This is a genomic window from Streptomyces sp. NPDC086519 (assembly GCF_040686075.1).
Taxonomy (GTDB): Bacteria; Actinomycetota; Actinomycetes; order Streptomycetales; family Streptomycetaceae; genus Streptomyces; species Streptomyces shenzhenensis.
Genome location: NZ_JBFBJL010000039.1, coordinates 1 through 55,770, shown reverse-complemented (window position 1 = coordinate 55,770; position 55,770 = coordinate 1). Strand labels below are relative to the sequence as shown.

Annotated in this window: 53 protein-coding genes, 1 tRNA gene and 1 pseudogene (1 of these 55 only partly in view); 18 read left to right on the top strand and 37 right to left on the bottom strand. The window is 72.2% G+C overall.

Annotation, left to right across the window (positions count from 1 at the left end):
- The 3 genes from AB0P24_RS30960 to AB0P24_RS30950 all read right to left on the bottom strand — a co-directional run.
- A protein-coding gene (locus AB0P24_RS30960) for a maleylacetate reductase (RefSeq protein WP_365799746.1) crosses the window boundary here: on the bottom strand, positions 1–559 show its 5' portion. 512 nt of this gene lie to the left of the window's left edge; the window shows 559 of its 1,071 coding nt (coding positions 1–559); its start codon is at positions 557–559; the stop codon falls past the left edge of the window.
- On the bottom strand, positions 556–984 hold the full coding sequence (locus AB0P24_RS30955) for a dioxygenase (RefSeq protein WP_365799744.1): 429 nt from the start codon (positions 982–984) through the stop codon (positions 556–558). Before AB0P24_RS30955 ends, AB0P24_RS30960 begins: the two co-directional genes overlap by 4 nt.
- 162 nt (positions 985–1,146) lie before the next feature.
- Complete coding sequence (locus tag AB0P24_RS30950) at positions 1,147–1,659, bottom strand: hypothetical protein (protein WP_365799742.1); 513 nt, start codon at positions 1,657–1,659, stop codon at positions 1,147–1,149.
- Positions 1,660–1,789: 130 nt separating this feature from the next.
- On the opposite strand from AB0P24_RS30950, the gene AB0P24_RS30945 reads away from it, so the two are divergent.
- Positions 1,790–2,137: a cupin domain-containing protein gene (locus tag AB0P24_RS30945; protein WP_181801927.1), complete on the top strand. Its 348-nt coding sequence runs from the start codon at positions 1,790–1,792 to the stop codon at positions 2,135–2,137.
- Between the two features lie 24 nt (positions 2,138–2,161).
- Here AB0P24_RS30945 and AB0P24_RS30940 read toward each other — a convergent pair whose 3' ends face one another.
- Complete coding sequence (locus AB0P24_RS30940) at positions 2,162–3,193, bottom strand: LacI family DNA-binding transcriptional regulator (protein WP_365799740.1); 1,032 nt, start codon at positions 3,191–3,193, stop codon at positions 2,162–2,164.
- 122 nt (positions 3,194–3,315) lie between these two features.
- Here AB0P24_RS30940 and AB0P24_RS30935 point away from each other — a divergent pair, with 122 nt between their 5' ends.
- Entirely contained in the window at positions 3,316–4,482 is a 1,167-nt protein-coding gene (locus AB0P24_RS30935; RefSeq protein WP_365799802.1) for a phytanoyl-CoA dioxygenase family protein, read from the top strand.
- 91 nt (positions 4,483–4,573) lie between these two features.
- A complete protein-coding gene (locus AB0P24_RS30930) occupies positions 4,574–5,578 on the top strand; it encodes a Gfo/Idh/MocA family oxidoreductase (RefSeq protein WP_365799738.1) in 1,005 nt (334 codons plus the stop codon).
- A 450-nt stretch (positions 5,579–6,028) separates the two neighbouring features.
- Here AB0P24_RS30930 and AB0P24_RS30925 read toward each other — a convergent pair whose 3' ends face one another.
- The 5 genes from AB0P24_RS30925 to AB0P24_RS30905 form a co-directional block, all read right to left on the bottom strand.
- On the bottom strand, positions 6,029–6,199 hold the full coding sequence (locus AB0P24_RS30925; RefSeq protein ID WP_361290837.1) for a hypothetical protein: 171 nt from the start codon (positions 6,197–6,199) through the stop codon (positions 6,029–6,031).
- Between the two features lie 133 nt (positions 6,200–6,332).
- Positions 6,333–7,235, bottom strand: a complete 903-nt coding sequence (locus tag AB0P24_RS30920; protein ID WP_365799736.1) for a sugar phosphate isomerase/epimerase — start codon at positions 7,233–7,235, stop codon at positions 6,333–6,335.
- Positions 7,236–7,240: 5 nt separating this feature from the next.
- Positions 7,241–8,152: an ATP-binding cassette domain-containing protein gene (locus AB0P24_RS30915; protein ID WP_365799734.1), complete on the bottom strand. Its 912-nt coding sequence runs from the start codon at positions 8,150–8,152 to the stop codon at positions 7,241–7,243.
- A 4-nt stretch (positions 8,153–8,156) separates the two neighbouring features.
- A complete protein-coding gene (locus tag AB0P24_RS30910) occupies positions 8,157–9,233 on the bottom strand; it encodes an ABC transporter permease (RefSeq protein WP_365799800.1) in 1,077 nt (358 codons plus the stop codon).
- Positions 9,233–10,252 carry a sugar ABC transporter substrate-binding protein gene (locus AB0P24_RS30905; RefSeq protein WP_365799732.1) on the bottom strand — a complete coding sequence of 340 codons (1,020 nt, stop codon included), beginning with the start codon at positions 10,250–10,252 and terminating at the stop codon, positions 9,233–9,235. Before AB0P24_RS30905 ends, AB0P24_RS30910 begins: the two co-directional genes overlap by 1 nt.
- Positions 10,253–10,581: 329 nt before the next feature.
- On the opposite strand from AB0P24_RS30905, the gene iolD reads away from it, so the two are divergent.
- The 7 genes from iolD to AB0P24_RS30870 all read left to right on the top strand — a co-directional run bounded on the left by iolD (position 10,582) and on the right by AB0P24_RS30870 (position 20,133).
- Positions 10,582–12,453 carry a 3D-(3,5/4)-trihydroxycyclohexane-1,2-dione acylhydrolase (decyclizing) gene (iolD, locus tag AB0P24_RS30900; protein WP_365799730.1) on the top strand — a complete coding sequence of 624 codons (1,872 nt, stop codon included), beginning with the start codon at positions 10,582–10,584 and terminating at the stop codon, positions 12,451–12,453.
- A 30-nt stretch (positions 12,454–12,483) separates the two neighbouring features.
- On the top strand, positions 12,484–13,269 hold the full coding sequence (locus tag AB0P24_RS30895; protein ID WP_365799728.1) for a GntR family transcriptional regulator: 786 nt from the start codon (positions 12,484–12,486) through the stop codon (positions 13,267–13,269).
- A 320-nt stretch (positions 13,270–13,589) separates the two neighbouring features.
- Positions 13,590–14,903, top strand: coding sequence for a carbohydrate ABC transporter substrate-binding protein (locus AB0P24_RS30890; RefSeq protein ID WP_365799726.1), 1,314 nt, complete (start codon positions 13,590–13,592; stop codon positions 14,901–14,903).
- A 10-nt stretch (positions 14,904–14,913) separates the two neighbouring features.
- A complete protein-coding gene (locus tag AB0P24_RS30885; RefSeq protein ID WP_365799724.1) occupies positions 14,914–15,894 on the top strand; it encodes a sugar ABC transporter permease in 981 nt (326 codons plus the stop codon).
- Positions 15,891–16,778, top strand: a complete 888-nt coding sequence (locus AB0P24_RS30880; protein WP_365799722.1) for a carbohydrate ABC transporter permease — start codon at positions 15,891–15,893, stop codon at positions 16,776–16,778. The genes AB0P24_RS30885 and AB0P24_RS30880 overlap by 4 nt, the downstream gene beginning before the upstream one ends.
- Positions 16,779–16,804: 26 nt before the next feature.
- Complete coding sequence (locus AB0P24_RS30875) at positions 16,805–18,127, top strand: glycoside hydrolase family 36 protein (RefSeq protein WP_365799720.1); 1,323 nt, start codon at positions 16,805–16,807, stop codon at positions 18,125–18,127.
- Positions 18,124–20,133: a beta-galactosidase gene (locus AB0P24_RS30870; protein WP_365799718.1), complete on the top strand. Its 2,010-nt coding sequence runs from the start codon at positions 18,124–18,126 to the stop codon at positions 20,131–20,133. The genes AB0P24_RS30875 and AB0P24_RS30870 overlap by 4 nt, the downstream gene beginning before the upstream one ends.
- On the opposite strand, the gene AB0P24_RS30865 is transcribed toward AB0P24_RS30870, so the two are convergent.
- The 18 genes and pseudogenes from AB0P24_RS30865 to uppS form a co-directional block, all read right to left on the bottom strand.
- Positions 20,127–21,113 (bottom strand): aldo/keto reductase, encoded by a 987-nt coding sequence (locus AB0P24_RS30865; RefSeq protein WP_365799716.1) that lies wholly within the window; start codon positions 21,111–21,113, stop codon positions 20,127–20,129. The two genes, AB0P24_RS30870 and AB0P24_RS30865, sit on opposite strands and share 7 nt — an antisense overlap.
- 74 nt (positions 21,114–21,187) lie before the next feature.
- The gene (locus AB0P24_RS30860; RefSeq protein ID WP_365799714.1) at positions 21,188–21,856 is read right to left on the bottom strand and encodes an NUDIX domain-containing protein; all 669 of its coding nucleotides are present in this window, start codon (positions 21,854–21,856) and stop codon (positions 21,188–21,190) included.
- Between the two features lie 199 nt (positions 21,857–22,055).
- Positions 22,056–23,873, bottom strand: a complete 1,818-nt coding sequence (locus tag AB0P24_RS30855; protein WP_365799712.1) for an ABC transporter ATP-binding protein — start codon at positions 23,871–23,873, stop codon at positions 22,056–22,058.
- Positions 23,874–24,009: 136 nt separating this feature from the next.
- Positions 24,010–25,017 (bottom strand): sugar kinase, encoded by a 1,008-nt coding sequence (locus AB0P24_RS30850; RefSeq protein WP_365799710.1) that lies wholly within the window; start codon positions 25,015–25,017, stop codon positions 24,010–24,012.
- A complete protein-coding gene (locus AB0P24_RS30845; RefSeq protein WP_365799708.1) occupies positions 25,014–25,649 on the bottom strand; it encodes a bifunctional 4-hydroxy-2-oxoglutarate aldolase/2-dehydro-3-deoxy-phosphogluconate aldolase in 636 nt (211 codons plus the stop codon). Before AB0P24_RS30845 ends, AB0P24_RS30850 begins: the two co-directional genes overlap by 4 nt.
- Positions 25,650–25,671: 22 nt before the next feature.
- Positions 25,672–26,496, bottom strand: a complete 825-nt coding sequence (locus tag AB0P24_RS30840; protein WP_365799706.1) for a hypothetical protein — start codon at positions 26,494–26,496, stop codon at positions 25,672–25,674.
- Positions 26,493–27,638: a galactonate dehydratase gene (dgoD, locus tag AB0P24_RS30835; RefSeq protein ID WP_365799704.1), complete on the bottom strand. Its 1,146-nt coding sequence runs from the start codon at positions 27,636–27,638 to the stop codon at positions 26,493–26,495. Before dgoD ends, AB0P24_RS30840 begins: the two co-directional genes overlap by 4 nt.
- Positions 27,635–28,408, bottom strand: a complete 774-nt coding sequence (locus tag AB0P24_RS30830; protein WP_365799702.1) for a FadR/GntR family transcriptional regulator — start codon at positions 28,406–28,408, stop codon at positions 27,635–27,637. The genes dgoD and AB0P24_RS30830 overlap by 4 nt, the downstream gene beginning before the upstream one ends.
- A gap of 40 nt (positions 28,409–28,448) precedes the next feature.
- A complete protein-coding gene (locus tag AB0P24_RS30825) occupies positions 28,449–29,222 on the bottom strand; it encodes an SDR family NAD(P)-dependent oxidoreductase (RefSeq protein ID WP_365799700.1) in 774 nt (257 codons plus the stop codon).
- Between the two features lie 40 nt (positions 29,223–29,262).
- Entirely contained in the window at positions 29,263–31,326 is a 2,064-nt protein-coding gene (locus tag AB0P24_RS30820) for an alpha-galactosidase (RefSeq protein ID WP_365799698.1), read from the bottom strand.
- Positions 31,323–32,183: a carbohydrate ABC transporter permease gene (locus AB0P24_RS30815; protein ID WP_365799696.1), complete on the bottom strand. Its 861-nt coding sequence runs from the start codon at positions 32,181–32,183 to the stop codon at positions 31,323–31,325. Before AB0P24_RS30815 ends, AB0P24_RS30820 begins: the two co-directional genes overlap by 4 nt.
- Positions 32,183–33,118: a sugar ABC transporter permease gene (locus AB0P24_RS30810; protein WP_365799694.1), complete on the bottom strand. Its 936-nt coding sequence runs from the start codon at positions 33,116–33,118 to the stop codon at positions 32,183–32,185. The genes AB0P24_RS30815 and AB0P24_RS30810 overlap by 1 nt, the downstream gene beginning before the upstream one ends.
- 1 nt (position 33,119) lies before the next feature.
- The gene (locus AB0P24_RS30805; RefSeq protein WP_365799692.1) at positions 33,120–34,409 is read right to left on the bottom strand and encodes an extracellular solute-binding protein; all 1,290 of its coding nucleotides are present in this window, start codon (positions 34,407–34,409) and stop codon (positions 33,120–33,122) included.
- Positions 34,410–34,423: 14 nt separating this feature from the next.
- The gene (locus tag AB0P24_RS30800) at positions 34,424–36,544 is read right to left on the bottom strand and encodes a glycoside hydrolase family 27 protein (protein WP_365799691.1); all 2,121 of its coding nucleotides are present in this window, start codon (positions 36,542–36,544) and stop codon (positions 34,424–34,426) included.
- Positions 36,545–37,188: 644 nt separating this feature from the next.
- Positions 37,189–37,654: pseudogene (locus AB0P24_RS30795) on the bottom strand (transposase); the annotation flags it as partial.
- A gap of 81 nt (positions 37,655–37,735) precedes the next feature.
- Complete coding sequence (locus tag AB0P24_RS30790) at positions 37,736–38,023, bottom strand: hypothetical protein (RefSeq protein ID WP_365799689.1); 288 nt, start codon at positions 38,021–38,023, stop codon at positions 37,736–37,738.
- A 132-nt stretch (positions 38,024–38,155) separates the two neighbouring features.
- Positions 38,156–39,619 (bottom strand): oxygenase MpaB family protein, encoded by a 1,464-nt coding sequence (locus AB0P24_RS30785; protein WP_365799687.1) that lies wholly within the window; start codon positions 39,617–39,619, stop codon positions 38,156–38,158.
- A complete protein-coding gene (gene uppS, locus AB0P24_RS30780; protein ID WP_365799798.1) occupies positions 39,616–40,302 on the bottom strand; it encodes a polyprenyl diphosphate synthase in 687 nt (228 codons plus the stop codon). Before uppS ends, AB0P24_RS30785 begins: the two co-directional genes overlap by 4 nt.
- A 1,096-nt stretch (positions 40,303–41,398) precedes the next feature.
- Between uppS and AB0P24_RS30775 the strand changes: the two genes are divergently transcribed.
- A complete protein-coding gene (locus AB0P24_RS30775) occupies positions 41,399–41,806 on the top strand; it encodes an FKBP-type peptidyl-prolyl cis-trans isomerase (protein WP_365799685.1) in 408 nt (135 codons plus the stop codon).
- Between the two features lie 370 nt (positions 41,807–42,176).
- Here the strand turns inward: AB0P24_RS30775 and AB0P24_RS30770 are convergent.
- Positions 42,177–42,253: transfer RNA gene (locus AB0P24_RS30770), tRNA-Pro, on the bottom strand.
- A gap of 102 nt (positions 42,254–42,355) precedes the next feature.
- On the opposite strand from AB0P24_RS30770, the gene AB0P24_RS30765 reads away from it, so the two are divergent.
- Positions 42,356–42,868, top strand: coding sequence for a DUF309 domain-containing protein (locus AB0P24_RS30765; RefSeq protein ID WP_365799683.1), 513 nt, complete (start codon positions 42,356–42,358; stop codon positions 42,866–42,868).
- Between the two features lie 45 nt (positions 42,869–42,913).
- Positions 42,914–43,696, top strand: a complete 783-nt coding sequence (gene cobF / locus AB0P24_RS30760) for a precorrin-6A synthase (deacetylating) (protein WP_365799681.1) — start codon at positions 42,914–42,916, stop codon at positions 43,694–43,696.
- 263 nt (positions 43,697–43,959) lie between these two features.
- Here the strand turns inward: cobF and AB0P24_RS30755 are convergent, their stop codons facing one another.
- The 5 genes from AB0P24_RS30755 to AB0P24_RS30735 form a co-directional block, all read right to left on the bottom strand.
- On the bottom strand, positions 43,960–44,706 hold the full coding sequence (locus tag AB0P24_RS30755; protein ID WP_365799679.1) for a cobalt-precorrin-6A reductase: 747 nt from the start codon (positions 44,704–44,706) through the stop codon (positions 43,960–43,962).
- A gap of 133 nt (positions 44,707–44,839) precedes the next feature.
- The gene (gene ykgO, locus AB0P24_RS30750) at positions 44,840–44,962 is read right to left on the bottom strand and encodes a type B 50S ribosomal protein L36 (RefSeq protein ID WP_093497747.1); all 123 of its coding nucleotides are present in this window, start codon (positions 44,960–44,962) and stop codon (positions 44,840–44,842) included.
- A gap of 35 nt (positions 44,963–44,997) precedes the next feature.
- Entirely contained in the window at positions 44,998–45,258 is a 261-nt protein-coding gene (locus AB0P24_RS30745) for a type B 50S ribosomal protein L31 (protein WP_181808960.1), read from the bottom strand.
- 41 nt (positions 45,259–45,299) lie between these two features.
- Entirely contained in the window at positions 45,300–45,464 is a 165-nt protein-coding gene (rpmG, locus tag AB0P24_RS30740) for a 50S ribosomal protein L33 (RefSeq protein WP_181808961.1), read from the bottom strand.
- A 149-nt stretch (positions 45,465–45,613) separates the two neighbouring features.
- On the bottom strand, positions 45,614–46,387 hold the full coding sequence (locus AB0P24_RS30735) for a sulfite exporter TauE/SafE family protein (RefSeq protein WP_365799676.1): 774 nt from the start codon (positions 46,385–46,387) through the stop codon (positions 45,614–45,616).
- 207 nt (positions 46,388–46,594) lie between these two features.
- Between AB0P24_RS30735 and AB0P24_RS30730 the strand changes: the two genes are divergently transcribed.
- On the top strand, positions 46,595–47,065 hold the full coding sequence (locus AB0P24_RS30730; RefSeq protein WP_365799796.1) for a DNA starvation/stationary phase protection protein: 471 nt from the start codon (positions 46,595–46,597) through the stop codon (positions 47,063–47,065).
- Positions 47,066–47,078: 13 nt separating this feature from the next.
- Here the strand turns inward: AB0P24_RS30730 and AB0P24_RS30725 are convergent, their stop codons facing one another.
- Positions 47,079–48,011 carry a LysR family transcriptional regulator gene (locus AB0P24_RS30725; RefSeq protein ID WP_365799674.1) on the bottom strand — a complete coding sequence of 311 codons (933 nt, stop codon included), beginning with the start codon at positions 48,009–48,011 and terminating at the stop codon, positions 47,079–47,081.
- 71 nt (positions 48,012–48,082) lie between these two features.
- On the opposite strand from AB0P24_RS30725, the gene AB0P24_RS30720 reads away from it, so the two are divergent.
- The 4 genes from AB0P24_RS30720 (at position 48,083) to AB0P24_RS30705 (ending at position 52,395) form a co-directional block, all read left to right on the top strand.
- The gene (locus AB0P24_RS30720; RefSeq protein WP_365799672.1) at positions 48,083–48,970 is read left to right on the top strand and encodes an SDR family NAD(P)-dependent oxidoreductase; all 888 of its coding nucleotides are present in this window, start codon (positions 48,083–48,085) and stop codon (positions 48,968–48,970) included.
- A 303-nt stretch (positions 48,971–49,273) separates the two neighbouring features.
- Entirely contained in the window at positions 49,274–50,677 is a 1,404-nt protein-coding gene (locus AB0P24_RS30715) for a glutamine synthetase family protein (protein WP_365799670.1), read from the top strand.
- Positions 50,677–51,825: an amidohydrolase family protein gene (locus tag AB0P24_RS30710; RefSeq protein WP_365799668.1), complete on the top strand. Its 1,149-nt coding sequence runs from the start codon at positions 50,677–50,679 to the stop codon at positions 51,823–51,825. The genes AB0P24_RS30715 and AB0P24_RS30710 overlap by 1 nt, the downstream gene beginning before the upstream one ends.
- A 42-nt stretch (positions 51,826–51,867) precedes the next feature.
- The gene (locus AB0P24_RS30705; protein WP_365799794.1) at positions 51,868–52,395 is read left to right on the top strand and encodes an NUDIX hydrolase family protein; all 528 of its coding nucleotides are present in this window, start codon (positions 51,868–51,870) and stop codon (positions 52,393–52,395) included.
- Here the strand turns inward: AB0P24_RS30705 and AB0P24_RS30700 are convergent.
- The 3 genes from AB0P24_RS30700 to AB0P24_RS30690 form a co-directional block, all read right to left on the bottom strand.
- Positions 52,392–54,644: a SpoIIE family protein phosphatase gene (locus AB0P24_RS30700; protein ID WP_365799666.1), complete on the bottom strand. Its 2,253-nt coding sequence runs from the start codon at positions 54,642–54,644 to the stop codon at positions 52,392–52,394. The genes AB0P24_RS30705 and AB0P24_RS30700 overlap by 4 nt on opposite strands.
- A 296-nt stretch (positions 54,645–54,940) precedes the next feature.
- Positions 54,941–55,582 (bottom strand): LuxR C-terminal-related transcriptional regulator, encoded by a 642-nt coding sequence (locus tag AB0P24_RS30695; RefSeq protein WP_365799664.1) that lies wholly within the window; start codon positions 55,580–55,582, stop codon positions 54,941–54,943.
- Between the two features lie 20 nt (positions 55,583–55,602).
- Positions 55,603–55,737: an SDR family oxidoreductase gene (locus AB0P24_RS30690; protein ID WP_365799792.1), complete on the bottom strand. Its 135-nt coding sequence runs from the start codon at positions 55,735–55,737 to the stop codon at positions 55,603–55,605.
- Positions 55,738–55,770: the final 33 nt, after the last annotated feature.

The following is a 55,770-nucleotide window of genomic DNA, read 5'->3' as shown; positions in this document are numbered from 1 at the left end:
CGTCGGGGGCGTACAGCGCCTCGACGGCGTGGGCGAGGGCGTTGATCCCGCTGGTCACCGAGAGCGGGACGGGCAGGGAGAGGGTGAGCTCGGGGTCGTAGACGACGCTGCGCGGCAGGACGACGGGGTCGCGGCCGGTGCGTTTGACGCCGTGCTCGGTCAGGCCCCACACCGGGGTCATCTCGGAGCCGGCGTAGGTCGAGGGCACGGCGATCAGCGGGAGGCCGGTGCGCAGGGCGATGGCCTTGCCGAGGCCGATGGCCGAGCCGCCGCCGACGGCCACACAGCCGTCGGCGCCCGCGGCCCGGGCCGCCTGGACGCCCCGGTCGGCGACTTCCACGGGGACGTGCATCCGGGCCCCGGTGTGCAGGCCCGCGCAGGCCGGGCCGAGCGAGTCGGCGACCGCCCGCGCGGTGTCCGCGCCCCGCTCGCCGCTGACCACCAGCAGCCGCCGCAGCCCGAGGTGCCGGGCCTCCTCGGGAGGTGCGGTGAGCGCGGCGCCGGGCCGGAAGACCACCCGGGCGGGCCTGGTCTCGTACACGAAGTCGAAGGGGTTCACGAGCGCTCCAGGACCAGGTCGAAGCGGGCGTGCCGGAACGGGTTCGGCACGCCGTACTCCCCGGCCGCGGCCGGGTCGTCGGTCGGGGTCAAGTCGTTGGCCGGGCTCTCCTTGACCGCGGGCACCGTGTCGGAGTCAAGGTGGGCGCCGCCGGGGCGGCAGGGGTGCTGTCCGGTGCCCTTCGGCAGGGCGCCCACCGAGCCGTCGGAGAGCAGGATGAACTCCTGCCCGGTGTCCGTGCGGGTCTGCCCGGTCCGAGTGGGGAAGGCGATCGCCGCCTCCCACTCGCGCCGGTTCAGCCGGGTCTCGCGTGTGAAGGCGTGCGGATGACGGATCAGCGCGGTGGGCGGCTCGCGCCGCCGGGGACCGCCGGTGGCCCGCGGGCTGTCGGCGGCCTCTGCGGTGACTGCGTCCTCGGTGGTCATGCCGGCTCCTCGCGCGCAGGAACAGTGCCCTTGGATGATCGTAAACCCGTTCACCGTTCAATGAATCGCGGCCACGCACCGCGGCCACGCACCGCGGCCACGCACCGCGGCCGCACCCCGCAGCCGCACCCCGCGGCGACACACCAGGTCCGCGCACCGCGGCTACTTGATGAGTGCGTTGGCCACGACCACGACCACCCCCAGCAGCGCGTCGACGATGCCGATCAGTACGGCGGCCGGCCAACTCCGCCGCGACCAGCGGGCGGTGAAGAGGCCGAGGCCGAACAGGATCACCATGTTCAGAATGAAGGCCGGGTACTCGACGCCCTTGGGCGGCCACCAGCCCCAGCCGGCGCCCGCGAGCAGGAAGACCGTGGGCAGGACGGCCGTGACCAGCGGCCACTCGTCGGCCAGGGTGTGCAGCGCGTCCCAACGCCGGTGCGGGGCCCGCTCGGCGATGTAGTGGGCGTAGCCGTGCGCCAGGGCGGAGGCGCAGGCGGTGACCAGGAGCCAGAGGGCGTCGTAGCGGCGGCTGGCTCGGGAGGTGTGCCCGTACCGGCTGAGCGCGGCCACCATCGAGCAGGCCAGCACGGCACCGTAGACCCCGCCGAACAGAATGGCCTCGCGGGTGTCGTGCGCGCGCGGCTGCGCCCCGGCCGTCGTCGAGTCAGCCATGTCCTCCATGATCACCCGGGCCTGGCCCGGCCGCCACCGGGCACGGCCCGACGAAGTGTCCTCCCGGCCGGCCGGATGTCCCACACCCTGTCCACGGCCGGGACACCGGCCGGCTCGCTAGGGTCGCCGCATGACGACGCACAGCTTCGCCCTGCACATCCCCGACGCCGAGCTCGAACCCGACCCGCTCGATCCGGCGCAGGTCGTCTCCGGCACGCCCGAGGTCACCGGGAAGGTGGTCTGGGAGTCGGCCGACGGGAAGCAGCTGCGCGGGATCTGGCAGATCACCCCGGGCGTGGTCACCGACACCGAGGCCGACGAGCTGTTCGTGGTGGTCAGCGGCTCGGCGACGATCGAGGTCGAGGGCGGCCCGACGTTCACCGTGGGCCCCGGGGACATGGCCGTACTGCGCGCGGGCGACCGTACGACCTGGACGGTGCACGAGACGCTGCGCAAGGCGTACGCGATCAGTCTGTGAGTGCCCGGCGAGGCGTGGGCACGCTCAGCGGGTCGGGGGCGCGGGCATGTTGTACGGCGTGACCACCTGGATCGCCGACGGCAGGGTCGGGCCCGCCGGGGGCAGCGCGCCCTGGGCCCGCATCACCAGGTGGCAGGCCTCGCGCATGTCCTGGCGCAGATCGTGGTGGAGGACGGCGGACAGGCGGTGCTCGCGCAGCAGCCGGGTGTTGTCGTGGTCGAGGTCGTGGGCGATGAACACGGCGCATGTCCGGCCGAGGTCGGCGAAGGCGCGCAGGGTCGCGATGTTGCCGCCGCCGATGGAGTAGACGGCGCGGATCTCCGGGTCCCGTTCCAGGGCGGCGCGGACCAGGTCGTACTGGGTGGCGTCCAGTCCCTGCCCCTCGGCGATCTCCACCAGGGTGCGCTCGGGATACCTGGCCCGCATGGCGCTGCGGAAGCCCATCTCGCGCTCCTCCTCGTTGCGGAAGAACCCGCTGCTGAGGCTCGTGAGGACATTGCCGGGCCGGTCGCCGAGCCACTGGCCCATCAGGTAGGCGGCGGTGGCGCCGGCGGCCCGGTTGTCGCTGCCGACGTAGGCCAGCCGGCCGCTGGCGGGCAGGTCGGTGACGAGGGTGACGACCGGGATGTCCGCCGACCTGAGGCGCCCGACGGCGGCGGTGACCTCGGGGACGTCCGGCGCCTTCAGGATCACGCCCTGCGAGCCGCGGCGGGCTATCCGGTCCAGGGTCCGCACCAGCTCCTCCACCGGCCCGGTCTCCCGGAAGTGGAACCGGGAGCGCACCACCGCGGGGTGCAGTGCCGGCAGCTCGGCCTCCAGCGCGCCGCGCACCGCCGTGGTGAACCGCTCGGGCGCCTGCATCACGATGTCGACCATGAAGGTACGGCCCACCAGCCGGACCTGGGTGCGCTGCCGGTCCAGATCGGCGATGGCCCGCTCCACCTCGCGGGCGGTGCTCTCCCGGACGCCGCCCCTGCCGTTCAGCACCCGGTCCACGGTGGCCTCGCTGAGCCCTGCCTGACGGGCGATCTCACGGATGGGGAAGGGGTGGCCCACGGGCTGCCTCCTTGAGGGGTTTTTGATGGGTCTCTGCTGGTTGTTCGAGGGGTTTGTGCTGACAAGAATGGCAGAGCCCCGCCGTGGCCGTGACCACGGCCGTGACCGAAAGCAGGACACCGATGTCCCTCGCCGCCGAACAGGGCCGCGCCTGGCTCTCGCAGCAGGACTGCGACCTCGACACCTTCCGTGCCCTGGTCGAGCGGACCACGGACCCGGCCGGCTACCCCTACGCCTCGGCCGTCGAGGACAACGTCCTCGTCTACGACAGTGCGCGGCTGCGCGCCGCGGACGCGGCCCACGGCGTGCGGACCGAACTCGTCCGGGCCCTGGCCGACGGTCCCGGCGTCGTCGTCTTCAAGGGCGCCTTCCCCGACCCGCAGGTGATCGACCGGGCCACCGCGGTGTTCGAGGCGCTCATCTCGGAGCAGCACGAGTCCGGTGCGGGAGCCGGCGACCACTTCGCGGCGCCCGGCGCCAACGAGCGGGTGTGGAACGCCCTGGAGAAGGCGGCCCTGTACGACCCGGAGGTGTTCGCCGACTACTACGCCAACGACATCGTGGCCCTGGTCTCGCGGGCCTGGCTGGGCCCCGGCTACCAGGTCACCTCGCAGATCAACGTGGTCAATCCGGGCGGCGCGGCGCAGACCGCGCACCGCGACTACCACCTCGGTTTCCTCTCCGACGAGCAGGCCGAGGCCTACCCGGCCCATGTGCACCGGCTCTCCCCGGTGCTCACCCTCCAGGGCGCGGTCGCGCACTGCGACATGCCGGTGGAGTCGGGGCCGACGATGTACCTGCCGTACTCGCAGACCTACGAGCCCGGGTATCTGGCCTGGCGGCGGCCGGAGTTCCAGGAGTACTTCAAGGCCCGTCATGTGCAGCTGCCCCTCGCCAAGGGCGACGCGGTGTTCTTCAACCCGGCGGTGTTCCACGCGGCCGGCACCAACCGGACCCTCGACGTGCGCCGGATGGCCAACCTGCTCCAGGTGTCCTCGGCGTTCGGGCGGGCCATGGAGTCCGTGGACCGGGAGGCGGTGACCAACGCGGTCTACCCGGTGCTGCGCCGGCGGCGGTCGGAGGGGGCGGGCGAGGCGTGGCTGGAGCACGTCATCGCCGCGAGCGCCGAAGGCTACCCGTTCCCCACCAACCTCGACAGCGATCCGCCGGTCGACGGCATGGCGCCGCCCTCGCAGGCGGATCTCGTGCGGCGGGCGCTGCACGAGGGGTGGGCGCCGCGGGTCCTGCGGGACGGGCTGCGGGGGGCCGCGGCGCGGCGGGAGAGCTGACGGACCGTAAGTCGTCCGCGGCTTCGTCCTGGCTGCTCACGCAGTTCCTCGCGCCCCTTCGGGGCGCGTTACACATCAAGGAGTTACACCCATGCGTATCGGAATCCTCGGCCTCGGCCGCATCGGCGCCTTTCACGCCGAGACTCTCTCCGGGCTCGATGTCGTCGAGTCGCTCGTCTTCACCGATCCGTTCGCGGACGCGGCCAAGGCCGCCGCCGAGAAGTTCGGTGCCGAGGTCGTGGACTCGCCCCAGGCGCTGCTGGCCGCCGGCGTGGACGGCATCGTGGTGGCCGCCGCCACCGACGCCCACCCGGGGCTGATCCTGGCCGGTGTCGAGGCCGGTGTCCCGGTCTTCTGCGAGAAGCCGGTCGCCAGGACGATGGCCGAGGGCGTCGAGGTCCTCAAGGCCGTGCAGGGCAGCGGCGTGCCGATCCAGATCGGCTACAACCGCCGCTTCGACGCGGGCTTCGTCGCCGCCCGGGCCGCCGTCCGGTCGGGCGAGCTGGGCAAGCTGCACACGGTGCGCTCCACCACGCTGGACCCGGCCCCGCCGCCGGCCGCGTACATCGCCGCGTCCGGCGGGATCTTCCGGGACTGTTCCGTGCACGACTTCGACATCATCCGCTGGGTGACCGGCCGCGAGGTCACCGAGGTGTACGCGGTCGGCGGCAACCGGGGTGCCGACTACATCCGGGAGGCCGGCGACGCCGACACCACCGGCGCGATCCTCACCCTGGACGACGGCACCCTCGCGGTGGTCTCCAACTCCCGGCACAACGCCCGGGGTTACGACGTCCGGATGGAGCTGCACGGCTTCGCGGACTCCATCGCCGTCGGCCTGGAGGACAAGCTTCCGCTGCGCTCGGTCGAGCCCGGTGTGACCTTCCCGGCGGGCACCCCGCACGACTTCTTCATGGACCGGTTCACGGCGGCCTACCGCGCCGAACTCACCGCGTTCACCGAGGTCGTGGCCGGTACCCGGCCCTCCCCCTGCACGATCGAGGACGCCCTGGAGGCCGGCTGGATCGCCGATGCCTGCACCCTGTCTCTGCATGAGCACCGTCCGGTGACGATCGCAGAGGTGCGCGGAGCCTGACACCGCGCACGGCGGCGGGGCGGGTCACAGGGGCCGGGCACGCGGTCCCCGGCCCGCCCCGTCGTCAGGTCCGCGGGACGCCTCTTCGTCAGATCCACGGGACACCCCGCCGTCAGATCCACGGGACCGCTGCCTCGCCACCAGCGGGCCCATGGGGCTGACGGAAGTGGCGCGGATGCCGCCGGACGGTTCCGGCGGGCGACGGCGGCACGCCGCCACGCGCCGGCTGCCGGACTTCGCCGTACGCCTCCGCGGCACGCTTCCGGGACCCCGTGCCACTGAGATCACCCCGGCGCCGGGCCGGCGCGACCGGCGCGGCACCGAGAAGGCGACGCGGCAAACAACCCGGCAGCCGCAGTCGGCCCGGCAGACAGCGCCGGCCCGGCGGACAGTGCCGGAGTGCGCTTAAAGCCTGCACGCGCACGGTGCGGGCCGCGTCCCGGTGGCGGCTCAGAGGCCGTAACGCACCGCGAACTCGTCCGGGTCGTAGGCGTCCCGGTCCGGGTCGTGCTGGATCGCCGGCCTGGTCTCCACCATGTCCTCGGGGCGTATCCGCTCGGGCAGCGCGCCGAAGCGCTCCTTGCGCGTCACCGCCTCGGCCGTGGTCTCCTCGTGGCTCATGCTCGTCCTCCCCGTCCAGCGGGCCCGCACCCCGTCACCCGCTGAACGCGCGCGCCCCGGCGGGTGTTCCCGAACCCGCCGGGGCGCGCGGGGACCGCGCGGAACTCTCCGCGCGGTCCCCGGGAAGCGGCTGTCAGGCGCCGCAGGACCGCAGGAACTTCCGGGTGCGCACCGCGATGGGCAGCGGCTTGTCCGGCTCGCAGGGGTACATGTCCTGCTCGACGATCGCGAACAGGTCCACGCCCAGCCTCTGCGCCGCCGCCAGCACCGGTGCCAGCTCCGGTACGCCCGCCGGCGGTTCGCACATCACGCCCTGGGCCACGGCCGGTCCGAACGGGGTGCCCTTGGCCTGGACGTCGGCCAGGATCGCCGGGTCGACCTGCTTGAGGTGGAGGTAGCCGATCCGCTCGCCGTAGGCCTCGATCAGCTTGACGCTGTCGCCGCCGCAGTAGGCGTAGTGACCGGTGTCCAGGCAGAGGTTGACCAGGTCCGTGTCGGTCGAGTCGAGGAAGCGCTCGACGTGCTCCTCGGTGTCGATGTGGGTGTCGGCGTGCGGGTGGACGACGATGTCCAGTCCGTACGTCTCCTTCACCTCGTGGCCGAGCCGTTCCATGCCCTTGGTGAGGTGGGCCCACTGCTCGCCGGTCAGCTCCGGCGGCTCCAGGATCTCGGCGGTCTTGTCGTCCCGCCAGAAGGAGGGGATGACCACCAGGTGCCGCGCGCCCATCGCCTGGGTGAGCGCGGCGACCTGGCTGACGTGCGCCCAGGTCGACTCCCATACGGCGGGGCCGCGGTGCAGGCCCGTGAAGACCGTGCCCGCCGAGACCTTCAGGTCCCGCTCGGCGATCTCGTCGGTGAGGCGGGCCGGGTCGGTGGGGAGGTAGCCGTAGGGGCCGAGTTCGATCCAGGAGTAGCCGGCCTCGGCGACCTCGTCGAGGAAGCGTTCCCAGGGGACCTGCCGGGGGTCGTCCGGGAACCAGACGCCCCAGGAGTCGGGGGCCGAGCCCACCCGGATGCGGTCGAGGGCGTTGGTCATGGGTGTCAGGACTTCCCTTCCGGGCCGGTCGCGACGGGTGCGGTGAGGTCTTCCTCCTCGGGAAGCTCCTCGGTGTCGACACCACGGACCTGGGACAGCTCGTGCTTGAGGGCCGCGAGTTCGGCGCCGCCGGCCATGTGGTTGGTGAGTTCCTCCAGGGTGATGTCGCTGCGTTCGGCGGAGAGCTCGAGGGTGCCGAGGCGCAGGACGCTGAAGTGGTCGCCGACCATGTACGCGTGGTGGGGGTTGTGGGTGATGAAGATGACGCCGAGGCCGCGTTCGCGGGCGGCGGCGATGTACTTCAGGACCACTCCGGACTGCTTGACGCCGAGGGCGGCCGTCGGCTCGTCCAGGATGAGCACGCGGGCGCCGAAGTAGACGGCGCGGGCGATGGCCACGCACTGGCGCTGGCCGCCGGAGAGGGTGCCGATGGGCTGGTCCAGGTCGTCCAGGACGATGCCCATGTTGCGCAGTTCGCGGTCGGCGGTCTCCTTCATCTTCGCGATGTCGAGCCGGCGCACGGGCCAGGGACCCTTGGTCATCTCGGAGCCGAGGAAGAAGTTCCGCCACACCGGCATCAGCGGGACCGTCGCCAGGTCCTGGTAGACGGTCGCGATGCCCTTGTCCAACGCCTCGCGCGGAGTGCTGAAGCGCACCGGGGCGCCGTCGACGAGGAAGTCGCCCTCGGTGTGCTGGTGCAGCCCCGAGATGATCTTGATGAGGGTGGACTTGCCGGCGCCGTTGTCGCCGAGGACGCAGGTCACCTGGTTGGGGAAGACCTTGAGGTCGACCCCGTGCAGGGCGCGGATGTTGCCGTACGACTTGCCCGTGCCGCGCAGTTCGACGATCGGGGCGCCGTCGGTGGACGCGTCGTCCTGGAGGATGGCGCCGTGGGTTCCGGTTCCGTTGTCTGTCATCGGGTCACCTCCTGGTCGCGGTCCGCTGGACCCACAGGTTGATCATCACGGCGCCGAGGAGCATGACGCCGAGGAAGGCCTTGAACCAGTCGGGGTTCCAGCCCGCGTAGACGATGCCCTGCTGGACCATGCCGAACATGAAGGCGCCGAAGACCGGGCCGATCGCGCTGCCGGCGCCACCGGTCAGGAGGCAGCCGCCGATGACCGCGGCGGAGATGTAGATCAACTCCTGGCCCACACCCTCGCCGGACTGCACGGTGTTGAAGGAGAACAGCTGGTGCATGCCGACGAACCAGGCGCCGAAGCCGACCAGCATGAACAGCGAGATCTTGGTGAAGTTGACCGGGACACCGACCGCGCGGGCGCTGTCCTTGTTGCCGCCGACCGCGAAGGTCCAGTTGCCGTACCTGGTGCGCAGCAGCACCCAGGTGGCGATGGCGGCGAAGAACAGCCACCAGAAGATGGTGATCTTGACCTGGACGCCCCCGATGTCGAAGGAGGAGGCGAAGACGGCCTTGGCCTGGTCGAAGCCGTCCATGTTGCTGATGTCGTCGGTGGCGACGTTGCCGGTGACCAGCTTGGTCACGGCGAGGTTCACACCCTGGAGGATCAGGAAGCTGCCCAGGGTGATGAGGAAGCTCGGCAGTCCGGTCTTGACCACCAGCCAGCCGTTGAGGAATCCGATGGCCAGCGACACGATGAGCGCGACGATCACGCCCGCCCACACGTTGAGGGTCAGCTGGTAGCTGAGCATGGCCGCGGTGAGCGCCGAGGTGATGACCGCGACACCGGCGGAGAGGTCGAACTCCCCGCCGATCATCAGCAGCGCGACCGGCAGCGCCATGATGCCGATGGTCGACGACTGGTAGAGGATGTTCGCCATCGAGCCGGCCTCGCGCACCGGCGGCGCGGCGACCAGGAAGAAGACGTAGACCGCGACGGCGCCGAGGAAGACGCCGACGTCCGGACGGGCCAGGATCCGCAGCGCCAGGGGGCGCTGTGCGGTCCGGCCGTCCTTCTCCTTCGGGCCAGGGGCCGGCGGTGTCGCCACCGCCGGCTGTGCCTGCTGACTCATACCGATCACCGGGTGCCCTTCGCGGCGAACGCGGCGACCTTGTCGACGTTGGACTTGTCGACGAAGGCCGGGCCGGTCAGGACCGGCTGCTCGCCTCCGCCCATGTAGTTGCCGTTGTTCTTGTAGAGCCACAGCGAGTCGATCGCCAGGTAGCCCTGGAGGTAGGGCTGCTGGTCCACGGCGAACTCGATGGTCCCCTTGCCGATCGCGGTGGTCAGGTCCTTGTTGAGGTCGAAGGTGGCGACCTTCGCCTTGCTGCCCGCGTCGGACACCGACTGGACGGCGATCAGCGCGATCGGGGCGCCGAGGGTGACCACGTGGTCGATGGCCTTGTCCTGCGTGAGCTTGGCGGTGATCGTCGACTTGACCGCGGTCGGGGACGTGCCGTCGACGTACAGGGTCTCCGTCGTCCCCGAGAACGTCTTCTTCACTCCGTCGCAGCGCTGGGTGAGGCCGACGTTGCCCTGCTCCTGGATGACACAGACGACCTTCTTCGCGCCCTCGGAGTTCAGCCGGTTGCCGAGCGCCTCGCCCGCCACCGTCTCGTCCTGGCCGAAGAACTCCAGCAGACCGAGCTTCTTCCAGTCGCTCAGACCGGAGTTGAGGCCGACGATCGGGATCTTCGCGGCGTTGGCCTTGCCGACGACGTCCTTCATGGCGTCCGGCTTGGCGAGGGTGACGGCGATCCCGTCGACCTTCTGGTCGATGGCGTTCTGCACCAGGTTGGCCTGGTTGCCCGCGTTCGGGTCGGCGGAGTAGACGAGCTTGATGTTGTCCTTGTCCGCGGCGGCCTGGGCGCCCTTGCGGACGATGTCCCAGAAGGTGTCGCCCGGCGACTGGTGGGTGACCAGCGCGACCGTCATGCGGGGGGTGGACGCCTTGCCCGCCGAGGCTGCAGTTCCTCCCTCTTCGGACTTCTTTCCCCCGGAGCTGCTGGAGCAGCCGGCGAGGGTCAGGGCTGCCGCCGCGGCAACGGCCACGATCGGGGCCAGCCGGCGCGAACGGGAGTGGGAAGAACGGTCCATCTTTCCTGCACCTCACTGTGCTGCGGGCGAAAGGAACGGATCGGGACGATCCGTCGACCCGAACCGACAAGGTGGTCCGGGTCACTGCTGTGCGTTGGGACGGGATACAAGTCCCTGTGCGGCCCGCTGTCAATACTTTGTTAAGACATCATTTCACGCACAGGTCCGAATGTAAGTACAAACCATTGACAGCACGACCTGCCCCGATCTACACCTGAGGGGCATCCGCCCACGTCCTACCCGCTCCCACCGGACGTACCCCTGGCCCCGCCCGTCGACGCCCGCCCGTCCCTCCACACCGGCACCGTCCCGTCCGAATGAGGTCTCCCATGAGCCAGCCGACCATCCGCCTGACCGTCGCCCAGGCGCTGGTGCGGTTCCTGTCCGCCCAGTACACCGAGCGTGACGGCGTCCGGCACCGGCTGATCGCCGGCACCTGGGGCATCTTCGGCCACGGCAACGTGGCGGGGATCGGCCAGGCGCTCCTCGAGTACGGCGACGTCATGCCGTACCACCAGGGCCGCAACGAGCAGGCGATGGTGCACGCGGCGGTCGGCCACGCCCGCCAGCTGGACCGGCTCTCGGCGCAGGCGGTGACCACGTCCATCGGCCCGGGCGCCACCAACCTGGTGACCGGCGCCGCCCTCGCCACCATCAACCGGCTGCCCGTCCTGCTGCTCCCCGGCGACTACTTCGCGAGCCACGCGCCCGACCCGCTGCTCCAGCAGCTGGAGCACCCGACCGAGTTCGACGTGTCGGTGAACGACACCCTGCGGCCGGTCTCCCGCTACTTCGACCGGATCACCCGCCCCGCGGCGCTGATCCCCTCCGCGCTGAACGCCATGCGGGTGCTCGCCGACCCGGCCGAGACCGGCGCGGTCACCCTCGCCCTCCCCCAGGACGTCCAGGCGGAGGCGTACGACTGGCCCGAGGAGTTCTTCGCCGAGCGCGTCTGGCGGGTTCGGCGGCCGGCCCCCGACCCGGCCGAGCTGACGGACGCGGTACGGGCCGTGAGGGCCGCACAGCGGCCGTTGATCGTGGCGGGCGGCGGAGTCCACCACAGCCGCGCGGAAGACGCCCTGAGGGCCCTTGTGGACGCCACGGGCATCCCTGTCGCCTCGACCCAGGCGGGCAAGGGCTCGCTGCGCCATGACCACCCGGCCGACCTGGGCGGGATCGGGCACACCGGGACCGCCGTCGCCGACGACCTGGCCCGCACCGCCGACCTGGTGATCGGCGTCGGCACCCGGTACACGGACTTCACCACGGCCTCCGGCACCCTCTTCCAGAACCCGGACGTCCGCTTCCTGAACCTGAACATCACCGGGTTCGACGCCCACAAGCTGGCCGCGCGGACGGTCGTCTGCGACGCGCGGGCCGGGCTCACGGCCCTCGCCGAGGCTCTGTCCGGGCACCGGGTGGCCCCGGCCTACGAGGCCGAGTACCGGGCGGGCAAGGAGCGCTGGGACGCCGTCGTCGAGGCGGCCTACCGCGCGGACGACGAGGACGCCGCCCCCACGCAGACCCAGGTGCTCGGCGCCCTTGACGCGGTCGTCGGCGATGACGACGTTGTCATCAACGCGGCCGGCTCGCTCCCGGGCGACCTGCACAAGCTGTGGCGGGCCCGCTCGCCGCGCCAGTACCACCTGGAGTACGGCTACTCCTGCATGGGCTACGAGATCCCGGCCGGCATCGGCGTGCAGCAGGCGGCGCCGGACACGGTGGTCTGGTCGCTGGTCGGCGACGGCACCTACCTGATGATGCCGACCGAGATCGTCACCGCCGTCCAGGAGGGCCTGCCCGTCAACCTGGTGCTCATCCAGAACCACGGGTACGCCTCCATCGGCGGCCTCTCGGAGGCGGTGGGCGGCGAGCGGTTCGGCACCGCCTACCGCTTCCGCTCCGCCGACGGCACCTTCGGCGGCGCCCCGCTGCCGGTGGACCTCGCCGCCAACGCGGCCAGCCTCGGCATGGAGGTGCTGCGCGCCAAGACCGTGCGGGAACTGCGGGCGGCGCTCACCGCGGCCCGCGCGAGCGACCGGCCGACGTGTGTGTACGTGGAGACGGACCCGGCGCCGACCGCGCCCGGGGCCGAGGCCTGGTGGGACGTGCCGGTCGCCGAGACCGCCGCCCGCGAGGCCGCCGTACAGGCCCGTGCGGAGTACGACCGGCAGGTCGCCGACCGCCGCCGGCATCTGTGATCCCCCCGCCCCACGGAAGGAGGTGTCCCGGTGGCCCGTACCGGTGATTCCGCCCGCACCGCGACCGCCTCGGCACTCGACGCCCTGGACTTCGCCCTGGACCGCGGCAGCCCGGTTCCGCTCTACTACCAGCTCGCCCGGCAGCTGGAGGAGGCCATAGAGCACGGTGTCCTCGCCCCGGGCAACCTCCTGGGCAACGAGATCGACCTGTCGGTGCGGCTCGGCCTGTCCCGGCCCACGGTCCGCCAGGCCATCCAGTCGCTCGTCGACAAGGGCCTCCTCGTCCGCCGCCGGGGCGTGGGCACCCAGGTGGTGCACAGCCAGGTCAAGCGGCCGCTGGAGCTGAGCAGTCTCTACGACGACCTGGAGTCGGCCGGGCAGGGCCCGACCACCCGGGTGCTGCGCAACGAGCGGATCCCGGCGACCGCCGAGGTGGCCGCCGCGCTCGGGATCGCGGAGGGCGCGGAGGTGGTCGTCCTGGAGCGGCTGCGCTGCACGCACGGCCAGCCGGTGGCGTTCCTGTGCAACTACCTGCCCGCGGCACTGCTGGAACTCGACACCGAGCGCCTGGAGTCGACCGGCCTGTACCGGATGCTGCGCACGGCCGGCATCACCCTGCACAGCGCCCGGCAGACGGTGGGCGCCCGCAGCGCCACCGCCGAGGAGGCGGGCCGGCTCGACGAGCAGGAGGGCGCCGCCCTGCTCACCATGCAGCGCACGGCCTACGACGACACCGGGCGGCCGGTGGAGTACGGCAGCCACGTCTACCGGGCGTCCCGGTACGCGTTCGACTTCCAGCTGCTCGTACGGCCGTAGCGCATGCCGTGCCGGGCCGGCCGCAACGGGTTTGACCGCTGGTCGCGGCTCCCGAAACCAACACGCCCGCACACGAGCCCCCACAGAGTTTGTCCGGTGGGGGCTCTGTCGTACCGGTTTGTTCAACAAACCGGCAGGCAACCATGTCGATTACGTTTCGGGCAAGAGACGGGCGAGAGAGACGCAGGCTATTGACGCATGAGCGGACAAGCGGCTGTTATTGCGCCCACGATGTTCGGCCGAGTTGGTTTCTGATCGGTTTCGGGACCTTTCGAAGATCAACTCTTCCCCTTGCCGAACCCTGTTACTCAGGAGCCGCCATGCGCATCTCCCCGTCCGGTCTTCACCTGCCGGGTCCGAGCCGTCGTAACGTTCTGCGCGGAGCCGGTTCGGCCGCCCTGCTCGCCGGCGCCGGCATACCCCTGCTGTCCGCCTGCGGCGGCAGCGGCAGCTCGTCGGACCCCAAGACCGTCAGTGTCGGCTCCAACGACTCGGACGCCGTGCCGAAGGCGGCGTACGCGGCCGTGTACGCGGACTTCAAGAAGCAGTCCGGCGTCACCGTCAAGGTGAACACGAAGGACCACAACACCTTCCAGGAGCAGATCAACTCCTACCTCCAGGGCACCCCGGACGACGTGTTCAAGTGGTTCGCCGGCTACCGCATGCAGTTCTTCGCGGCCAAGAACCTCGCCTCCCCGATCGACGACGTGTGGGAGAAGATCGGGGCCGACTTCCCCGATGCGATGAAGAAGCTCAGCAAGGGCGCGGACGGCAAGTACTACTTCGTGCCGATGACCACGTACCCCTGGGCGGTCTTCTACCGCAAGAGCGTCTTCCAGCAGCACGGCTACACGGTCCCCACCACCTGGGACCAGCTGGTCGCCCTGTGCAAGCAGATGAAGAAGGACGGCCTGGTCCCGATCGCCTTCGGTGACAAGGACGCCTGGCCGGCCATGGGCACCTTCGACCAGATCAACTTCCGCCTCAACGGTTACGACTTCCACGTCGAGCTGATGGCGGGCAAGGCCGCGTGGACCGACGCCAAGGTCAAGGCCGTCTTCGACCACTGGGCCGAGCTGCTCCCCTACCACCAGGACGGCTTCATGGGCCGCACCTGGCAGGACGCCGCCCAGACGCTGGTGTCGAAGAAGGCCGGCATGTACCTCCTGGGCACCTTCGTGGCCCAGCAGTTCACCAACAAGGCCGACCTGGACGACCTGGACTTCTTCGCCTTCCCGGAGATCAACTCCGCGTACGGCCAGGACACCGTGGAGGCGCCCACCGACGGCTTCATGGTCTCCAAGTCCCCGAAGAACCACGCCGGTGTCGTCAAGCTGCTCGAGTACCTGGGCAGCCCGGCGGCCGAGGAGCTCTACCTCAAGGGCGACCCGAGCGTGGTGGCCGCCTCCAGCAAGGCCTCCACCTCGGCCTACTCGGCGCTGCAGAAGAAGGCGTTCGACATGATCGGCAGCGCCAAGAGCCTCACCCAGTTCATGGACCGCGACTCCCGGCCCGACTTCACCTCCACGGTGATGCAGCCCGGTCTGCAGAAGTTCCTGCAGAACCCGAAGGGGATCGACAGCCTGCTCTCGTCCATCGAGCGCCAGAAGAAGACGATCTTCGCGTCCGAGTGAGCCTGCTGAAGTGACGACTGACACCACCACGAAGTCCCAGGAGGCGGCCGCCGTGCCGCCTCCTGGGCGCGCGTCCGAGAAGAAGCGGATCCAGCAGGGCCACCGGCGCCTGCTGACCCGCCGTGACCGGATCACGCTCGCCTTCATGGCGGGCGTGCCCACGGTCTTGCACGTACTCCTGGTCTGGGTGACCGCCCTGGCCTCGATCCTCCTCGCCTTCACCTCCTGGGACGGCATCGGCTTCGACTCCATCAAGTGGGTCGGGCTGGACAACTTCAAGCAGCTCTTCAGCGACAACCCGCAGTTCTGGCCGGCGGTCGAGCACAACGTCATCTGGTTCGTGGTGCTCATCCTGATCCCGACCCCGTTCGGCCTGTTCCTGGCCGTGCAGCTGGACAAGAAGATCAGGTTCAGCCGGGTCTACCAGACGGCGTTCTTCCTCCCGGTCGTCATCTCCCTGGCGTGCATCGGGTTCGTCTGGCAGCTGATCTACAACCCGGACACGGGCCTGATCAACAGCCTCATCGGTGCCAACAAGCCGGGCCACTACATCGACTGGATCGGTGATCCGAACCTCAACCTGTGGGCGGTCCTGGTCGCCGCGTCCTGGCGGCACACCGGCTACATGATGATCCTGTACCTGGCCGGCCTGAAGAGCGTGGACCCGTCGCTGCGGGAGGCCTCGGCCCTCGACGGCGCCAACGAGTGGCAGACGTTCAAGAACGTCATCTTCCCGACGCTGCGGCCGACCAACACCATCGTCCTGGTCGTGACCATCATCGAGGCGCTGCGCGCCTTCGACCTGGTCTTCGTCTTCAACAAGGGCGCCCAGGGCACCGAGTTGCTCTCCATCCTGGTGACCAACAACATCATCGGCGAGTCCAGCCGCATCGGTTACGGCTCGGCGATCGCGGTGGTGCTGCTGTTCATCTCCCTGATCGTGATCATCCCGTACCTGATCGCGACCTTCCGGAAGGAGCGGAGCGCATGAGCACCGTGAGCGCGCTGCCCGAGCAGCGCACCCCGATCCGCCCGGCCCGTGTCCTGCTGCACGTGTTCCTGGCCGGCACGGCCCTGGCGTGGCTCGCCCCGCTGCTGTGGGCGATCTTCTCGGCGCTGCGCCCGTACAGCGAGACCAGCAACCGCGGCTACGTGTCCTGGCCGCACACGCTGAACTTCGACAACTTCAAGAACGCGTTCGAGCAGTCGGACATGACCCACTACTTCATGAACACGCTGGTCATCGCGGTCCCGGCCGTGCTGCTCACGCTGTTCCTGTCGTCGATGGTCGCGTTCTACGTCAGCCGTTTCGACTTCCGGGTCAACCTCTTCCTGCTGCTGGTCTTCACGGCCGGCAACCTGCTGCCGCAGCAGGTCATCATCACCCCGCTGTACCGGATGTACCTGCTGACGAACCTGCCGGGCATCACCGCGAGCGGCAAGCTGTACGACTCGGCGCTCGGCCTGGTGCTGATCCATGTGGCCTTCCAGTCCGGGTTCTGCGCGTTCGTGCTGGCGAACTACATGCGTTCGCTGCCGCACGAGCTGACCGAGGCCGCGCTGGTGGACGGCGCCTCGGTGTGGCGGCTGTACTGGCAGATCACCCTGCCGCTGTGCAAGCCGGCGATGGCGGCCCTGGCGACCCTGTTGTCGATCTGGATCTACAACGACTTCTTCTGGGCCCTGGTGCTGATCTCGACCGGTGAGAACATGCCGATCACCTCGGCGCTGAACAACCTCTCCGGGCAGTACTTCACCGACCCGAACCTGGTCGCCGCCGGTTCCCTGCTCACCGCGATCCCGACGCTGCTCGTGTACTTCGCGCTCCAGAAGCAGTTCGTCAGCGGTCTGACCCTGGGCTCCGCCAAGGGCTGATCCGGCCCCCTTTGAAAGAGAACCTCGTGCACAACCCGTTCACCCCGGTCGCTTCCGTGGCCGTGGACACACGCACCGCCCGTGTCCACGAGGAGGGCTGGCAGTCCTGGTCGCCCAGTGGCGCCTACGCCCTCGGCGCGGCCCCGTACCGCCCGACGAACGACAACTGGGCGACCGTGTGTCACCGCCCCGGCCGACGGGTGCCCGCCGGTGCCTTCCAGGGCGAGGGCCTGCTGGCGCTCGACCCGGGCGACGGCTCCCAGGTCCGGCTCTGGGCGGCGGCCGACCCGCTGCACGAGGTGCCGTCGATCCGGCTGACCGTCGCGGGCGGGGTCGCGGAGGTCGAGGCCGACGGCCCGGTCAAGGAGTGGACCGGCACGGGCATCCAGTCCGTGCTGGCCGACTGGGCCGGCGCCCTGGCCCTGCCGGCGCCCCGCCCGGCGCCGACGGTCTGGTGCTCCTGGTACGAGTACTTCACGGCCGTCACCGAGGACGACATCCACGAGAACCTGCGGGCGATGGACACCCTCGACCTGCCGATCGACGTGGTGCAGATCGACGACGGCTACCAGAGCGCGCTGGGCGACTGGCTGACCCTCTCCGGCCGCTTCCGCTCCCGGCGGGGCATCGCGGACGCCATCCGCGCCCGCGGCCGCCGGGCGGGCATCTGGACGGCGCCGTTCCTGGTCGACCCGGCGAGCGCGCTCGCCGAGACGTACCCGGACTGGCTGGTCCGCGACGCCGACGGCAACCCGCTGCACGCGGGCCGCAACTGGGGTCACGGCCTGTACGTCCTGGACACCACCCACCCGGCCGCCGCGGCCCACCTCACCGACGTCTTCACGACGCTGCGCGCCGAGGGCTACGACTACTTCAAGATCGACTTCCTCTACGCGGGCGCCATGGACGGCGTACGGCACTCCGGCGCGGACGCGCTCACGGCGTACCGGCAGGGCATCGGCCTGATCCGGGAGGCGATCGGCGCGGACTCCTACCTGCTGGGCTGCGGCGCGCCGATCCTGCCCTCCATCGGCCTGTTCGACGCGATGCGGGTCAGCCCGGACACGGCTCCGCACCGCCGGCCCGAGGCCGACGACTTCAGCCAACCCGGCCAGGCCGCGGCCGAGTTCACCGGCGCCGGGCGCCAGTGGCAGCACGGCCGCCTCTGGGTCAACGACCCGGACTGCCTGATGGCCCGCCCGGCCGTGGAGACCCGTGCGCAGTGGGCGGCGCACGTGGCGGCCGTCGGCGGCCTGGTCGCCTCCAGCGACCGGCTGCTCTCCCTCGACCAGTGGGGCGTGGAGACGACCCGCCGCCTTCTCACCGAAGCTACCGGAGTCACCCGATGAACGACCGCACCCTCTCCGTCCCCGGCATCGCCTACGGCGGCGACTACAACCCCGAGCAGTGGCCCGAGGAGGTGTGGGCCGAGGACGTCCGCCTGATGCGCGAGGCGGGCGTGAACATGGTCAGCGTCGGCATCTTCTCGTGGGCGCTGCTGGAGCCGTCCGAGGGCGTCCACGACTTCTCCCGGATGGACCGGATCCTCGACCTGCTGCACGAGAACGGCATCGCCGCCGACCTCGCCACTCCGACGGCCGCCCCGCCGGCCTGGTTCTTCCGCGCCCACCCCGAGGCGCTCCCGGTGGACCACGACGGCCGCACGCTGTCGTACGGCAGCCGCCAGACGTTCTGCCCGAGCAGCCCCGCCTACCGCGCGGCCGCGCTGCGCATCGCGGGCGCGATCGCCGACCGGTACGCGAGCCACCCGGCCGTCAGGATGTGGCACGTCCACAACGAGTACGGCTGCCACAACGCGGCCTGCTACTGCGACACCAGCGCGGAGTCCTTCCGCCGCTGGCTGCGGGCGAAGTACGCCGACGACCTGGCAGCCCTCAACCACGCCTGGGGCACCACCTTCTGGAGCCAGTGGTACTACGACTGGGACGAGATCCTGCCGCCCCGCGCGACCGGCGCCGTACCCAACCCGACGCACCAGCTGGACTGGCGGCGGTTCTGCTCGGACGAACTCCTGTCGCTGTACAAGGCGGAGCGGGACGTCCTGCGGGAGGCGACCCCCGCCATCCCCGCCACCACCAACTTCATGGTGATGCACAACTTCGACGCCCTCGACTACTGGCGGTGGGCACCGGAGCTGGACGTGGTGGCCAACGACCACTACCTGATGTCCGCCGACCCCGAGTCGCAGATCGACATCGCGCTCAGCGGCGATGTGATGCGGTCGCTGGCGGGCGGCCCGTGGCTGCTGATGGAGCACTCGACGGGCGCGGTCAACTGGCAGCCCGTCAACCGGGCGAAGACCGCCGGCGAACTGCGCCGCAACGCGCTCGCGCATGTGGCGCGCGGCGCGGACGGCATCTGCTACTTCCAGTGGCGGGCGGCGAAGGCGGGTGCCGAGCAGTGGCACTCGGCGATGCTGCCGCACGCCGGGACCGACAGCCAGATCTGGCGGGACGTCGTCCGGCTGGGAGCCGATCTGCGGGCACTCGCCGAGGTGCGCGGCAGCACCGGCACGGCCGAGGTGGCCGTCGTCTGGGACTGGGACGCCCGCTGGGCAGTCGAGCTGCCCTCGCAGCCCAGCGAGGAGCTGCGCTACCTGGACGTCGTCCGCGCCTGGTACGAGCCGCTGTGGCGGGCCGGCGTGGCGGTGGACTTCGTCCGCCCGGACGGGGATCTGTCGGCCTACAAGGTGGTGCTGGCCCCGAGCCTGTACCTGGTGGACGACACGGGCGCGGCGAACCTGACGGCCTTCGCGGAGGCCGGCGGCACCCTCGCCATCGGCTTCCACAGCGGCGCGGTGGACGAGAACTGCCATGTGCGGCTGGGTGGTTATCCGGGGGCCTTCCGGGAGCTGCTGGGCGTGTCCACGGACGAGCTGTTCCCGCTGCTGCCGGGCGAGCGCGTGACGCTGAGCGAGGGCGGCCAGGGCTCGCTCTGGTCGGAGCGGGTACGGCCGGCGGGCGCGGAGGCGGTGACGTCGTACGCCGACGGACCGCTGGCCGGAGTACCGGCGGTGACCCGGCACGGGTACGGCGCGGGCACCGCCTGGTACGTGGCGACCCTGCCCGACCCGGACACCCTGGCGGGGCTCCTCGGCCGGATCCGCGCCGAGGCGGGCGTGGCCGCGGGCCGCACCGCCCCGGCGGGCGTGGAGGTCGCCGTGCGGCGCGGTGCGGACGCGGACTACGTGTTCGTGATCGACCACACCGGCAAGGGCGCCGAACTCCCGGTCGCGTCCGGCTCGGTGGAGCTGCTGTCCGGCAAGCCGGCCGACGGCACGGTCACCGTGGCGCCGGGCGAGGTCGCCGTCGTCCGGGAGCCGCGCGGTCAGTGAGCCGCGTCCAGGCGGGCCCGCTGGCCGGGGGTCAGCTCCAGGTCCACGGCGGCGAGGTTCTCCTCCAGCTGGGCCACGGACGACACCCCGGCCAGCGGCACGACCGGCAGCGGCCCGCCCAGCAGCCAGGCCAGCACCACCTGGTTCAGGGTCGCCCCGGTCTCCCGGGCCACCTCGCCGAGCACGGCGAGGCGGGCCGGGGTGCCGGGGTGGGCGTAGTCGGCGGGGAGCGTCCTGCCCGGCTGGGTGTAGGCGCCCTTCAGCAGCGGTGAGTAGGCGACCAGGGTGAGGTCCGGCTCCGCCCGCAGATAGCTGCGCAGTTGGGCGTCGGCGGAGCCGAGGCTGCCGTCCGGGAACAGGTCGTCGGGGATGTCGGTGCGGGGGCGCAGATAGCTGTGCTGGTACTGGAGCACCTCGTAGCCGGGCAGGCCGGCCGCGGCGGCGAGGGCGCGGGCGCGTTCCAGCCGCCAGACGGCGTGGTTGCTGGCCCCGAGCAGGCCGACGGTGCCCTCCGCGACGAGCGCGGCGAACCCCTCGACGGTCTCGCGGAGCGGGACGGCGGGGTCCTCTATGTGGGCGTACAGCAGGTCCAGCCGCTCGACGCCGAGGCGCTCGCGGCTGCGCTCGGCCGACTCCCGGATCACCTTCGCGGACAGGCCCTCGGGGTTGTCGGTGTAGCTGCTGCCGGGGGCGAGGGGGCGGGCGCCGAGCTTGGTGGCGATGACGACCTCGCCGCCGATACCGCGGCTGCGCCGCCAGCGGCCGAGCAGTTCCTCGCTCTGGCCGCCCTGGCCGCCGTCCTCCCAGAAGGCGTAGTTGTCGGACGTGTCGACGAAGTTCCCGCCGGCCTCGACATAGCGGTCGAGGACGGCGAAGGAGGTCTTCTCGTCGGTGCGGGACCCGAACAGCATGGCGCCGAGCGCGAGGACGCTCACCTCGCGGCGGGTCCTCGGGCCGGTGCCGATGGTGCGGTACTTCATGCCGTCTCCTCCGTTCGCGCACCCGGGGGTTCGGGTGCACGGGGGTGAGTCTTCGGCTTGAAGCGCGCTTGAAGTCAAGGGCGTGGTGCGAACGGCCCGTTCAGGGCCGCCCACTGCAGCAGCATGATCGTCTTGGCGTCGGCGATCTCGCCGGTGCGGACCATCTCCAGGGCGCGCCGGAAGGGGAGTTCGAGGATCTCGATGTCCTCGCCCTCCTCGTCCAGGCCGCCCCCCTCGTGAGTGCGGGTGGAGGGACCGTAGGCGGCCGCGTAGAAGGAGATCCGCTCCGTGACGGAACCCGGGCTCATGTAGACGTCGAAGACGTGCTCGACCTCCCCGACGGTGTGGCCGGTCTCCTCGACGACCTCGCGGCGGACCGCGTGTTCCGGGTGCTCGGCCTCGTCGTCCAGGAGGCCGGCCGGCGTCTCGACCAGCATGCCGTCGGGGTGGCCGTTGACGTACGCCGGAAAGCGGAACTGCCGGGTGAGCAGGACGGTTTCGCGGTCCGCGTCGTAGAGGAGGAGGGTGGCGCCGTTGCCCCGGTCGTGGGTCTCGCGTTCCTCGGTGTGCCAGGTGCCGTCGGCGTGCTGGAGGTCGAAGGTGGTGGCCCGCTCGACGTACCAGTGGCTGGACAGGAGTCTCACCTCCCGGACCTTCACGCGCGGGTTGCCGGTCAGGTCCAGGCCGGTGCGGTCCAGGCCGGTGCGGCCCCGGCGGTCGGGGGTGTCGGTCCCGGCGGTCATCGGATGCCGGCCGATCGGGGGGAGGCGTTCGGGTGACTCATGATCACCTGTCTACCACCCGCCCGCGTCCGGCAGGGCAGCGCGCCCCGAAGGGGCGCGGGGCTGTGTCAATGTGCGGCTCCGCCGCGTGGGCGCGACCAGCCACGACGGCGCCGCGGACGACCGACGCCCCACCGCCACCGCCCCTCCAGCGGAGCGCCTAGTGCACTTCGGCCCGCGCCGGCCCCTCGTCGAGGAAGCCGCCCGACTGGTGCTGCCACAGCTTGGCGTAGGCGCCGTCCGCGGCGAGCAGTTCGTGGTGCGTGCCCTGCTCGACGATCCGGCCGCGGTCGAGGACCACGAGCCGGTCCATGGAGGCGACCGTGCTGAGCCTGTGCGCCACCACCAGCGCCGTGCGCCCTTCCATGAGCCGCCACAGCGCCTCCTGGACAAGGAGCTCGCTCTCGGAGTCCAGCGCGCTGGTCGCCTCGTCCAGAAGCAGGATCGGGGCGTCCCGCAGGATCGCCCGGGCCAGGGCGACCCGCTGGCGCTGGCCCCCGGAGAGCTTGACGCCGCGCTCCCCCACCATCGTCTCGAACCCGTCCGGCAGCGCGTCCGCGAACTCCGTGACGTGCGCGGCCTCGGCGGCCAGCCGGATCTCGGCCTCGGTGGCGTCCGGCCGGGCGAAGGCGATGTTCTCCCGCAGGGTGCGGTGGAACATCGCCGGGTCCTGCGGGACGTAGGCGATCTGGCTGCGCAGGTCGGCCTGGCGCAGCCTGCTGATGTCCTGGCCGCCGATCATGATCCGGCCGGCGTCGATGTCGGTCATCCGCAGCAGCAGCCGGGTCAGCGTGGTCTTGCCGCCGCCCGACCGGCCGACGAACCCGAACTTCGACCCGCTGGGCACGTCCAGTTCAAGCCCTTCGAACAGCGGTTTGGCGCCCGCGTGGGTGAAGAAGACCTTCTCGAAGCGGACGTCGGCGGCCCGGGGCGCGAGCGGCTCCGGGGCCGGGGGGTCGATCACGGTCGGCGGTTCGAGGAGCAGTTCGGTGAACTGGGCCGCCTCCGTCATGGAGCTCTCCATGCGCCGGTAGATCTGGTTGAACTCGAACATGATCCGGGTCGCGTTGGTGTAGTAGGTGAAGGCGACCACGACCGCCTCCACGCCGTGCCCGCCGCCCGCCAGCGCCACCGCGAGCAGCAGGCCCACCGCGTTGGTGGCCACGGACATCGGCGCGACGAACGTGTCGATGCGCAGGTTGCCGTAGTCCCAGGAGCGCAGGGTGCGCCGCCGCGACTCGGCGACCCGCGACCGGTGTTCGGCGGCCTCCCGCTCCTCGGCGGCGAACGCCCGGACCGTGTCCATGTTCATCAGGCTGTCGGCGACATGCCCCGACACCCGGGCGATCGCCTCCTCGCGCTGGTCGACCAGCCGCTGCCGGCGGCGGATCAGCGGGAACACGCACACCGCGGTCGTCGCGATCATCGCGAGCAGCGCGACGACGAGCAGCGGCTGGTAGCGCCACAGCACCACCGAGCCGAACGCCAGCGGCACGAAGCTGCCGACGATGTTGAAGGTCAGCGTGTCGCCGAACTCCTCGAAGCGGGTGGCGAAGCTCAGCACCCGCTTGGTGAGGGACCCCGCGAAGTTGTCGTGGAAGAACGCGGCGTCCTTCGCGAACAGTTCGTCCATGCCGGTGACGTACAACTGCTCGATGCCCAGGGCGTCCAGGCGGTTCAGGCAGTGCAGACCGATCCGCCAGAGCGTCTCCGCCACCAGCAGGACACCGGCGAAGCCGAGGACGTACGGCAGTGCGGTGCGCAGGCCCAGGCCGTGGCCGTCGGCGATCCGGCCGACCAGCTTGGCCACGACCAGCGGGGCCAGGTAGTTGATTCCGATGTTGCCGAGTGCCGGCAGCAGCAGCGCGGGCGCCGTGAGCCGCTTGAGCCGGGCCAACTCCCGTCCGTAGTAACGCAGCGCGAGCAGCACCGCGCCCTTGCGCGGTCCCGTAGCAGGTAAATCGACAGAGGATGTCATCTCAACCCTGTGTAGTCGTCGCACGGCATGCCGAGTCGACCGCCGCATGGTCCGCGGCGGCCTCGAATCGGCAGGTCAGGAAAGAGAAGTGTCCCGCGACGCCGGTCGTCGGGTCCACGTGTTTTTTCGTCGGCGACTACGGAGCGAACACACGGTCGACCGAGAGGGGCCGGGCCCGACGCCAGTCCGGGTCCGTGAGTCCGAGGAGCCGGTCCATGTCGGCCCTGCCGGGCAGCGGGCCGTGATCCCCCGTCACCTTGAGCGCGGAGACCGCGGTGAGGTGACCGAGCCGGAGGGCACGGGTCAGCGTCTCGGCACGCAGCAGCCCGGCCAGGAAGCCGGCCGCGAACGCGTCGCCGGCGCCGACCGGTTCCACCACGGCCGTCCGCAGCGCGGGCACCGTGCACACGCCGTTCGCGGTCACGGCGGTCGCGGCCCGGGCGCCGTCCTTGACGACCAGGATCCGCGGGCCGGGCAGCAGGTCCCGCAGGCCGGTGACGGTCAGGTCGCCGCCCCACAGCTCCTGGGCCTCGTCGAGGCCCACGAAGACGATGTCGGCGCGGTCGGCGAGGGCGCGCAGCACCGCCGGCGCGGTGCCGTGGGGCCACAGCGCGGCCCGGTGGTTGACGTCGAAGCTGACGGCGTACGGCCGTTCGGCGGCGGGCGGGTCCAGGGCCCGGGTCACCAGGGCGCGGCAGGACGCGGAGAGGGCGGGGGTGATGCCGGTGAGGTGCAGGAGGGCGGCCGAGCGCAGGGGTTCGCCGTCGAGCAGGCCCGGGCCGAGGGCCGAGGCCGCCGATCCGGTGCGGTAGTAGTGGACGCTCGTGCCGGCGGGGCCCGGGTCCTTGAGGAGAAGGCCGGTGGGGCGGTGCGGGTCGGTGCGCACATGCGTCACGTCGACCCCGGCGGCGGCGACCGCGGCACGCACCCGGCGGCCCAGCGGATCGTCGCCGAGGGCCGAGAGCCAGCGGGCCGGGACGCCGTGGTCGGCGAGGTACATGGCCACGTTGGACTCCGCTCCCGCGACGGACAGCCGCAGGTGCCCGGCGTCCGCCAGCGGCCGCGGCGGGTCGGGGGCGAGGGCGGCCATCGTCTCGCCGAGGCAGACGACCGGTCCCGGGGCCGGACGCCAGGGAGCCGTCATGCGACTCCCTCCTCCGGTACGGCGGCCCGGAACGCGCGGGCCCGGTCGCGCAGGGCGGTGAGGCTGCCGCCGTCCGCCGCGTCGCCGACGAGCGGGGAGCCGACGCCGACGGCAATCGCCCCGGCGGCCAGGTAGGCCCGCGCGGCCGGCACGTCGACGCCGCCGACCGGGACGAACGCCGCGTCGGGGAACGGTCCGCGCAGCGCCTTCAGGTACGCCGCTCCCCCGGCCTCCGCGGCCGGGAAGAGCTTCAGGGCGGCCGCGCCGCGGGCCTGCGCCGCGATCACGTCGGTGGGGGTGAGCACGCCGGCCAGGACCGGCATGCCGAGCTCCCGTGCGGTGTCGGCACCGGCGCCGAGCCCCGGGGTGACCGCGAAGCCGGCGCCCGCGCGGTGGGCGGCGTGCGCGTCGGCGGCGGTCAGCACCGTGCCGGCGCCCAGCGGCCGGCCGGGGCCGAGTTCCTTGCGGGCGCGGGCGATGACGGCGAGGGCGTCCGCGCCGCTGAGCGACACCTCGATCAGTTCGATGCCCTCCTCGACGAGGGTCAGCACGGTGCGCAGGGCGGCGTCCGGGTCGCCGCCGCGCACGATGGCGAGCAGGCGGCGGCAGGCGAGGGCGGCTCGCAGGTCCACGAGCGGGCTCCTTCCTTGGATCTCAGGGGCAGCGGCAGTCGGCGGTCACGGTGAGCAGCCAGCGGACCTCGCCCGAGGCGGGGACCCGGGCGGCGTCGTCCGGGCCCGCGTCGGCGAGGTCGAAGACGCGGCCGAGCATCGGCTCGACACCCGTACTGCGACAGGGGCGGCCGGCGGGGAAGCCGCCGAGGTTGCGCCACAGGGCGACGGCGAGGGGCTGCCCCTCCGCCTCGACGGCCAGGGCGAGCCGGTCGGCGCCGTCGTGCACGCAGCACCGGCCGCCGTCCACCACGGCCCCGACGGCCGTACCGTCATCCGGTCCGAACCGGTCGAGCCGCAGCCCCAGGGGCGCGGGCCAGGTACCGGCCACCCAGGGGGCGCCGTCCGGCCAGGGACGGTCCAGCAGGGGCGCCGCCTCCGGGAACAGCCGGGTGGGCGCCCCCTGACGGGCCCGCAGGACGGCCTCCTCGGAGAGGTCCAGCAGCGCGTGGGCGGCCCAGAGGAAGCGGAAGCCGGGGTCGGCCGTGAGCACATAGGCGGCCTCGACGCCGTCGGCCGTACCGCGCAGCGTGCGCGTCAGGGTGAAGCGGTCGCAGCGGACGGTCTCCCCGTCACCGTCCGCGTCCCGCGTCCAGGGCCGGGACCAGGCGTCCCCGTGGTCGGGGGTGCCGCGGACGGTGGGGACGCACTCCTCCACTCCCCCGGCGTCCACGAACGCGTCGCCCGGTGCCACGCGGTGGCGTCCTGGGCTCTCGCGCCGCCACAGCCATTCGCGGCCGCCGTGCCGCAGCGAGGTCCAGCGGCCGCCGTGCGCCAGGTCGGTCACCACGTCGAGCGGCACGGTCACCACTCCGCGAAGGAGCCGTCGGCGTGCCGCCACACCGGGTTGCGCCACCGGTGTCCCGCGCGGTCGGCCGCGCGGACGGCCGCCTCGTCGAGGGTGATGCCGAGACCGGGGGCGTCACCGCGGTGCGCGTGCCCGGCCACGAAGCGGAAGGGCTCGGGGTCGACGAGGTAGGAGAGGAGGTCGGCGTCCCTGTCGTAGTGGATGCCGCGGCTCTGCTCCTGGATGAGGAAGTTGGGTGTGGCGAAGGCGACCTGGAGGCTGGCGGCGAGCGCGATGGGGCCGAGCGGACAGTGCGGGGCGAGCTGGGCGCCGTAGGTCTCGGCGAGCGAGGCGATGCGGTGCACCTCGGAGATGCCGCCGGCGTGCGAGAGGTCCGGCTGGGCGACCGCGATGCCGGCGGCGAGGACCGGCAGGAACTCGGCGCGCGAGTACAGGCGTTCGCCGGTGGCGAGCGGCACCGGGCTCGTGGTGACCAGGCCGGGCAGCAGGTGGCCCTGTTCGGGGACGACCGGCTCCTCCACGAACAGCGGGTGCAGCGGGGCGAGTTCGGCGAGCACGCGGCGGGCGCCGGCGGCGGTGAACCGGCCGTGGAAGTCGACGGCGACGTCACGGTCCGGGCCGAGGGCGTCCCGGGCGGCGCTCACCCGGGCGACCACGGCGGCCGTCTCCGCCACCGTGGCCAACGGCGAGGTGGCCCCGGCGGCGTTCATCTTCACCGCGGTGAAGCCCGCCTCGACCTGGGCCGCTATCTGCTCGGTCAGCCGGCCGGGTTCGTCGCCGCCGACCCAGGCGTAGACCCGCACCCGGTCGCGCACCGGACCGCCCAGCAGGGCGTGCACGGGCGCGCCGTAGGTCTTGCCGGCGATGTCCCACAGGGCCTGGTCGAGGCCCGCGACGGCGCTCGACAGCACCGGGCCGCCCCGGTAGAAGCCGCCCTTGGTGAGCACCTGCCAGTGGTCCTGGATGCGCAACGGGTCCTGGCCCAGGAGGTATTCGGCGAGTACGTCGACGGCCGAGCGGACGACCTCGGCGCGCCCCTCGACGACGGGCTCGCCCCAGCCGACCACGCCGTCGTCGGTCTCGACGCGGCAGAACAGCCAGCGCGGCGGGACGAGGAAGGTCTCTATCCGGTCGATCTTCACTGGCCGCCGCTGCCTTTCGTGTCGTCGGGCCCTGCCGCGTCGTCGGACTGCGTCCCGTCTTCGGGGCCGTCGAGCCGTGCCAGGTCGCGGCCGGCCTGGTCGAGCAGGGCCCGCATGGCGGTCTCGGCCGCCTGCGGGTCGCGGTCGCGTACGGCGTCCAGGACGGCGCGGTGGGCGGGGACGGGGTCCTCGCTGTGCGGGGAGCTGTGCACGATGCGGTCCCGGTGGGCCAGCCCCGACTCGATCACCATCTCCATGCGTTCGAGCAGTTCGTTGTGGGTGGCGGTGAGCAGGGCGCGGTGGAAGGCGAGGTCGGCGTCGACGGCGTGGCCGGGGTCCGCCTCGTGCCGCCCCATCGCCGCCACGGCCGTCTCCAGGGACAGCAGGTCGGCCTCGGTGCGGCGTTCGGCGGCGAGCCGGACGGCCGCCGGCTCGATGATGGCGCGGACCTCGGCGAGGTTGCGCAGCAGCGACGATTCCGTGCCGCTGGTGCGGCCGCCCTCGAACTGCCAGCGCAGCACGTCGGCGTCGAGCAGGTTCCAGTCCGCGCGGGATCGCACGAAGGTGCCGCGTTTCTGCCGGGCGTCGACCATGCCCTTGGCGGCGAGCACCTTGAGGGACTCGCGCAGGGCGGTGAGGCTGACGTCGAGTTCGCTCTGCAGCGCCACCAGGTCGAGCGTGGCCCCTTCCGGGATCTCACCGCCCAGGATGCGGCGCGCCAGCGCCTCCACGGTCTGGCCGTGCACACCGCGGCGGGCGTAGGGCGTCATGTCGTACAGCCTTTCTGTTCAACGGCCGGTTCGGCGGGGCTCATGCGGAAGCCTTCACGACGCTCCAGCCGCCGTCCACGACGAGACTGGACCCGGTGATGTAGGAGGCCTCGTCGGCGCAGAGGAACGCGATCGCGGCGGCCACCTCCTCGGGCGTGCCGAAGCGGCGGGCGGCGGTCTGGGCGACACTGCGTTCGCGTTCCCCGGGCGGCACCCGGTCCCAGGCCCCGGTCAGTATGGGCCCGGGAAGCACCGAGTTGACGCGCACCTCGGGCCCGTACTCGACGGCCAGTTGTCCGCACAGGGAGAGCAGGCCGCCCTTGGCCGCGGCGTAGGCGGGGTGGCCGGGGATACCGGCGTGGGCGTGCACCGACGAGGTGAGGACCACCGCGCCGCGGCGGGCGCGCAGGTCGGGCAGGACCGCTCTGACGCCGAGGAAGCCGCCGGTGAGGTTGACGGCGAGCTGCCGCTGCCAGGACGGCAGGGTCAGCTGGTGGGCCGGTACGACCTCGACCGTGTAGGCGTTGCCGACGAGCACGTCGACCGGGCCGAAGGCGTGCGCGGCGGTCACGATCCGCGCCCAGTCGTCCTCGGCGGCGACGTCCGCGTGCACGTACCCGGCCCGGCCGCCGTCCTTCTCGATTCCGTCCGCCACGGCCTGGCCGCGCTCGTCCGCGATGTCGGCGAGCACGACGGCGGCGCCCTCCGCGGCGAGGCGGGCGGCGGTGGCGGCTCCGATGCCGGAGGCGGCGCCGGTCACCACGGCGGTACGGCCGGTGAAGCGGGCACCGTACCGGCGTACGGACTGGTCCATCGGGCTCCTTAGAGGGTGAGCTGCTGGAAACATATGCGTCCTACAGGCGGCTCAGCACCACCAGGTCGGCATCGTGCCCGGCACTCCACGCGAACGGCAGCCCGTGGTGGCGCAGATGGGATCCGCTGTACGACGCTCCGGTCGCCGTGTCCCGGTAGCGTGCCGCCGGGTCCAGGCCGCGCAGCCGGAGCCGGTCGGGGCGGCCTGGCAGCAGCGGTGCCCCGTCGAGGCGGCCGGTGGAGAGCGCGGCGACGACGGTACGGTCGCCGGCGTCGAACTGCACGCCGCAGGTGGGGTCGTCCGGGGTACCGAGCAGCCGGGCCTCCCCGTGGTGGACGACGTCCCGCACCTCCTTGTAGCGGGCGATCCACCGGGCGGCCTCGGATCGCTGCTCCGGGGTCCAGGCGCGCAGGTCGGCGCCGATCCCGAGGACTCCGCACATGGCGTTGACGAAGCGGAAGGCGAGGCTGCGCGGGCGCGGGTCGAAGACGCCGGGGGCGTCGGTGACCCAGGAGCTCATGACGTGGGGCGCGTGGGCGTGCAGGAAGCCGTACTGGATGCGCAGCCGGTCCAGGGGCGCGGTGTTGTCGCTGGGCCAGACGACGTCGGTGCGGGCGAGGGTGGCGTGCTCGACCCGTCCGCCGCCGCCGGCGCAGCCCTCGACGGTGACGTCGGGGTGGGCGGCGCGCAGGTGGTCGAGGACCCGCAGGTATCCGGCGACGTGCTCCGCGTCCAGGTCGGCCTGGTCGGCGGGACCGGCGCCGGGGCGGCCGCGTTCGGTGGGTGGGCGGTTCATGTCCCACTTCAGATAGCCGACGGCGTAGGTGCCGAGCAGCCGGTCGAGGGTGGCGATGACGAAGTCCTGGACGTCGCTCCGGCCGAGGTCGAGCAGCAACTGGTTGCGGACGAGACGGGCCGGGCGGCCGTCGACGCGGTAGACCCACTCGGGGTGTTCGGTGTGCGGCCGGCTGCCGGGGCTGACCGCCTCCGGTTCCACCCACAGGCCGAAGTCCAGGCCGAGGCCGCGGACGTCGGCGACGAACCGGTCGAAGCCCTGCGGGAACGCCTGCGGGTCGGGGTACCAGTCGCCCAGTCCCCCGGTGTCGTCACCGCGGCCGGTGAACCAGCCGTCGTCCACGACGAACAGTTCGGCCCCGATGTCCGCGGCCGCCTTCGCCAGCTCCAGCTGACCGGCCGCGTCGACGTCGAAGCCGGTGGCCTCCCAGGAGTTGTAGAGCACCTTGCGGGGGCGGTGCAGCCGGTCGCCGGCCAGGCGGCGCTCGTAGCGGTGCCAGACCCGGGACAGACCGTCGAGTCCGTCCGCGCTGAAGGCGCAGGCGAGGCGGGGCGCCTTGAGGGTCTCCCCGGGGGCCATGCGTACGGCGCCCTCGTGCGGGACCCGTCCGGCCCGGACCCGGACGGCCCCGCCCGGCTCGGCTTCCGCCGTGATGTGCCAGTTGCCCGCCCATTCGAGGGCGACACCGTACGCGGCCTCCCCGTCCTGCACGGCGAGCCAGGGCGCGTACGCGTGCCCTGCCACACCCTGCAGGCTGCCGATGCTGAACGTGCCCCTGGCGAGATCGAGCCGGGTGTGCTGGAACTCCTGGGACCACTGCCCGGCGAGGCAGGTCAGCCGGGCCGCGCCCCTGGCGGGGACGGTGACGGCTGCCGAGTCGAGCCGCTCCAGGCGGAGTTCGGCCGTGGCGGTGAACTCGGCCCAGCGCAGGATGACGTCGGTGCCGGGGACACTCTCGTAGCACAGGACCGTCCGCAGGCCGATCACCTCGTCCGTGAAGGCGAGCCGAAGAGCCCCCTCGGACTCCGTGGCGCCGTCGAACTCCCACCACACGCCCCGCTCCCCGCCAAGAGTCGACACCACCAGTTCGGATCCGGTGAACGGCCGCAGCCCGTACGGCAGATACTCGGCCGGAGCCGCGTCGGCGGGCGTGATGAAGTGGGTGCGGTGGGACCAGTCCAGGGCGGACGGCCCGTCCTCGACGCCGAGCGGGCCCCAGGCGTCGAGCTCGGCCCAGGGGCCGTCCGGGGAGAGACGGACGGTGTAGCTGGTGTTCTCCGTCCGCAAGGTCCAGCGCGGGTGGGTCACTTGACCGCTCCCACGTTGAGGCCGGCCACGAAGTGCCGCTGGAAGCGCAGGAACACGGCGACCGTGGGCGCGGCGGCGATCACGGACCCGGCCGCGATCACGTTCCACATCGACACGTACTGGCCCTGGAGTCCGATGAGGGCGGCGGTGATCGGCATCTTGCTGTCGCTGCGCAGCACGGTGATCGCCCAGAGCAGGTCGTTGAAGATCCAGGTGAAGGAGAGCGCGCTGAGGGCGGCCAGGGCGGGGCGGGTCAGCGGCAGGATGATCCGCCGGAAGATCTGCCAGGGCCCGGCGCCGTCCACGACCGCCGCCTGCTGGATCTCCACCGGGATCGACCGCATGAACCCGTGCAGGACGAAGACGTAGAAGCCGACGCCGAAGCCGATCTGCACACCGATGAGCGCGGGCAGCGTGTCGTAGACGCCCATCACTTCGCTGAGCTTGGACACCGGGATGAGCAGGATCTGCGGCGGGAGCAGGTTGCCGCCGAGCATGAGCAGCAGCAGGAAGCGCCGGAAGGGCAGTTCGTAGCGGCTGAGGGCGAACGCGGCCATGGCGGCGAGGGCGAGGGTCACCAGGACGCAGGGGATGGTGACGAGCAGGCTGTTGACCAGGGCCTGCTGCTGGCCGCCGTCGGTCCAGGCCTGGCCGAAGTTGGACAGGGTGAAGGAGTGCGGCCGGCTGCCCAGGCCGTGGGCGGCGATGTCGTCGAAGGAGCGCAGGCTGGTCACCAGGACCAGGGCGATGGGCAGCAGCCACAGGACGGACAGGGCGCCGGCACCGAGGTGGAATCCGGCGGTGGCCGCTCTTCTGCGGCGCACTGCCGCCGAGTTGGCCGTGGCGTCGGCGGGCATCAGTCGGCCTCCCGGAAGGCGCGCACGAGGTAGGAGGCGATGACCCCGAAGGCGAGGACGAAGATGACGACGGCCAGGGCGGAGCCGTAGCCGAGTCGCAGGGACTGGAAAGCGGTCGAGTACATGTAGGTGCTCAGCAACTCGGACGAGTGGTAGGGGCCGCCGCGGGTGAGCGACCAGACGACGTCGAAGGAGCGCAGCGAGTCGATGACGATGACCGACAGAACGACCGCGTTGACACTGCGCAGTCGGGGCAGCGTGACATGCCGGAAGCGCTGGAGCGCGCTCGCGCCGTCGACCTTGGCGGCCTCGTGGAGCGCGGGGTCGATGCCCTTCAGACCGGCGAGGTACAGGACCATGACGTAGCCGATCTGGCGCCACAGCGCGGGCACGATCACCGCGTACAGGGCGGTGTCCTGGTCGGCGAGCCAGGCGTGCTGGAGGCTGCCGAGGCCGACGGCGTCCAGCAGGCGGTTCAGGACGCCGTCGGGCTGGTAGATCGCCTGCCAGACCAGGGCGGTGGCGACCAGCGAGAAGACGACCGGCAGGAACAGGACGGCCCGGTAGAAGCCGACCCCGCGCCGCTCCTGCTGGAGCAGCAGCGCGGCGGCGAGCCCCAGTACGGCGGACAGGCCGCCGAAGAGGACCAGCCACAGCACGGTGTGGCCGGCGGCGCTGCGGAAGACGTCGTCGTGGGCCATCTCCCGGAAGTTGTCCAGGCCGACGAACTGCGGCGGGGAGACGCCGTCCCACTTGGTCAGGGCGAGCCAGAAGCCCTGGAGGGCGGGCCAGAACACCCACAGGGCCTCGGCGAGCAGCGGCACCAGGACGAAGGCGAGGACCAGCGGCGGGGTGCGCCGGGGGCCCCGGGCCCGCCTGCCGCTGGTGGGCGGGCGGGCCGGGGACCTCCTTTCGGGCGCGGTCAGGACGGCCATGTCAGGCGCTCCAGATCTTCTCGGCGTCCCGCTGCCAGTCGGTCAGGATGCCGCCGATCGACTTCGGCTCGGCCAGGAACCTGGTCAGGGCGGTGTCCGCGGTGGGCTGGAGGGCGTCGCTGGAGTCCCGGTTGAAGAACTGGGTGATCTCGGCGGCCGCGGCGACGTGCGCGCGGCCCTTCTTCACCAGCGCGGTGCCGGCGTCCTTGGCGTCCGGGTTGCAGGGCAGCACGGTGCCGGAGGAGCCCTTGATGTAGATCTCCTGGGCCTCGGCCGTGGCCAGGTACTTCAGCAGGTCGAGGACCTGGTCGCGGCGGCCGCTGCGGGCGCTGGCGAAGTAGCCGTCGACAGGCGCCTCCTCGGCGAGCGGGACCTTGGAGTCGATGACCGGGAAGCGGAAGAAGTCGATGTCGCCCAGGGCGCTCCTGGGCGCCGCGTCGGCGAAGAAGGTGCCGATGAGCATCATGCCGCTGCGGCCGTTGAGCAGGGCGGTCGTCGCGTCCTGGAAGGCGACGGCGGTGCCGTTCGGGTCGAAGTACGGCAGCACCTCCCGCCAGCGGTCGAAGACCTTGCGCACCTCGGGGTCGTCGAACCGGTGCTTGCCCGCGAGGAGTTCGCGGTGGTACTGGGCGCCGTTGATCCTTATGTCGAGGTAGTCGAACCAGGCCGACGCCACCCAGGGGGTGTTGCCGCCGGCGCCGAGCCCGATCGGGGTGACGCCCTTGCTCTTGAGCCTGTCGCACAGGTCGAGGAAGCCGTCCCAGTTCGTGGGCTCGCTCACGCCCCACTTGGCGAAGTGGGACTTCCGGTAGAACATGCCCCACCAGTAGTAGGTGCCGGGCACGAAGACCTTCTTGCCCGAGCTCGCGGTGCACAGCGAGTGCAGCGCCTTGGTGTACCGCTTGAGGTCGGGCGAGGAGTTCCACACCTCGTCGAGGTCGAGCAGCAGGTTCTTCTTGGCGTAGGCGTCCGCGACCGAGCCGGGGTACCAGGTGTACACGTCCGGCGGGTTGGCGGAGGTGAGGTAGGTCGGCAGCTGGGTGCGGAAGGTCTCGGCGGCGACCGTGTTCAGATCGGCCCTGCCGGACCCCCTCTTGGCGTAGGCCGCGACCAGGTCCTCCATCGCGGCCTTGGCCTGCGGGGCGGACAGGTTGGACTGGAGGGTCACCGCGCCCTTCGAGGAGCCCTTGCCGGCGGAGGTGGAGGTGACGCAGCCGCCGAGCAGCGCCGCGGTCCCGGCGGCACCGAGTCCGGCGAGGAACCGCCGTCTGCTGGTCTGGGAGTTGGCCATGTCGGGTTCCTCGTTCACTTGAATCGGATCTGGTGGACGTGGCCGTCGACGCCGCGGAACACCGCGTCCACGGCTCCGTCCGGGCCGGCGACCGCGCCGAGCGCGCCGTCGAACGCCGCGCTCGGGAACTCCTGCCGCTTGCTCCAGCCCTGCCAGGCGCCGTCGGCGTAGCGCTGCTGCCAGAGCGTGTAGTCGGCGGCCCGCGCGTACAGCAGCACCGTGTCCCCGGCGGCGACCAGGGTCGGGCTGCCGCTGACGGTCCCGCCGAGGGACGTCCAGTCGGACCACTGCCCCGAGGTGTCCCGCGTGCGCGTCCACACGTCGTCCGCGGTGGTGCGTACGGCGACGTGGAGGCGCCCCTGGGCGTCGACGACGGCGGACGGGCGGCCCTGGACCTGCCGGTCACCGGGCGTGCCGAGCGAGGACCAGCCGGAGTCCGGACCGCGCTGCACGACCGTGCCGTCGGCGCCGCGCGCGAACAGCGTCCAGTGGGTGGGGTCGGTGAAGGCGACGGACGGCGCGTCGGTCAGCTCCCCGCCCAGCGGCTGCCATCGGCCCCAGCGTCCGTCGGCGTGGACCCGCCGGTAGGCCAGCGAGTCGGCGCCGCGTACGAAGACGTCGATGCGGCCGCCGGCGGAGGCGTACGCGGCGGGCTGGCCCAGGATCTTGCCCTGCGCGGGGCCGCCGAGGTCCTTCGTGCTCCCGTCGGTCCTCTCGACGAGCGAGCCGTGCGGCCCCCGGAAGAACGTGGCACCGTCGCTCACCACGGCCGGGCTCGCCGTGGCGGTCACGCCCAGGTCCGTCCCCGGCAGCGCGTCGGCGCCGGTCAGCTTGAGGAACGCGGTGCCGTGCGCGGGGACCTCGACGGTGTACGACCCGGTGTGCGTGCCCCGGTCGGCGCGCGCCCGCAGGTCACGGACGCGCACCGGGCCGCCGAGGCCGGTGTCGGCGAACTGCACGGTGCGCAGCGCGGGTTGGCCGGAACGGTTGAGCAGTACGACGGCACGCTGTCCGTCCCCCCGCAGCACCTTGCTGTAGACGTCGCCGACCGAATCGGTCGCCACCCTTACCCCCTGGACGGCGAGGGGGTCCTGGTCCACGGCGATGATCTCCGGATTGCGGAGGGTCCTGATCATCGCGTCGGGCAGCGTGCGCGGGTCGGAGCCCAGCATCAGCGGTGAGCCCATCTCGGCCCACATCACGAACTGGGTGGTGGACTCCTCCTGGGTGAGCTCGTACGTCCCGTCGGCCATCTTCCGCATGGGGATGAGGTAGTCGGGGTCGTTGTAGTGGCCGGGGCCCTGTGCCTCGGGATGCCAGGCGTTGGCGTCCATGTTGCGCAGGATGTCGGGCCACTCGCCGGGGCTGGGGCTGCCCCAGGCGATGTCGGTGCCGGTGCGCCAGGAGTCGGCGATCGCCGGGGCGTAGACGTAGGTGTTGTGGGCGTCCTGCTCGGGGGTGTGCGGCAGGCCCCAGTCGTCGGTGAGCGGGTTGCAGAGGTTCAGCAGCATCCTGCGGCCGGACTTGGCGACCGCGTCGCTGAACTCCTTGTAGGCGGGCCCCGGATCGAGCTTCGCGCCGATCCCGCAGAGGAAGTCGACCTTGATCGCGTCGATCTTCCAGCTCGCGAACTGCCGTGCGTCCTGGTCGTAGTACCCCCGGCTGCCCAGACCGCAGCTCCTGCCGCCGTCGTAGGTGCCGGCGTCGGTGTAGATGCCGGCCCGCAGTCCCCGTTTGTGCAGGTAGGAGACGAGGGCGGGGATGCCGGAGGGGAAGCGGTCGGGGTTGGCCGCCAACCGGCCCTGGGCGTCCCGGGGGTTGTCGGCCTGCCAGCCGCCGTCCAGCCACACGATGTCGTAGCCGCTGTCCCGCAGACCGCTGCTGACCAGCTTGTCGGCGACGGAACGCACCTCGCTCTCGGTGGGCGCGCCGAGCCCGTAGTAGGTGTTCCAGCCCATGTAGGGCGTCGGCGCGAGGCCGCTGTCGTAGGCGGTGGGTGCGCCCTGGTCGACGGCCGTCTGCGCGACGGCATGGGGGGTCGCGGTGGCGGCCAGGGCCACCGCGACGGCGGCCGCGAGGACGGTCCGGGTGAACTGGTGGAGCCGGGGTCTGCGTACGGGCGGGTGCGAGATCACGTGCGTCTCCCAGGGGTCGGGAAGCAGGAGAACGGGACGCGGGCCGCTCTGCCGGAGCGGGCCTACGACGTCACGGCGAAGACTGTGGCGCGTGGCCGAAATCGTGTCAAGATTAATTACTAATTTAATAGAAGTAGCGCGGAGGTGTGCACAGAGTCTTGACAGGTCCATCCCGTGAGGGCAGCGTTCCGCAACGTCGCCAAAGCCGCCGGCAACGTCGCCATCACCCGATGCCCGGCCCGAACTCCCCTGATCGGAGCCTTTGTTCAGGTCGGATCAGCCAATTCCGCCGACCCGCCCAGCACCGCCCGCACCGTCGCCGCCGGCCTGGCCGCCCGCACCGGATGAGCCGTCCCCGGAACGCACGTCGACCGACGCGGCGAGGCGGACACCACGCCCGGCGACGTGCAGCCGCCTTCGCCGGGTACGCCTGAGACTCACCCAACAACTTGGAGCGCGCGAGGGGCCGGCCGGGGCCGAGGGATCACCGCGGCGGCGCCGACCCCGCGTTCCCTGCTCGCGGCTGACCAGCCGGACGGGCAGGCCGACCGTGCCGGTGATCCGGTGGATCGGCCCCTCCTCACGCAGCCGATCCGGAGCAGCTCGGCGGGGTCGACGTTGCCTGCGGCGGAGGAAGTTGACTGGCTGACGGGTCGACCGCCCCCGGAACCCTTCTTCTGCCGATTGGAGGCCTGGTCCTTCTTCTCCGGGATCACTGCCTGGATGCCGCGTTGACGCAGGTGGGCCCGGTTGCCGCGGGACGAGCAGGCCTCATGGGAAGCGAAGGTCGGCGGAAGCTGACGTTCAGGGGCGCGAGTCGACACTGACCAGGGACAGGTCCGCCTCGCCCCGCTTCGCCGCTTCCGCGATCAGGCCCTCCGGCGGGGCCTCGAAGACGTCGGCGTCACGCCACCGCCGGAAGCGGTTGTGCACGGTCGACCAGGCACCGAACTCCTGCGGCATCTCCCGCCACTGCCCGCCGGTCCTGAACCGCCGGATCACACCCTCGAACTGCCGCCGCAGCCGCTCGGGGTACGGGCCGTACTCGCCGATCGGCAGGTACGGCCCGATGAACTCCCACTCTGTGTACGTCAGTTGCACTTGCGTCACGCAAGAAGATCTACCGGACCAGACCCCGCCGCGAGAGCGGAGTCCGCAACTGCCGCCGTCTGCCCTCTAGCCGAACCAGGCTCAGCCGAGACCGCGATGAGCGGCCCACAACGTCCCGGCGCGGCTGGCCGCGTCGACAACCAGAGCCGCCAGTTCTGGTTCGTCAGGGACCGGGAACGACACATATGCGCCCCGACCACCGCCGACTGGTCGGCCATAGGCTTTCGCGGCGAGGTGACCGTCCGGGAGAAGCCGGATGTTGAGTGTGGTCAGTTGGAACTCTTCACCACGTCGAGTGTCCGTCCAGCGGAGGGCCTGCGGGATCGTGACGTTGACCGCCAGAGCACTTACTTCCAGGTCGCTGCTCATGGACGGATGCTCTCACGCGAGTCGCACGGGCGGCGGGCGAAGTAGGCAGTGTGATCACGGCTCGATACGCGCCCTGGAAGGGACGTATCGGAGGAGCGTGCAGCCGTGGCCGCCAACCCGTGCACGAGCTCGTCAGGCGTCGGCGAGGAGGGGGTCGTACGGGGTGCCCGTGCGGCGGCCCGCCATGAAGGAGAGGAAGTCGCCCACGAAGGCGCTCTGGCCGTAGGCGCCGTCGGTGGTGGTGAGGTCGCGGTGGAAGGCGGTGCGGAAGAGGGTTCGGTACTCGTCCGCGTCGATGCTCCCGTTGCCGTCCTTGTCGGTGGCGTCGAAGAGGACCTCGGCAACGCGGATGAGCGCGGGTCCTGCGAGGGAGGGGACGGCGGTGGCGTACTCCTCGGCGCTGACGCGGCCGTCGCCGTCCGTGTCGAGGGCAGTCTGGAGCTCGCGCCACCAGGCGGCGAAGGCGTCGTAAAGCCGGGCCTCCTCGGGTTCGTCCAGGTCGAGGCGGGTGGAGAGTTCGCGTGCCATGGCGGCGAGGTCAGGCCAGTCCAGGTGGCCGTCACCGGTCTGGTCCAGTACTCGGCGGAAGAACTCCTCCGCCGGGCGTCGGTTCTCTTCTGTGCCCGCCGAAGGGGCCGGGTCGGGGTTGGTGTCGCCGCTCAGTGGTGTGAGGAGGCGGAGCAGGGCCGATGCCCGCTTCATGCGGGCGCGCAGGGCGTTTACGGTGCGGGCGCGGGGGTCGTCGCTGTCGGGTGAGAGTGAGAGGGCTTCGATGATGCTTTCGGCGTTGATCCAGCCCTCGGGCAGGAATCGGGCGAGCCCGGCGGCGAGGTAGGCGCCCTGCATGAGGGTTGGGGCGCCGGGCATCTCGGGCAGGCCGGCCCGGCGCCGGTAGGGCTCGGGGAGCGAGGCGACGGTGATCGCGCCGAGGAGCGGTCCGGCGACAGCGCGGCCGGCCGCCCACAGTGTCGGCACGCCGTCGAGCAGCGCAGGGGCGGGCAGGTGGTCGAAGAGCCGGTAGAGGATGACGCGGGCCGCCTCGGTGTTCTCCAGCTCGTTTTCGACGACCCGGTCGAAGTACCGCCAGAAGTCGTTCAGGTCCTCGGGGAGTTCCGCGGCGTCGCCGTCCAGCGCGGCGAGGAACGCGCGGTACTCGGCGTACATCCGCTCCATCGTGTCCTGGTCGAGCGGCTGGCCGCTCAGCCGGCACATGGTGACTGCGCTCTCGAAGAGGGTGGCGACCACCCAGGCGCGGGTCGCGCGGTCCATCGCGTCGTAGGCGCGGCCGCGGGAGTCGGAGCCGCTCATGCGGGCGTGCAGCCGGTTGAGCCGGGCGGCCTCCCGTTCGCGTACCGCTGGGTCGGTGCCGAACATGCGCCGCATGCTGAGGAAGGTGTTGCGCAGTCGGCGCCAGGGGTGGGCGACGAAGGTGGAGTTGTCGACGAGGGCGGCGCCGATCTGCGGGTGAGCGGCCTCCAGTACGGTGGCGCGGATCATGGCCAGGGCCCAGCGCGGGTCGTCGAAGAAGGCGCTGAACTGCGATTTCGGGCCGAACAGGGATGCCTCGTCGGCCGTTCCCGTGGTTTCGGTGGTCATGATGGGTCTCCGTTCGTCCGGGCGGGCACGCCGCCGAAGCGGCGGTCTCGGTGCCGGTAGGTGTGCAGGCAGGCGAGGAAGTCGGGAGCCCGGAAGTCCGGCCAGAGCGCCTCGGGGAAGATCCACTCGGCGTAGGCGACCTGCCAGAGCATGAAGTTGGAGATGCGCTGCTCACCGGAGGTGCGGATGACCAGATCCACATCGGGGGTGTCGGGGAAAGGCAGGTGGTCCGCGAAGATCCGCTCGGTCACCTCGTCGGCGGGCGTCCCGCTGCGGATCAGCGACCTTGCGGCCTCGACGATGTCCCGACGCCCGCCGTGGTCGAAGGCGACGGTCAGCGTCATCCCCCGGTTGTCGGCCGTCAGCGCCGCCAAGTCGTCGAAGTCCTGGGCCAGTTCGCGGGGGATGCGCGGATCGGCGACCCCGAGGAAACGGCAGCGGATGCCGCGCGCGAGCAGCAGCGGCGCATGCTTGCGCACAACCCGGCGCACCAGACGCATCAGGAATTCGACCTCGGTGCCAGGGCGGTTCCAGTTCTCGGTGGAAAAGGCGTACAGGCTGAGCCACTCCACGCCGGCCGCCCGGGCCGCCTCGATGACGTCGATGACGGCGGTCTCCGCGGCCCGGTGACCCGCCGTACGGGGAAGCGAACGCCGCTGCGCCCAACGCCCGTTGCCGTCCATCACGCAGGCCACGTGCCGTGGCCCCGCACGCGCCGCCCCCTCGTCCCGCCGCTGCCCGCCGGGTCCGCCACCGCGCTGTCGCCCGCCCGGCCGGTCCTCCGTCACCGCGCGTGCGCGCGGCACGCCATGGTCCGTCACGCCCGGCCCCGTCCCGTCCGGAGCGGCACGACCGGCCGAACCGCGCTCGGTCACGCCCACCCTGCCTCGCCGCTCCCGCCTCGCCCACGCCCCACCGGCGCGTTCCCTCCCGGGAGTCTGACAGCGCGAAAGGGCCCTGACCGGCCGAACGAGTGGCCGTCACCCTTGACTCGTACGATCGAATCTGTCCGAGTGCTAGAGCGGCGAACTCGCGCACAGGTCCTTTCAAAGCTCCAATCGATGCGCGGGGTGGAGCGTGACCGCGTCCAAGAATCCGCGAACTCGCGCGCTTCCCGACCGCTCCAAGGCGGACAAGGACCCGGCGGACCGGCTGTCCGTGCCGGCAGACCAGTGCAAATACGCCGCAGACTGGGTGGCCGACAAGCTCCGCTGGAAACTGACACGACCTCGCCGCCGCCCGCGGCGAGGTCAACCTGCGCGGCCTGCACCAGGTTGACGTCTACGAGGCCGGGCTACCCGAAGACGTCACCCTCACCACGCTGATCGGATGACTACGCCCACCGGACCAGGCGAGTCGACCGCCACCTCGACGAGGTGCTCGATGACATGCAGATCACCTGCACGTTGCGATCCTCGGTCGGTCTTCGTGGACGAGCCGCGCGAGATCTTCGAAGTGGCGGTCGCCCTCCAAGGCGGCCGAGGATCGCAACGATGACCTTTCCGGCCTCGGCATCCGCCATCAGGGAGTGGCGGTCGCCTTCCGGGGCAATGTGCCGACAGCCGTCCGCGCCTCGTCTCGTTCTGGCGATTACTGCGTGACCTGTGCGTGCCGGTCGCGTTCATCGGCCATGCGAAGCGAAAGATCATCACGTGTGGCCGCTGGATCTGGTGTGCTCCGGGGACCGGCATCTCGGTAGCGTGACCATCTGATGCATGGAGTGTCCATGTGTCCGGCTGGTCAGTGCGACGGCTTCCGGCGGAGAGTGACGAGGCTGCGATGAGTGAACTGGCGAAGCCCGAGGTCGACGTTCCGGAGGGTGACGCTCCTACCGAGCTGACCATCCGGGACCTGGTCGTCGGGGACGGGGCTGAGGTGAAGCCGGGCATGGTGGTCAGGGTCCACTATGTCGGGGTGACCTTCGAGACCGGGAAGGAGTTCGACGCCTCCTGGGACCGGGGCCGGCCGCTCAAGTTCGCTCTGGGCAGTGGCAAGGTCATCAAGGGCTGGGACCGGGGGGTGAGGGGGATGAAGGTCGGCGGTCGGCGCGAGATCATCGTTCCCCCGCGTCTCGGCTACAACAATCAGTCGCCCTCGCCGTTGATCCCGGCGGGCTCGACCCTGGTCTTCGTGGTGGACCTGCTGGACTCGTATTCCAGCACAACCGGGTGGAGCAACGCCTGGTGACCTGGCCGCTCCTCCCCTGCGGCGTGCCGCATCGTCCCCCGGGGGCGGCGCCGCCGTGCTCCTCGCTGCCGCTCCTGCTTCCGCCTCCGCAGCGTCCGAACGGTTCCGCTGCGACTCAGTGACCGCCGAAGTCCACAAGGCGACCGACTGCCTCAACGGCCTGCCCGGCGCCGCCGCCCGGACGTCTGAACCCGGCGGCCGCGCTCGGCAAACGGGGGAGGTCCCCGTCGGAATCCAGCTCGTCGCACTGCCGATCACAGCCGAGACGGCCCCCAGCAGCAGCACATTGCGCAAGCCGATACGGACCTCCGAACGCACGGAAGGCCGCCCTCCCGTAAATGAGAGAACGGCCTCCGACCTGCCATAAGGCTGGTCGGGACGACAGGATTTGAACCTGCGACCCCTTGACCCCCAGTCAAGTGCGCTACCAAGCTGCGCCACGTCCCGGTGCGCTCACTCACGGTGACCCGCGTGATCGCGCGATCAGCACTTTACCCCACGTCCCCGGGCAGCCCGAAAGAGGGCGTGGGCGGGGGGACAATCGGGCGTATGGGAGACGCCGCAGGGACAGGAGCACGGGACCGGGACGCCGAGGGGCGGGCGCGCAACGCGCGGCCGCGGGACGGACTGGGGCGGCCGCTGCCGTACGGCGCGCTCGGCGTGGAGCGGCAGCCCGAGGGGGTCGTACGGACTCCGGAGCAGACGGTCGCCGAGGCGCAGGCGCTGCTGGACGCCGGGAAGCCCTTCCACGCGCACGAGGTGTTCGAGGACGCCTGGAAGTCGGGGCCCGAGGCGGAGCGGACGCTGTGGCGGGGGCTGGCCCAGCTCGCGGTGGGGCTCACGCACGCGGCGCGTGGCAACGTGACCGGCGGGGCGCGGTTGCTGCGGCGCGGCGCGGGCGCGGTCGAGGAGTGGGCGTCCCTGGGCGGGGTGCGGCGGCCGTACGGGATCGACGCCGAGGGGCTCGCGGGGTGGGCGCGGGAGCTGGCCGGGCGGGTGGAGGGCGGCGGCGGGAGCGTCGACGCGAGAGGCGAGGCGCCCCGGCTGCGCGGCGCCCGGTAGTACCGGGGTGACCCGCTGTCAGTGGGATGCGGCAGACTCGGGAGCGTGCGAAAGATTCATGTCATCGGTATCGGCGCGGGCGACCCCGACCAGCTCACCCTCCAGGCGGTCCGGGCGCTGAGGAGCACGGACGTGTTCTTCCTCCTCGACAAGGGCGAGGTCAAGAACGACCTGACGCGGCTGCGCCGGGACATGCTCGACACGCACCTACCGGACGGCGGTTACCGGCTGGTGGAGGCCCGCGACCCGGAGCGGGACCGGGCCGCGGGCGGCGGGGCGTACTCGCCGGCCGTCGGCGACTGGCGCAGCGCCCGCGCGGACATCTACGAGCGGCTGATCCGTGAGGAGTTGGGCGCCGACCAGACCGGCGCCTTCCTGGTGTGGGGCGATCCGTCGCTGTACGACAGCACGTTGGCGATCCTGGAGGAGGTGCTGGCCCGGGGCGCGGTGCGGTTCGCGTACGACGTGGTGCCCGGGATCAGCAGTGTCTCGGCGCTGGCGGCCCGGCACCGCACGGGGCTGAACCGGGTGGCCCGGCCGGTGCAGATCACCACCGGCCGGCGGCTCGCCGAGGGCCTGCCGGACGGTGTGGACGACGTGGTGGTGATGCTCGACGCCCACCAGGCCTTCGGCCGGTACACGGACCAGGACATCGACATCTACTGGGGCGCCTACCTCGGCACCCCGGACGAGATCCTGGTCTCCGGACCGATCGCCGAGGCCGCTCCGCGCATCGAGCGGCTGCGGGCCGAGGCCCGGGAGCGCAAGGGCTGGATCATGGACACGTATCTGCTGCGCCGCCACCCGGAGGCTCCGAAGGAGGGCTGAGCGGTATCCGGGTGGCCCGCTTCCTGCCCCGCACCGCGGCCGGCGACCACGAGGTCCGGGTCCTCGGCGGCGTCCGGGGCAGCCGGCTGAGGGACCGGGTCCGGCAGGACCTGGGTCGCCCGTCGGGCGCCGACCCGCGCGCCCGCCGTCGACGCCACCGGTAAACGGCGCTGGTCAAGGACCCGGCCGACGGATTGTCCGGATGGCCCGACCGGACGGCGAAGTCGGCGCCCGCCGCCGGGACCGGCCGGCGTCCGGGGAGGTCACGCGGGGCCGAACCCCAGCCGTTCCAGTACGCCGGCGACATCCGGTACCGCCGTCACACCGTCCGGCAGCGGAGGCCGCCGTACGACGACCACGGGCAGCGCCAGCTCCCGTGCGGCCGTGAGCTTGGCGGCGGTGGCCGCTCCCCCGCTGTCCTTCGTGACCAGGACGTCGATCAGGTTTCCCTGCAGCAGCGCGCTCTCGTCGGCCACGGTGAACGGCCCGCGCGCCAGCAGCACTTCGGTATGCCGGGGCAGAGGGGGCTCGGGGGCCTCCACGGACCGTACGACGAAGTGCCGGTCCGTGAGATGGGCGAAGGCGGACAGGCCCAGGCGGCCGGTGGTGAGGAGGACGCGGGGGCCGAAGCGGAGCAGGGCGGCGGCCGCCGCGGGCAGGGAGGGGACCGGGTGCCAGTCGTCGCCGGGGCCCGGCCGCCAGCCGGGGCGGCGCAGGACGACGAAGGGGACCCCGGTGCCCCGGGCCGCGTGTGCCGCGGTCGCGGTGATCGTCTCGGCGAAGGGGTGGGTGGCGTCCACCAGCGCGTCCACGCGATGCTCGCGGATCCAGTCGGTAAGGCCGGCCACCCCTCCGAACCCGCCGATCCGCACCTCACCGGCCGGCGAGCGGGGCCGCGTGACCCGGCCCGCGAGCGAGGTCGTGACACGGGCTCCGTCACGCGCCGACAACTCGGTGGCGAGAAGACGGGCCTCGGCGGTACCGCCGAGGATGAGGATGTGCCGGGACATGGGGGGAGCGTACGGGGTCCGCTGCCGGGGGCGGGAGCCCGGGGGCGGGAGGGAAGGGCGTCGCAGACACGCCGTGACGCGCGACGGCCACCCGGCGAAGTCGCCGGGCGGCCGTCGTGGGGCGGGACCTCCGTCAGCCCTGGCGGGCCTTGAAGCGGGGGTCCTTCTTGTTGATGACGTAGACCACGCCGCGTCGGCGGACCACCTGGGCGCCGGGCTTGGCCTTCAGCGAGCGCAGGGAATTGCGCACCTTCATGGTTCTGTTCTCCTCGGGTCGGTCACCGGGCCGGGTCAGCCGCGGGCGGCGGCGGTGCGGCCGTAACGGCGCTCGAAACGCTCCACGCGGCCGGCGCTGTCCAGGACCCGCGCCCTGCCGGTGTAGAAGGGGTGCGACGCGGACGAGATCTCCACGTCGATCAGCGGGTAGGTGTTGCCGTCCTCCCACTCGATCGTCCGGGACGAGTCGGCGGTCGACCGGGTCAGGAACGCCGTGTCCGCGGCGCGGTCCCGGAAGACCACGAGGCGGGACGCGGGATGAATGCGGGCCTTCATGGGGTTTCCTCTCTGGGCTGCTGGTGCGCTGGCGCTCGGCTTCAGCGTTCTTCGCGGAAGTCGACGTGCGCGCCGGCCACCGGGTCGTACTTGCGCAGGACCAGCCGGTCGGGGTTGTTCCGGCGGTTCTTGCGGGTCACGTAGGTGACGCCGGTCCCTGCCGTCGACTTCAGCTTGACGACGGGACGCGCGGTGCTGCGTGCCATGAGGTCCTCCTTTCGCCCACACCCGGGATCTTTGATCCGAGCATGTCATTCACGACCTCTGCAACAACGCCCCCCGCCGTCGCATTCCCGGAGTGCCGCACCGGTCGGACCAGCCCTACCCGCCCTACCCGCCGGACCGGCCCGACCGGTCAGCGCAGGAGGAGCTGCAGGCCGCCCACGACGGTCGCCGCGATGACGAGCTGCTCGAACAGCCGCTGGTTGATCCGGTGCACCGCCCATCTGCCGATGAGCGCGCCGGGGACGACGAACAGCACGAGCGCGGCGTCGAGGAGCAGCGAGTCGCCGTCGATCAGGCCGAGTCCGGCACTGAAGGGGACCTTGGAGGCGTTCACGATCAGGAAGAAGAACGCCGAGGTGCCCAGGAAGCCGAGCTTCCGGAAGCCGGCCGACAGCAGGTACATCGACATCACCGGGCCGCCCGCGTTGGCGACCATCGTGGTGAAGCCGCCGAGCACGCCGTACGAACCGGCTTTCACCCGGCCCGCCCGGGTGGTGACCGCGTCGGGGTCGTCGGGGCGGTCGGCGGTGCGGCGCCGCCACACTGTCACTCCGGCCATCAGCAGCAGGATCGCCCCGATCGAGGTCCGTACGACGCTGTCGTCGGCCCAGACCAGGAACACCGTGCCGATCACCACGCCGGCCGCGACCGCCGGGAACAGCCGCCACAGGGTGGGCCAGTGGGCGTGCCTGCGGTAGGTCGCCACGGCCAGCACGTCGCCCGCGATGAGCAGCGGGAGCAGGACGCCGGTGGAGGCGCGGGCCGGGAGGATCGCGGCGAAGACGGCGAGGCTGACGGTGTTGGCCCCGCTGACGGCGGTCTTGGAGAAACCGACGAGCAGGGTGGCGAGTGCCAGGGCGGCGAACTCCCAGCCGGATATGTGCCAGAGCGTCATCGTGTTCATGCGGGGACCGATGTTATGTCCGGACAACCGGGCGGTGTAAGTACCGTCTCGCCGGTTGACCCCGGCACGGGGACGGGCGCCCTCCTGGGAGACGGGCGCCGCCCAGACCCCCGCTTCGCCCCCGGACATGGCCGTGTGCGTTTGCCGTCGTGTCCTGAGGGCACCCGCGCAGCCATGACGGCACAGCTCAGAAGGGAGATGCGCACCATGTCCGTGGTGAAGAGCACACTGCCCGACGAGGCGCTCCGGGTCACCGGGAGCGCTCTCCAGGAGACCCTGGTGGACCTGCTCGGACTGTCCCTGGTCGGGAAGCAGGCGCACTGGAACATCGTCGGGCCGCGATTCCGCTCGATCCACCTCCAGCTCGACGAGGTCGTCGCCACCGCGCGCGCCTACTCCGACACCGTCGCCGAGCGCGCCGCCGCCCTGGGCGTGCCGCCGGACGGTCGCCCGGAGACCATCGCCGCGGCCTTCGCGCTGCCCGGCGCCAAGGACGGCTGGCTGCGTGACGACGAGGTCGTCGACCTGATGGTGCGGAGCCTGGAGGCGGCGATCGGCCGGCTGCGCGAGCGCATCGCCGCGACCGACGAACCCGACCCGGTCACCCAGGACCTGCTGATCTCCCTCACCGCCGAGCTGGAGAAGCAGCGCTGGATGTTCGCGGCCGAGAACAACTGAGCCGTCGGAGGGCTCACTTGGGCCCTTCCGGTACGTCCGCGTCGAGCGCCGCCGTCCGCAGGGCGGCCGCCACCCTGGTGACCGCCTCGGCCGGCGGATGCGGCAGCCGGGCCAGCAGCTGGCGGCGCTGCTCCTGCGGCCCGCCGCGCACGGGCAGGATCCGGACACCCGGCGGCAACGCCGAGGCGAGGGCGGCCGGCATGGTGGTCAACCCGCAACCGGCCGCGACGAGCTGGAGCTTGGCCAGCCAGTCCCGCGCGACGTGGGCGATCTCCGGCCGCTCGTCCAGGCCGGGCCACACACCCATCAGCCGGTCCTCGCCGGAGGCGGAGCCGGCGATCCAGCGCTGCCCGCGCAGGTCGGCCACGTCGACGAAGTCGCCGCGCGCCAGCGGGTGACCGGCCGGCAGCGCGAGACACAGGGCGCGTTCACCGAGGGTCTCGAGCACCAACGGGGGCGATTCGGCGTCCGGCGCCCGGAACGGGGGCGCCGAGGCCAGCAGCGCCAGGTCGATGCTGCCGGCGCGCAGCGCACGCACCAGCGCGGGGGTGGTTCCCTCGCGGCCGACGACCTGGAGTGCGGGGTCCGTCCGGCGAAGCGCGGTCAGGGCGCGCGGGACCAGCGTGGCGCCCGCGGTGGGGAACCAGCCGAGGCGGACCGTCCCGCCCTCCGCGGGCAGCCCGGACAGTTCCCTCGCGGTCGCCTCGATCTCGTCGAGCACGGTCGTCGCGCGCCGCATGACGACACGGCCGGCCGCGGTGAGCCGTACTCCGTCACGCCGCCGCTCCAGCAGCCCGGCGCCCGCCGCCCGCTCGATCGCGGCGATCTGCCGGGAGACCGCCGACTGGGTGTAGCCCAGCGAGGCCGCGGCGGCGGTGAAGGTGCCCTGTTCGGCGACCGCGCGGAAGACCCGCAGCGCGGTCAGTGACACATCATTGAAGTCCATGACGTCTACGCATACTACTGATGCGTTACTCCCGTTGGACTCATGGCCACGGCGTTCCTAGCGTGGGACGTATGAACGCTTCCCGCATCGCTCTCGTCACCGGCGCCAACCAAGGACTCGGCCGCGCCCTCACCGAAGGACTCGCCGCCCGGCTGGGCCCGGACGACCTGGTCCTGCTCACCGGACGCGACCCCGGGCGGGTGGCGGACGCCGCCGCCGAGGTCACCCGGCGGCCCGGAACGCGCGCCCGCGTCGAGGGCCGGGTCCTGGACGTCACCGACACCGACGCGATCGCCCGGCTCGCCGACGAGCTGGGGGCCCGGTACGGCGGGGCCGACATCGTCGTCTCCAACGCGGTCGCCCGGGTACTGCCCGGGGACTCGCAGTCCGCGCGGGCCGACGAGTTCATCGACGTCTCGAACACCGCCACCCACGCGATCCTGCGCTCCTTCGGCGCCGTCCTGCGCACGCGCGGCCGGCTGCTCGTGGTGGCCAGTTCCCTCGGCACCCTCGGCCACCTCGACCCCCGGCTGCACCACCTGTTCGACGGCGCGAGCCTCGACCAGGTCGAGTGCGCCGTCGAGTCCTGGCGCAGCGCCGTCCACCACCGCACCGCCACGGAGGCGGGCTGGCCGGTCTGGCTGAACGTGCCCTCGAAGGTGGCCCAGGTCGCGGCGGTCCGCGCGGTCGCCGCCGAGCGCCGGGAACAGGATCTGGCGAACGGCACCCTGGTCGCCTCCGTCTGCCCCGGCATGGTCGACACCGCCACTTCCCGCCCCTGGTTCAGCGACCACAGCGGGGCCCAGTCCCCGGCCGAGGCCGCCCGCGCGGTGCTCGACCTGGTCTTCGCCGAGGACGTCGACCCCGATCTGTACGGCGAGCTGATCCGCTTCGGCAAGCCGCTGCCCTGGCACGAGGGCACGCCCCTGGTGGAGCAGGACCGTCTCGTGACCCCGTGAGCTCCGGGCCCAGCGCGGTCCGGCGGCGCGGCCGCGTCCGGCGGACCGCACCCCACGCCGGTCCGGCAGCACGGCCTGGTCCGGCGGACCGCACCCCACGGCACGGCCGGGGCTCCCGTGACAGGACGATCACCGGACGGCAGAATTGTCGGCCACGGCGTGGTCGTGGCAGGGCGGACGGCTGCCGGGCGCGGCGGCGGGCCGCCGGGGCCGACTCCCCGGCGGAGGTGGCGCAGTTCGGCGTGCTCGCCGTGCAACCCTGACCGGGACGCGTGCATCCGAGCCCGTCGAGGAGGACGTCGTATGCCACCCCTGGCCGCCCCCGTACCCGGTGGGAGCCCCGGCGATCTCGCCCGGGCCCATGCCCTCGCCCACGAACTGTCCGCGCAGGGCGTACGCGGGATCGTGCTGGCCTTCGTGGACACCGCCGGGATCTGCAGGGCGAAGACGGTCCCCTGGCAGGGGCTCCAGCCGGCGGTGGCCTGGGGTGTCGGCATGTCCCCGGTGTTCGACACCTTCCTGGCGAACGACGCGATCGTGCGCACCGACGTGCTCGGCTCACCCGACGGTGATCTGCGCCTCTACCCGGATCTGGACCGGCTGGTGGTCCTGGCCGGGCAGCCCGGCTGGGCCTGGGCGCCCGTCGACCGGATCACCCAGGAGGGTGAACGGCACCCCGGGTGCGGCCGCACCTTCCTGCGCCGGATCGTCGCCGACGCCGAGGACCGGCACGGCCTCACCTTCAGGGCGGGCATCGAGATCGAGTGGGTGGTCGGCCGGGCCGCCGCGCCGGCCGACGAGTTCGTGCCGGCCACGTCGGGCCCGGCGTACGGCGCGGCCCGGCAGATCGAACTGAGCGACTACACCGCCGACCTGCTCGCGGCCTTCGAGAAGCAGGAGGTGCCGGTCGCCCAGTTGCATCCCGAGTACGCGCCGGGCCAGTTCGAGCTCTCCACCGGCGCCCTGGACCCGGTGGCGGCGGCCGACCAGAGCGTGCTGGTACGGCAGACCATCCGCGCCGTCTCGCAGAAGTACGGCCTGCGGCCCTCCTTCTCCCCGGCCGTCGCCGAGCGGGGCGTCGGCAACGGCGGCCACCTCCATCTCTCCCTGTGGCGCCACGGCGTCAACCTGCACGCCGGGGGCGAGGGCCGGTACGGCATGACGGCGGCGGCGGAGTCCTTCATCGCCGGGCTGCTGACGCACCTGCCGGCGCTGACGGCGGTGACCGCGCCGAGCCCGGCCAGCTACCTGCGGCTCAAGCCCTCCCAGTGGGCGGGCGTGTTCACGGCCTGGGGCCGGGAGACCCGGGAGACCGCGGTCCGGGTCGTCACCGGCACGGCCGGCCACCAGAGCCAGGACGCCAACCTGGAGATCAAGCCGGTCGACCTGGCCGCGAACCCGTACCTGGCCCTCGGCTGCGCCATCGCCGCCGGACTCGACGGGCTCGCCTCGGCCGCGCCGCTGCCCGAGGAGGTCGCGGACGACCCGGCCCGGCTGATCCCGGACGAGGCGGTGGCCCGGGGCGTGCGCCGGCTGCCAGCCTCGCTCCCCCAGGCCGTGGAGGAGTTCCGCGAGGACAAGGTGCTGCGCACCGCGCTCGGCCCGGTCCTCGCGGACGCCGTGATCGCCGTACGCGAGGGCGAGACGGCTGCCGTGGCCGGCCTGGACGACGCCGGGGTGGCGGCGGCCTACCGCTGGAAGTACTGATGCCGGGACCGATCCGGGAAGTCCTCGACGCGCTCCCTCTCGTCGACCACCACTGCCACGGCGCGGTCACCGCCGACCTCACCGGGCCGGAGTTCGAGTCGCTGCTCACCGAGGGCGAGGTCTGGCCGGGCGTCTCGCCGTTCGACAGCCCGGCCGGCATCGCCGTGCGACGGCACTGCGCGCCCCTGCTCGACCTGGACCGGCACGCGCCGGCCGCCGACTACCTGGCCCGCCGTGCCGAGCTGGGCTGGCAGGAGGTCAACCGCCGGTTCCTGGCGGCCGCGCACACGGAGACGTTCTGCGTGGACACCGGCTACGCCCCGCACCCGGTCACCTCCCCCGCCGAACTCGCGGCGGCGGCCGGCGCCGACGCGTACGAGGTCGTACGTCTGGAGAGCATCGCCGAGGAGGTGGCCGTCCGGGGCATCGAGGCGGCCGAGTACGCGGCCGCCTTCCGGGCGGCGGCCGAGGAGGCGGTACGGCGGCCGGGGGTGGTCGCCGTCAAGTCGGTGGCCGCCTACCGCACCGGCTTCGCGCTGGACCCGGCGCGGCCGACGTCCTCCGAGGTGACCCGCGCGGCCGGGCTGTGGTTCTCCCGGGGCGGCAGGCTCACGGACCCGGTGCTGATGCGTCATCTGCTGTGGACCGCCGTCGGTCTCGGGCTGCCGCTCCAGCTCCACGCCGGTTTCGGGGATTCGGACCTGCGGCTGCACCACGCGGACCCGGCCCTGCTCACCGACTGGCTGCGGCTGACCGTCGGCACCGTCCCGGTGCTCCTGCTGCACTGCTGGCCCTACCACCGCCAAGCCGCCTATCTGGCCGCGGTGTTCGAGCATGTGCACCTCGATGTCGGGCTCACCCTGCACCACGTGGGTCCGGCCCGGGCCGCGGCGGTGCTTGCGGAGGCGATGGAGATCACCCCGTTCCGCAAACTGCTGTACAGCTCGGACGCCTATGGTGTGGCCGAGTTCCACCACCTCGGCGCGCTGTCCTTCCGGCAGGGGCTGGCCGGAATGCTCCAGGACCGGGTGGACGCCGACGAACTGAGCCCGGCCGACGCGGTGCGGATCGCCGCCTGGACGGGACGCGACAACGCCCGTCGCCTCTACGGACTTCCCGCCTCCGACTCCGACCCCGGCCGCGACTGACCGCGCGCCCCGCCCGGAAAGTATGATCAAGCAATGTCTGACATGACCGAAACCACGCCCGGTTGGCTGTCCTCCGACGAGCTGGAGATGGCTCGCGCCCGCATGCCGATCCTGTACGTGGAGGCCGTGCCCGTGCGCGTCGACGACAGCGGCGAAGTCACCAGCATCGGGCTGCTGCTCCGTATCGGCCCGGACGGCACGGTCAGCCGGACCCTCGTCTCCGGCCGTGTCCTGCACCACGAGCGGGTCCGCGACGCCCTGCTGCGCCATCTGGAGAAGGACCTGGGCCCGGTCGCGCTGCCCCGGGTGCCGGCCTCGCTGCAGCCGTTCACGGTGGCCGAGTACTTCCCGACGCTGGGTGTCACCCCGTATCACGACCCGCGTCAGCACGCGGTGTCGCTGGCCTACATCGTGCCGGTCACCGGTGACTGCCGGCCCCGGCAGGACGCCCTGGACCTGGTGTGGTTCAGTCCGCAGGAGGCGGTGCTGGAGGCCGTGCAGAGCGAGATGCCCGGCGGCCACGGGGTGCTGCTGAAGCAGGCCCTGGCCCATGTGGGGTTCGTGAGCTAGGAAGCCCCCCGGGCACCCGACCGGAGTGCCGCCGACGGCGGGTCGGCCGCGTTGTCCGGCGGTGCGGCGAACCCCGCCGGACCGCGGCGCGCCGGGCCTGAGGGCGCGGCGCCGGCGCGCCTGCGGGTGCCGTTCGGGATGTCCTGCTCGGTCCAGATGCACTTGGCGTCGCTCAGGTAGCGAGCCCCCCAGCGCCGGGACAGCGCGGCGACCAGTTGCAGGCCGCGGCCGCCCTCGTCGGTGTAGGTGGCCTGGCGGATGCGCGGGGCGCTGAGGCTGCCGTCGTAGACCTCGCAGGTCAGGATGCGGCTGCGCAGCAGCCGTAGCCGCATGGGCCCCCTGGCGTGCCGGATCACGTTGCCGACCAGCTCGCTCACCAGGAGTTCGGTGGTCATCGTGAGCTCGTCCAGGCCCCACCGGGAGAGCTGGTCGCGGACGAGTTCCCGGGCCCGGCCGGCCGCCCGGGGATCGTCGGGCAGGCCGAAGGAGGCGATGTCGTCGGCGGGCATGGCCCGGGTGTGGACGATGAGCAGGGCCGCGTCGTCGGTGGTCCGCTCCCGGTCCGGCAGCAGCTCCGTGACGACCGTGTCGCACAGCTCCTCCACGCCCCGGACGTCGGTCTCCTGGTCGGCGCCGGTGCAGCGGGCCGGGCGGACCCCGGCCCCGGCCAGCACGCGCATCAGTTCGGCCAGTCCCTGCTCGGCGTCATGGGCGTCGGATTCGATGAGCCCGTCGGTGCACAGCACGACCAGGCTCCCGTCGGCGAGCGGGAGTTCGTGGACGGCGAACGGCGGGGTGGCGGCGCCGAGCGGCGGATCGGGGCTCACGACGGGGCTCTGCACGGTGCCGTCGGGATGCACGAACACCGGCGGCGGATGCCCGGCGAGGGAGTAGCGGCAGGTCCGGCCGACCGGGTCGTAGACGGCGTAGAGACAGGTGGCGTAGAAGTCCTCTCCCAGGTCGCTGACCAGGTCGTTGAGGTGGCCCAGCAGCTCGTCCGGGGCCATGTCGAGATCGGCGAGGGTGCATACGGCGGTGCGCAGCCGGCCCATGGTGGCGGCCTCGGCGATGCCGTGGCCCATCACGTCGCCGATCACCAGGGCGACCCGGTCGGCGGAGAGCGGGATCACGTCGAACCAGTCGCCGCCCACCTGTTCGCCCTGGCCCGCCGGCAGGTAGCGCGCGGCAGCGACGGCGGCGGGCAGCCGCGGCAGCGCCCGGGGCAGCAGGGCGCTCTGCAGTTCCTGCGCGCGGGCGTGCTCCAGGTCGTACAGCCGGGCCCGCTCCAGCGCCTGGCCGACCATGGTGCTGAGGGTGGTCAGGTGGGCGCGGTCCTCTTCGCTGAAGGGGCGCGGCTGGTCGTAGGACAGGACCGAGACCCCGACGGCCCGCCCGGAGGCGACCAACGGCAGGAAGGCCCATGCCGTCTTCGGCGAGGTCCCCATCATGATCTTGTCGACGACGGCGGGATAGCGCTCGTACATCTGGGCGGGCGACTCGATGAACTGCGGCCTGTGGGTGCGCAGCACGTCGGTCATGGGCATGCCGGAGACGAGCGGGCCCTCGAACCGCTTCACGTAGCCCACCGGGTAGCCGGCCTCGCCGACCCTGGTCAGCCTGCCGTTCTCGTACATGCCGACGATCAGCCCGTCGGCGCCGAACGGTGACAGGACGTACTGGGCCAAGGCCCGCACCACGTCCTGGACGGTCACGGCCTCGGCGAGCGTCGCGGTCAGCTCCACCGTCCGGACCGCGCGCTCGTGCACGGGTGCGAGTTCCCGGGGCGGTGGCTTCCCCACGGCCCACTCCAGGCGCTCGGCGGTCCAGGCCGCCACCGCGTGCAGGAAGGACAGCTGTACGTCGTCGGGCTCGTCGGTTGCGGAAAGCAGCACCGAGAGCACGCCGACGGGGCCCTCGGGCCCGGTCAGGGGGACGGCCACCGTGCCGGCCGCCCCGGTTCCGAGGCCGTCCCCGGCCACCTGGACGGGGACACCGCGCCGCAGGGCACAGGACGGGGGCGCGTCCTGTGCCTCGCGCAGCTCCCTCCAGGCGCGCGCCGCCTCGGTGTCGACGCCGTCCACCGCCACCAGGGACAGCCGGCCCGCGCCGGGGTCCCACCGGTGCAGGAGGGCGCCCCGCCCGCCGACACTCGCCGTCGCCTGCCGCAGGGCCAAGGCCAGCGTCCGCGCCCGCGCCGACCCGGGCGGGGACGACTCGGGTTCGGCCCCTTCCGGGTGGTTCGGGCACATAACGACAGGTTAACGCGGCAGGTCGGAACGACCACCGGGGCAGGGGGATGTGGCTTTGCGGGGCACGGGGTGCGGCCATCGGTGGGTGCGTGCGCCGTGGAGCGGCCGGCGCCCGGCGCGGCCGGTTCGGCGTGGGTGGTGCGGGTGAGCCGGCAGCTGGGTTCGGCTCTTCTTCCGCCGAAGCAGGGATGCGGACATCCGGTTTCCGCCCCGTCTTCGGACTGTCCGGGGCACCGGGGGACGCGACCGTCCGCCCTGCGGGCGGATATGGTGCCGCAGTCCCGTGGTCCGCACCGTCACAGAAGGCCTTGGCGCAGGGCGAAGGCGACGGCGTGGACTCTGTTGCGCAGACCATGCCGCACGATCACCTCGTGGATGATGTATTTGACGGTCCGTTCCGAGTAGTGCAGAGCCGCGGCGATCTCCGCGGTGCTGGAGCCCGCGGCGAGCTGCCGTAGTACCGCGAGTTCCCTGGCCGTGAAGAGCGACGATGCGTCGTTCGCGCCGCCGCTCCGGTCGTTCCACCGGCGGGTACGGACCTGCTCCAGCGGTGGTCCGGGCAGCGGCGCGGCGCCGCGGGCCACCGCGCACAGCATCTCGGTGATGTCCGCGAGGGTGGTCCGCTCGCGGGGCGTGAAGGCCACGGGACCCGGTCCGGCCGCTCGGGCGAGTTGCTCGGCGGTGGGCCTGTCGGCCAGGAGGACGAGCCGGGGCGCCTCAGCGGGACCCTCCGGGAGGTAGGGCTTCAGCGCCGAGAGCGTCCCCTCCCCCAGCTCGGCCGTGATGACGAGCAGGACGCCCGGATTCTCCTCGGCGCCCGCCGGCAGTACGCGCAGGCGTTCATCAGCGGCGAGATGTGCTTCAACGCCCTGCGCGGTCAGCCTGTCCTCTGCCAGAACGACCACCTGCACGGGTCGCGGCGGTCCGGAGCCGCTCACCTGGCGTCCTTCGGCAGGAGTCAAAGGGTCTTGACCTGCCCGCCGTCGATGACGATCTCGGCTCCGGTGATGTTGGCGGCGAGCGGGGAGACGAGGAAGAGGGTGAGGTCGGCGATTTCGTGCGCCTCGGTGATCCGTCCGGACGTGATGCCCATGCTCTGCGGTACGACGACGTCCAGCGCCTCCTG

Excerpts from the sequence above, each read along its gene's own strand:
- AB0P24_RS30765 (WP_365799683.1), top strand. The coding sequence starts at position 42,356 with ATGGGAGACGCCGCAGGGACAGGAGCACGGGACCGGGACGCCGAGGGG.
- AB0P24_RS30865 (WP_365799716.1), bottom strand. The coding sequence starts at position 21,113 with ATGAAGTACCGCACCATCGGCACCGGCCCGAGGACCCGCCGCGAGGTG.
- iolD (WP_365799730.1), top strand. The coding sequence starts at position 10,582 with ATGAGCCAGCCGACCATCCGCCTGACCGTCGCCCAGGCGCTGGTGCGG.
- rpmG (WP_181808961.1), bottom strand. The coding sequence starts at position 45,464 with ATGGCACGCAGCACCGCGCGTCCCGTCGTCAAGCTGAAGTCGACGGCA.
- AB0P24_RS30790 (WP_365799689.1), bottom strand. The coding sequence starts at position 38,023 with ATGAGCAGCGACCTGGAAGTAAGTGCTCTGGCGGTCAACGTCACGATC.
- AB0P24_RS30755 (WP_365799679.1), bottom strand. The coding sequence starts at position 44,706 with ATGTCCCGGCACATCCTCATCCTCGGCGGTACCGCCGAGGCCCGTCTT.
- AB0P24_RS30920 (WP_365799736.1), bottom strand. The coding sequence starts at position 7,235 with ATGACCAACGCCCTCGACCGCATCCGGGTGGGCTCGGCCCCCGACTCC.
- AB0P24_RS30880 (WP_365799722.1), top strand. The coding sequence starts at position 15,891 with ATGAGCACCGTGAGCGCGCTGCCCGAGCAGCGCACCCCGATCCGCCCG.
- AB0P24_RS30855 (WP_365799712.1), bottom strand. The coding sequence starts at position 23,873 with ATGACATCCTCTGTCGATTTACCTGCTACGGGACCGCGCAAGGGCGCG.
- AB0P24_RS30825 (WP_365799700.1), bottom strand. The coding sequence starts at position 29,222 with ATGGACCAGTCCGTACGCCGGTACGGTGCCCGCTTCACCGGCCGTACC.
- AB0P24_RS30955 (WP_365799744.1), bottom strand. The coding sequence starts at position 984 with ATGACCACCGAGGACGCAGTCACCGCAGAGGCCGCCGACAGCCCGCGG.
- AB0P24_RS30810 (WP_365799694.1), bottom strand. The coding sequence starts at position 33,118 with ATGGCCGTCCTGACCGCGCCCGAAAGGAGGTCCCCGGCCCGCCCGCCC.
- AB0P24_RS30705 (WP_365799794.1), top strand. The coding sequence starts at position 51,868 with ATGACCGAAACCACGCCCGGTTGGCTGTCCTCCGACGAGCTGGAGATG.
- AB0P24_RS30945 (WP_181801927.1), top strand. The coding sequence starts at position 1,790 with ATGACGACGCACAGCTTCGCCCTGCACATCCCCGACGCCGAGCTCGAA.
- AB0P24_RS30730 (WP_365799796.1), top strand. The coding sequence starts at position 46,595 with ATGTCCGTGGTGAAGAGCACACTGCCCGACGAGGCGCTCCGGGTCACC.
- ykgO (WP_093497747.1), bottom strand. The coding sequence starts at position 44,962 with ATGAAGGTGCGCAATTCCCTGCGCTCGCTGAAGGCCAAGCCCGGCGCC.
- AB0P24_RS30870 (WP_365799718.1), top strand. The coding sequence starts at position 18,124 with ATGAACGACCGCACCCTCTCCGTCCCCGGCATCGCCTACGGCGGCGAC.
- AB0P24_RS30690 (WP_365799792.1), bottom strand. The coding sequence starts at position 55,737 with ATGGGCATCACGTCCGGACGGATCACCGAGGCGCACGAAATCGCCGAC.
- AB0P24_RS30715 (WP_365799670.1), top strand. The coding sequence starts at position 49,274 with ATGCCACCCCTGGCCGCCCCCGTACCCGGTGGGAGCCCCGGCGATCTC.
- AB0P24_RS30850 (WP_365799710.1), bottom strand. The coding sequence starts at position 25,017 with ATGACGGCTCCCTGGCGTCCGGCCCCGGGACCGGTCGTCTGCCTCGGC.
- AB0P24_RS30720 (WP_365799672.1), top strand. The coding sequence starts at position 48,083 with ATGAACGCTTCCCGCATCGCTCTCGTCACCGGCGCCAACCAAGGACTC.
- AB0P24_RS30830 (WP_365799702.1), bottom strand. The coding sequence starts at position 28,408 with ATGACGCCCTACGCCCGCCGCGGTGTGCACGGCCAGACCGTGGAGGCG.
- AB0P24_RS30935 (WP_365799802.1), top strand. The coding sequence starts at position 3,316 with ATGTCCCTCGCCGCCGAACAGGGCCGCGCCTGGCTCTCGCAGCAGGAC.
- AB0P24_RS30775 (WP_365799685.1), top strand. The coding sequence starts at position 41,399 with ATGAGTGAACTGGCGAAGCCCGAGGTCGACGTTCCGGAGGGTGACGCT.
- AB0P24_RS30805 (WP_365799692.1), bottom strand. The coding sequence starts at position 34,409 with ATGGCCAACTCCCAGACCAGCAGACGGCGGTTCCTCGCCGGACTCGGT.
- uppS (WP_365799798.1), bottom strand. The coding sequence starts at position 40,302 with ATGGACGGCAACGGGCGTTGGGCGCAGCGGCGTTCGCTTCCCCGTACG.
- AB0P24_RS30785 (WP_365799687.1), bottom strand. The coding sequence starts at position 39,619 with ATGACCACCGAAACCACGGGAACGGCCGACGAGGCATCCCTGTTCGGC.
- AB0P24_RS30745 (WP_181808960.1), bottom strand. The coding sequence starts at position 45,258 with ATGAAGGCCCGCATTCATCCCGCGTCCCGCCTCGTGGTCTTCCGGGAC.
- AB0P24_RS30925 (WP_361290837.1), bottom strand. The coding sequence starts at position 6,199 with ATGAGCCACGAGGAGACCACGGCCGAGGCGGTGACGCGCAAGGAGCGC.
- AB0P24_RS30915 (WP_365799734.1), bottom strand. The coding sequence starts at position 8,152 with ATGACAGACAACGGAACCGGAACCCACGGCGCCATCCTCCAGGACGAC.
- AB0P24_RS30860 (WP_365799714.1), bottom strand. The coding sequence starts at position 21,856 with ATGACCGCCGGGACCGACACCCCCGACCGCCGGGGCCGCACCGGCCTG.
- AB0P24_RS30700 (WP_365799666.1), bottom strand. The coding sequence starts at position 54,644 with ATGTGCCCGAACCACCCGGAAGGGGCCGAACCCGAGTCGTCCCCGCCC.
- AB0P24_RS30710 (WP_365799668.1), top strand. The coding sequence starts at position 50,677 with ATGCCGGGACCGATCCGGGAAGTCCTCGACGCGCTCCCTCTCGTCGAC.
- AB0P24_RS30950 (WP_365799742.1), bottom strand. The coding sequence starts at position 1,659 with ATGGCTGACTCGACGACGGCCGGGGCGCAGCCGCGCGCGCACGACACC.
- AB0P24_RS30905 (WP_365799732.1), bottom strand. The coding sequence starts at position 10,252 with ATGGACCGTTCTTCCCACTCCCGTTCGCGCCGGCTGGCCCCGATCGTG.
- AB0P24_RS30725 (WP_365799674.1), bottom strand. The coding sequence starts at position 48,011 with ATGGACTTCAATGATGTGTCACTGACCGCGCTGCGGGTCTTCCGCGCG.
- AB0P24_RS30890 (WP_365799726.1), top strand. The coding sequence starts at position 13,590 with ATGCGCATCTCCCCGTCCGGTCTTCACCTGCCGGGTCCGAGCCGTCGT.
- AB0P24_RS30930 (WP_365799738.1), top strand. The coding sequence starts at position 4,574 with ATGCGTATCGGAATCCTCGGCCTCGGCCGCATCGGCGCCTTTCACGCC.
- AB0P24_RS30815 (WP_365799696.1), bottom strand. The coding sequence starts at position 32,183 with ATGCCCGCCGACGCCACGGCCAACTCGGCGGCAGTGCGCCGCAGAAGA.
- AB0P24_RS30735 (WP_365799676.1), bottom strand. The coding sequence starts at position 46,387 with ATGAACACGATGACGCTCTGGCACATATCCGGCTGGGAGTTCGCCGCC.